Source organism: Agrobacterium sp. NPDC090273, from assembly GCF_044772305.1.
Lineage (GTDB): Bacteria > Pseudomonadota > Alphaproteobacteria > Rhizobiales > Rhizobiaceae > Agrobacterium.
In genome coordinates, this window is sequence record NZ_JBIVYN010000001.1 from 1,124,734 (window position 1) to 1,181,719 (window position 56,986).

At 58.2% G+C, this 56,986-nt stretch carries 54 protein-coding genes and 1 other annotated feature (2 of these 55 running past the window's edge); of the genes, 27 read left to right on the plus strand and 27 right to left on the minus strand.

Annotated features, from left to right (window positions below; all coding sequences use genetic code 11):
- The 6 genes from ribD to ACIQT8_RS05630 all read right to left on the minus strand — a co-directional run.
- Positions 1-1,047, minus strand: the 5' portion of a protein-coding gene (gene ribD, locus ACIQT8_RS05605) for a bifunctional diaminohydroxyphosphoribosylaminopyrimidine deaminase/5-amino-6-(5-phosphoribosylamino)uracil reductase RibD (protein WP_400964128.1). 27 nt of this gene lie to the left of the window's left edge; the window shows 1,047 of its 1,074 coding nt (coding positions 1-1,047); the start codon lies at positions 1,045-1,047; its stop codon lies beyond the left edge, outside the window.
- A 2-nt stretch (positions 1,048-1,049) separates the two neighbouring features.
- Positions 1,050-1,529, minus strand: coding sequence for a transcriptional regulator NrdR (gene nrdR, locus ACIQT8_RS05610; RefSeq protein ID WP_138795644.1), 480 nt, complete (start codon positions 1,527-1,529; stop codon positions 1,050-1,052).
- Between the two features lie 12 nt (positions 1,530-1,541).
- Positions 1,542-2,831, minus strand: coding sequence for a serine hydroxymethyltransferase (gene glyA, locus ACIQT8_RS05615; protein WP_262525219.1), 1,290 nt, complete (start codon positions 2,829-2,831; stop codon positions 1,542-1,544).
- Positions 2,832-3,026: 195 nt separating this feature from the next.
- Positions 3,027-4,358, minus strand: a complete 1,332-nt coding sequence (locus ACIQT8_RS05620) for a murein L,D-transpeptidase (protein ID WP_138795647.1) — start codon at positions 4,356-4,358, stop codon at positions 3,027-3,029.
- Positions 4,359-4,676: 318 nt separating this feature from the next.
- A complete protein-coding gene (gene ldtR / locus ACIQT8_RS05625) occupies positions 4,677-5,186 on the minus strand; it encodes a transcriptional regulator LdtR (RefSeq protein WP_400964400.1) in 510 nt (169 codons plus the stop codon).
- A gap of 233 nt (positions 5,187-5,419) precedes the next feature.
- Positions 5,420-5,857 (minus strand): DUF6163 family protein, encoded by a 438-nt coding sequence (locus ACIQT8_RS05630; protein WP_178340573.1) that lies wholly within the window; start codon positions 5,855-5,857, stop codon positions 5,420-5,422.
- A 158-nt stretch (positions 5,858-6,015) separates the two neighbouring features.
- Here ACIQT8_RS05630 and hemB point away from each other — a divergent pair, with 158 nt between their 5' ends.
- The 5 genes from hemB to ACIQT8_RS05655 all read left to right on the plus strand — a co-directional run bounded on the left by hemB (position 6,016) and on the right by ACIQT8_RS05655 (position 9,135).
- Complete coding sequence (hemB, locus tag ACIQT8_RS05635) at positions 6,016-7,029, plus strand: porphobilinogen synthase (RefSeq protein WP_400964130.1); 1,014 nt, start codon at positions 6,016-6,018, stop codon at positions 7,027-7,029.
- 75 nt (positions 7,030-7,104) lie between these two features.
- Entirely contained in the window at positions 7,105-7,563 is a 459-nt protein-coding gene (locus ACIQT8_RS05640) for an RDD family protein (protein ID WP_138795651.1), read from the plus strand.
- A 117-nt stretch (positions 7,564-7,680) separates the two neighbouring features.
- On the plus strand, positions 7,681-8,448 hold the full coding sequence (locus ACIQT8_RS05645; RefSeq protein WP_400964133.1) for an arginyltransferase: 768 nt from the start codon (positions 7,681-7,683) through the stop codon (positions 8,446-8,448).
- Between the two features lie 79 nt (positions 8,449-8,527).
- Positions 8,528-8,749 carry an AbrB/MazE/SpoVT family DNA-binding domain-containing protein gene (locus ACIQT8_RS05650; protein WP_400964135.1) on the plus strand — a complete coding sequence of 74 codons (222 nt, stop codon included), beginning with the start codon at positions 8,528-8,530 and terminating at the stop codon, positions 8,747-8,749.
- The gene (locus ACIQT8_RS05655; protein ID WP_400964137.1) at positions 8,746-9,135 is read left to right on the plus strand and encodes a type II toxin-antitoxin system death-on-curing family toxin; all 390 of its coding nucleotides are present in this window, start codon (positions 8,746-8,748) and stop codon (positions 9,133-9,135) included. The genes ACIQT8_RS05650 and ACIQT8_RS05655 overlap by 4 nt, the downstream gene beginning before the upstream one ends.
- A 58-nt stretch (positions 9,136-9,193) precedes the next feature.
- Here the strand turns inward: ACIQT8_RS05655 and parC are convergent, their stop codons facing one another.
- Positions 9,194-11,446 carry a DNA topoisomerase IV subunit A gene (gene parC / locus ACIQT8_RS05660; RefSeq protein ID WP_400964139.1) on the minus strand — a complete coding sequence of 751 codons (2,253 nt, stop codon included), beginning with the start codon at positions 11,444-11,446 and terminating at the stop codon, positions 9,194-9,196.
- 230 nt (positions 11,447-11,676) lie between these two features.
- Between parC and ACIQT8_RS05665 the strand changes: the two genes are divergently transcribed.
- On the plus strand, positions 11,677-12,867 hold the full coding sequence (locus ACIQT8_RS05665) for a hypothetical protein (protein ID WP_138795656.1): 1,191 nt from the start codon (positions 11,677-11,679) through the stop codon (positions 12,865-12,867).
- A gap of 47 nt (positions 12,868-12,914) precedes the next feature.
- Here ACIQT8_RS05665 and ACIQT8_RS05670 read toward each other — a convergent pair whose 3' ends face one another.
- The 5 genes from ACIQT8_RS05670 to aspS all read right to left on the minus strand — a co-directional run bounded on the left by ACIQT8_RS05670 (position 12,915) and on the right by aspS (position 20,928).
- Positions 12,915-14,396, minus strand: coding sequence for a SulP family inorganic anion transporter (locus ACIQT8_RS05670; RefSeq protein ID WP_400964141.1), 1,482 nt, complete (start codon positions 14,394-14,396; stop codon positions 12,915-12,917).
- Positions 14,397-14,469: 73 nt separating this feature from the next.
- Positions 14,470-14,525: a sequence feature (sul1 is cis-regulatory element that is thought to sense ions involved in sulfur or methionine metabolism; They are found in Alphaproteobacteria), on the minus strand.
- Positions 14,526-14,602: 77 nt separating this feature from the next.
- Positions 14,603-16,708 (minus strand): methyl-accepting chemotaxis protein, encoded by a 2,106-nt coding sequence (locus tag ACIQT8_RS05675; RefSeq protein WP_400964143.1) that lies wholly within the window; start codon positions 16,706-16,708, stop codon positions 14,603-14,605.
- 135 nt (positions 16,709-16,843) lie between these two features.
- Positions 16,844-17,314 carry an aromatic acid exporter family protein gene (locus tag ACIQT8_RS05680; protein ID WP_138795659.1) on the minus strand — a complete coding sequence of 157 codons (471 nt, stop codon included), beginning with the start codon at positions 17,312-17,314 and terminating at the stop codon, positions 16,844-16,846.
- A gap of 124 nt (positions 17,315-17,438) precedes the next feature.
- Positions 17,439-18,869, minus strand: coding sequence for a cell envelope integrity protein CreD (gene creD, locus ACIQT8_RS05685; protein WP_400964145.1), 1,431 nt, complete (start codon positions 18,867-18,869; stop codon positions 17,439-17,441).
- 271 nt (positions 18,870-19,140) lie between these two features.
- Entirely contained in the window at positions 19,141-20,928 is a 1,788-nt protein-coding gene (aspS, locus tag ACIQT8_RS05690) for an aspartate--tRNA ligase (protein WP_138795661.1), read from the minus strand.
- Between the two features lie 68 nt (positions 20,929-20,996).
- On the opposite strand from aspS, the gene ACIQT8_RS05695 reads away from it, so the two are divergent.
- From ACIQT8_RS05695 to ACIQT8_RS05710, 4 genes are all read left to right on the plus strand, one after another.
- Positions 20,997-22,406 carry an MFS transporter gene (locus ACIQT8_RS05695; RefSeq protein WP_400964147.1) on the plus strand — a complete coding sequence of 470 codons (1,410 nt, stop codon included), beginning with the start codon at positions 20,997-20,999 and terminating at the stop codon, positions 22,404-22,406.
- Positions 22,407-22,489: 83 nt separating this feature from the next.
- Positions 22,490-23,641, plus strand: coding sequence for a ribonuclease D (gene rnd / locus ACIQT8_RS05700; protein WP_138795662.1), 1,152 nt, complete (start codon positions 22,490-22,492; stop codon positions 23,639-23,641).
- A gap of 247 nt (positions 23,642-23,888) precedes the next feature.
- Complete coding sequence (locus ACIQT8_RS05705) at positions 23,889-24,935, plus strand: adenylate/guanylate cyclase domain-containing protein (RefSeq protein WP_262525210.1); 1,047 nt, start codon at positions 23,889-23,891, stop codon at positions 24,933-24,935.
- 96 nt (positions 24,936-25,031) lie between these two features.
- Positions 25,032-26,390 (plus strand): esterase-like activity of phytase family protein, encoded by a 1,359-nt coding sequence (locus ACIQT8_RS05710; RefSeq protein ID WP_400964149.1) that lies wholly within the window; start codon positions 25,032-25,034, stop codon positions 26,388-26,390.
- 90 nt (positions 26,391-26,480) lie between these two features.
- Here the strand turns inward: ACIQT8_RS05710 and ACIQT8_RS05715 are convergent, their stop codons facing one another.
- From ACIQT8_RS05715 to ACIQT8_RS05740, 6 genes are all read right to left on the minus strand, one after another.
- Complete coding sequence (locus ACIQT8_RS05715; RefSeq protein ID WP_400964151.1) at positions 26,481-26,789, minus strand: immunity protein YezG family protein; 309 nt, start codon at positions 26,787-26,789, stop codon at positions 26,481-26,483.
- Positions 26,786-27,196, minus strand: coding sequence for a hypothetical protein (locus tag ACIQT8_RS05720; RefSeq protein WP_400964153.1), 411 nt, complete (start codon positions 27,194-27,196; stop codon positions 26,786-26,788). Before ACIQT8_RS05720 ends, ACIQT8_RS05715 begins: the two co-directional genes overlap by 4 nt.
- Before the next feature lie 334 nt (positions 27,197-27,530).
- The gene (gene ppx, locus ACIQT8_RS05725; protein WP_262525206.1) at positions 27,531-29,054 is read right to left on the minus strand and encodes an exopolyphosphatase; all 1,524 of its coding nucleotides are present in this window, start codon (positions 29,052-29,054) and stop codon (positions 27,531-27,533) included.
- Complete coding sequence (locus ACIQT8_RS05730) at positions 29,051-31,318, minus strand: RNA degradosome polyphosphate kinase (protein WP_400964402.1); 2,268 nt, start codon at positions 31,316-31,318, stop codon at positions 29,051-29,053. The genes ppx and ACIQT8_RS05730 overlap by 4 nt, the downstream gene beginning before the upstream one ends.
- Positions 31,319-31,328: 10 nt before the next feature.
- Positions 31,329-32,042 carry a DnaA regulatory inactivator HdaA gene (gene hdaA / locus ACIQT8_RS05735; protein ID WP_400964156.1) on the minus strand — a complete coding sequence of 238 codons (714 nt, stop codon included), beginning with the start codon at positions 32,040-32,042 and terminating at the stop codon, positions 31,329-31,331.
- A 3-nt stretch (positions 32,043-32,045) separates the two neighbouring features.
- The gene (locus tag ACIQT8_RS05740; protein WP_138795670.1) at positions 32,046-33,185 is read right to left on the minus strand and encodes an AI-2E family transporter; all 1,140 of its coding nucleotides are present in this window, start codon (positions 33,183-33,185) and stop codon (positions 32,046-32,048) included.
- Positions 33,186-33,386: 201 nt separating this feature from the next.
- On the opposite strand from ACIQT8_RS05740, the gene ACIQT8_RS05745 reads away from it, so the two are divergent.
- The 3 genes from ACIQT8_RS05745 (at position 33,387) to purN (ending at position 36,041) form a co-directional block, all read left to right on the plus strand.
- On the plus strand, positions 33,387-34,175 hold the full coding sequence (locus tag ACIQT8_RS05745) for a class I SAM-dependent methyltransferase (RefSeq protein WP_262525204.1): 789 nt from the start codon (positions 33,387-33,389) through the stop codon (positions 34,173-34,175).
- A gap of 127 nt (positions 34,176-34,302) precedes the next feature.
- Positions 34,303-35,376 carry a phosphoribosylformylglycinamidine cyclo-ligase gene (gene purM / locus ACIQT8_RS05750; protein WP_138795672.1) on the plus strand — a complete coding sequence of 358 codons (1,074 nt, stop codon included), beginning with the start codon at positions 34,303-34,305 and terminating at the stop codon, positions 35,374-35,376.
- Positions 35,373-36,041: a phosphoribosylglycinamide formyltransferase gene (gene purN / locus ACIQT8_RS05755; protein WP_400964159.1), complete on the plus strand. Its 669-nt coding sequence runs from the start codon at positions 35,373-35,375 to the stop codon at positions 36,039-36,041. Before purM ends, purN begins: the two co-directional genes overlap by 4 nt.
- A gap of 62 nt (positions 36,042-36,103) precedes the next feature.
- On the opposite strand, the gene ACIQT8_RS05760 is transcribed toward purN, so the two are convergent.
- From ACIQT8_RS05760 to ACIQT8_RS05770, 3 genes are read right to left on the minus strand one after another with little or no spacing between them, the layout of a single operon-like run.
- Positions 36,104-36,724, minus strand: a complete 621-nt coding sequence (locus tag ACIQT8_RS05760) for an NUDIX domain-containing protein (RefSeq protein ID WP_400964161.1) — start codon at positions 36,722-36,724, stop codon at positions 36,104-36,106.
- A gap of 26 nt (positions 36,725-36,750) precedes the next feature.
- A complete protein-coding gene (locus ACIQT8_RS05765) occupies positions 36,751-37,347 on the minus strand; it encodes an NUDIX domain-containing protein (protein ID WP_400964163.1) in 597 nt (198 codons plus the stop codon).
- Complete coding sequence (locus ACIQT8_RS05770; RefSeq protein ID WP_178340588.1) at positions 37,348-39,549, minus strand: molybdopterin-dependent oxidoreductase; 2,202 nt, start codon at positions 39,547-39,549, stop codon at positions 37,348-37,350. It lies immediately after the preceding gene.
- A gap of 28 nt (positions 39,550-39,577) precedes the next feature.
- On the opposite strand from ACIQT8_RS05770, the gene ACIQT8_RS05775 reads away from it, so the two are divergent.
- A complete protein-coding gene (locus ACIQT8_RS05775; protein WP_400964165.1) occupies positions 39,578-40,441 on the plus strand; it encodes a 23S rRNA (adenine(2030)-N(6))-methyltransferase RlmJ in 864 nt (287 codons plus the stop codon).
- Positions 40,442-40,444: 3 nt separating this feature from the next.
- Here ACIQT8_RS05775 and ACIQT8_RS05780 read toward each other — a convergent pair whose 3' ends face one another.
- A complete protein-coding gene (locus ACIQT8_RS05780; protein ID WP_262525201.1) occupies positions 40,445-41,392 on the minus strand; it encodes a lysylphosphatidylglycerol synthase domain-containing protein in 948 nt (315 codons plus the stop codon).
- A 201-nt stretch (positions 41,393-41,593) separates the two neighbouring features.
- Here ACIQT8_RS05780 and ACIQT8_RS05785 point away from each other — a divergent pair, with 201 nt between their 5' ends.
- The gene (locus ACIQT8_RS05785; RefSeq protein ID WP_400964167.1) at positions 41,594-42,352 is read left to right on the plus strand and encodes a ribonuclease; all 759 of its coding nucleotides are present in this window, start codon (positions 41,594-41,596) and stop codon (positions 42,350-42,352) included.
- 19 nt (positions 42,353-42,371) lie between these two features.
- On the plus strand, positions 42,372-42,968 hold the full coding sequence (locus ACIQT8_RS05790; protein WP_262525199.1) for a glutathione S-transferase: 597 nt from the start codon (positions 42,372-42,374) through the stop codon (positions 42,966-42,968).
- A gap of 85 nt (positions 42,969-43,053) precedes the next feature.
- Here ACIQT8_RS05790 and ACIQT8_RS05795 read toward each other — a convergent pair whose 3' ends face one another.
- Entirely contained in the window at positions 43,054-43,710 is a 657-nt protein-coding gene (locus tag ACIQT8_RS05795; protein ID WP_138795680.1) for an outer membrane protein, read from the minus strand.
- 350 nt (positions 43,711-44,060) lie between these two features.
- Between ACIQT8_RS05795 and ACIQT8_RS05800 the strand changes: the two genes are divergently transcribed.
- The 5 genes from ACIQT8_RS05800 to ACIQT8_RS05820 all read left to right on the plus strand — a co-directional run bounded on the left by ACIQT8_RS05800 (position 44,061) and on the right by ACIQT8_RS05820 (position 48,302).
- Positions 44,061-44,849, plus strand: a complete 789-nt coding sequence (locus ACIQT8_RS05800; protein ID WP_400964170.1) for an SDR family oxidoreductase — start codon at positions 44,061-44,063, stop codon at positions 44,847-44,849.
- Complete coding sequence (gene uvrC, locus ACIQT8_RS05805; protein WP_400964172.1) at positions 44,846-46,888, plus strand: excinuclease ABC subunit UvrC; 2,043 nt, start codon at positions 44,846-44,848, stop codon at positions 46,886-46,888. The genes ACIQT8_RS05800 and uvrC overlap by 4 nt, the downstream gene beginning before the upstream one ends.
- A 100-nt stretch (positions 46,889-46,988) precedes the next feature.
- Positions 46,989-47,576, plus strand: a complete 588-nt coding sequence (pgsA, locus tag ACIQT8_RS05810; RefSeq protein ID WP_138795682.1) for a CDP-diacylglycerol--glycerol-3-phosphate 3-phosphatidyltransferase — start codon at positions 46,989-46,991, stop codon at positions 47,574-47,576.
- Entirely contained in the window at positions 47,576-47,830 is a 255-nt protein-coding gene (gene moaD / locus ACIQT8_RS05815; protein WP_400964174.1) for a molybdopterin converting factor subunit 1, read from the plus strand. The genes pgsA and moaD overlap by 1 nt, the downstream gene beginning before the upstream one ends.
- Before the next feature lie 7 nt (positions 47,831-47,837).
- The gene (locus tag ACIQT8_RS05820) at positions 47,838-48,302 is read left to right on the plus strand and encodes a molybdenum cofactor biosynthesis protein MoaE (RefSeq protein WP_400964404.1); all 465 of its coding nucleotides are present in this window, start codon (positions 47,838-47,840) and stop codon (positions 48,300-48,302) included.
- 3 nt (positions 48,303-48,305) lie between these two features.
- Here ACIQT8_RS05820 and ACIQT8_RS05825 read toward each other — a convergent pair whose 3' ends face one another.
- On the minus strand, positions 48,306-49,202 hold the full coding sequence (locus ACIQT8_RS05825; RefSeq protein WP_400964176.1) for a branched-chain amino acid ABC transporter permease: 897 nt from the start codon (positions 49,200-49,202) through the stop codon (positions 48,306-48,308).
- Positions 49,203-49,261: 59 nt separating this feature from the next.
- Between ACIQT8_RS05825 and ACIQT8_RS05830 the strand changes: the two genes are divergently transcribed.
- Both ACIQT8_RS05830 and ACIQT8_RS05835 read left to right on the plus strand, forming a co-directional pair.
- Entirely contained in the window at positions 49,262-49,813 is a 552-nt protein-coding gene (locus tag ACIQT8_RS05830) for a CGNR zinc finger domain-containing protein (protein ID WP_400964178.1), read from the plus strand.
- Positions 49,810-50,313, plus strand: a complete 504-nt coding sequence (locus ACIQT8_RS05835) for a hypothetical protein (RefSeq protein ID WP_400964180.1) — start codon at positions 49,810-49,812, stop codon at positions 50,311-50,313. Before ACIQT8_RS05830 ends, ACIQT8_RS05835 begins: the two co-directional genes overlap by 4 nt.
- A 102-nt stretch (positions 50,314-50,415) precedes the next feature.
- Here ACIQT8_RS05835 and ndk read toward each other — a convergent pair whose 3' ends face one another.
- The gene (gene ndk, locus ACIQT8_RS05840; protein ID WP_138795688.1) at positions 50,416-50,838 is read right to left on the minus strand and encodes a nucleoside-diphosphate kinase; all 423 of its coding nucleotides are present in this window, start codon (positions 50,836-50,838) and stop codon (positions 50,416-50,418) included.
- Positions 50,839-50,941: 103 nt separating this feature from the next.
- Positions 50,942-51,637: a glutathione S-transferase family protein gene (locus tag ACIQT8_RS05845; protein WP_138795689.1), complete on the minus strand. Its 696-nt coding sequence runs from the start codon at positions 51,635-51,637 to the stop codon at positions 50,942-50,944.
- Positions 51,638-51,902: 265 nt separating this feature from the next.
- On the opposite strand from ACIQT8_RS05845, the gene ACIQT8_RS05850 reads away from it, so the two are divergent.
- The 4 genes from ACIQT8_RS05850 to ACIQT8_RS05865 all read left to right on the plus strand — a co-directional run bounded on the left by ACIQT8_RS05850 (position 51,903) and on the right by ACIQT8_RS05865 (position 56,852).
- Positions 51,903-52,931 carry a GGDEF domain-containing protein gene (locus ACIQT8_RS05850; RefSeq protein ID WP_400964183.1) on the plus strand — a complete coding sequence of 343 codons (1,029 nt, stop codon included), beginning with the start codon at positions 51,903-51,905 and terminating at the stop codon, positions 52,929-52,931.
- Positions 52,932-52,990: 59 nt separating this feature from the next.
- Entirely contained in the window at positions 52,991-54,874 is a 1,884-nt protein-coding gene (locus ACIQT8_RS05855) for an ABC-F family ATP-binding cassette domain-containing protein (protein ID WP_400964185.1), read from the plus strand.
- A 94-nt stretch (positions 54,875-54,968) separates the two neighbouring features.
- Positions 54,969-55,814 (plus strand): polysaccharide deacetylase family protein, encoded by an 846-nt coding sequence (locus ACIQT8_RS05860; protein WP_400964187.1) that lies wholly within the window; start codon positions 54,969-54,971, stop codon positions 55,812-55,814.
- 111 nt (positions 55,815-55,925) lie between these two features.
- Positions 55,926-56,852 (plus strand): Gfo/Idh/MocA family protein, encoded by a 927-nt coding sequence (locus ACIQT8_RS05865; RefSeq protein WP_400964189.1) that lies wholly within the window; start codon positions 55,926-55,928, stop codon positions 56,850-56,852.
- Positions 56,853-56,858: 6 nt separating this feature from the next.
- Here ACIQT8_RS05865 and ACIQT8_RS05870 read toward each other — a convergent pair whose 3' ends face one another.
- A protein-coding gene (locus ACIQT8_RS05870; protein WP_400964191.1) for a sensor domain-containing diguanylate cyclase crosses the window boundary here: on the minus strand, positions 56,859-56,986 show its 3' portion. The gene runs 901 nt beyond the window's last position; the window shows 128 of its 1,029 coding nt (coding positions 902-1,029); the start codon falls outside the window, past its right edge — the gene reads right to left on this strand; its stop codon occupies positions 56,859-56,861.

Below are 56,986 nucleotides of genomic sequence, written 5' to 3' on the forward strand. Positions count from 1 at the left end.
GCGGTCGGCGCCATAGGCGGTTTCGCTGACAAGCAGATAATCGTCCGGGATATCGGCACGACGAAGCGGCGTTTCAACCCCGTTTTCGCCCACCACCACCGGGCTTTCGAACAGCATGATACGATCGACGAGACCAGCCTCGAGGAATGCGCGAGCGACAGAGGCGCCGCCTTCGACCAGCAGTTCCGACATGCCCCGTTCCGCTAAAGCGTGAAGGAGGTCATCAAGCGTCGAGGCTTGCTGGATTTCAACGCCGGCACCCTGAAGCGCGACAGATGCATCGAGGGGTGCCTCGGGTGTCACCGCAATCACCGGCACGTTCCCCGCCGTTGTTACCAGCTTCGAGGTCAACGGCAACTCAAGCCGGCGATCGAGAACGATGCGAACGGGCGAGCGCTGCTCGAGGCCCTCGATACGCACGGTCAGTTCGGGATCGTCGGCCAACGCCGTACCGATGCCAACAAGGATCGCGTCGCAACGCGCCCTCAGTTCATGCACGGCGCGGCGCGCTTCCGGGCCGGTGATCGCCACCTGTCCGTCGCCCCGACGGCCGATCATACCATCTGCAGAAACCGCAAGCTTCAGAATCACATGCGGGCGATTTTTAACCTTGCGTGTGAGGTAACCGGCAAGTGCGCGCTCGCCTTCTTCACGCAGCAGACCGGTTTCGACCACGATACCGGCGGCGCGCAGAATTTCGTAGCCGCGGCCCGATACGCGCTCGTCGGGATCATCAACGGCAACGACGACACGGGCCACGCCATAGTCAACCAGCGCATTGGCGCAGGGCGGTGTCTTGCCCCAGTGCGAGCAGGGTTCGAGAGTGACATAGGCCGTCGCACCGCGCGCCGCCTCGCCTGCCAGTTCAAGCGCCTGACGCTCGGCATGCGGACGACCGCTGATTGCGGTTACGGCTTCGGCAATGATCTGGCCGTCCTTGACGAGGACACAGCCGACAGAGGGATTGGTTTCGGTCTGACCCTGATGGCGCAGCGAAACGTCGATCGCCCGCGCCATGAATCTTTCGTCATCGGCACGGGTCGTCACGTTCAGACCCCGCCTTCCGTATCACGCGCAATCTTCGCGTTGATCTCGGCAATGACGTTTTCGAAGTCTTCGGCGTGGCTGAAATCGCGATAGACCGAGGCGTACCGCACGAAGGCGACGTCATCGAGGCTTTTCAGCGCTTCGAGAACCTGCAAGCCGATTTCTTCCGATGGAATTTCCGTCTCGCCGGAGCTTTCCAGACGACGGGCGATGCCCGAGACGGCACGTTCGATCCGGTCACGATCAACCGGGCGTTTGCGCAGCGCGATCTCGAAAGATCGCACCAGCTTTTCCCGGTCGAACGGCAGCTTGCGGCCGCTTTTCTTGATAACCATCAGCTCGCGCAATTGCACGCGCTCATAGGTCGTGAAGCGGCCGCCGCAATCGGGGCAGATGCGCCGCCGGCGAATGGAGGTGTTATCCTCCGCCGGACGAGAGTCCTTGACCTGCGTGTCTTCAGAACCGCAAAAAGGGCAGCGCATCTCGTTCCTCTCTTACATGTACGGGTACATGGGGAAGCGATCGGTCAAAGCAACGACCTTCTCGCGTACGGAAGCCTCAACGGCAGCATTGCCTTCATCCGAATTGGCAACCTTGAGACCGTCGAGAACCTCGACGATCAGCTTGCCGATTTCACGGAATTCAGCTTCCTTGAAGCCGCGCGTCGTGCCGGCCGGTGCGCCAAGGCGAACACCCGACGTCACGAAAGGCTTTTCAGGATCGAACGGGATGCCGTTCTTGTTGCAGGTGATGTAGGCGCGGCCGAGGGCTGCTTCCGCACGCTTGCCGGTTGCGTTCTTCTTGCGAAGGTCGACCAGCATCAGGTGGTTGTCGGTGCCGCCGGAAACGACATCGAGACCGCCAGCGATCAGCGTTTCTGCCAGTGCCTTGGCGTTCTTGACGATCTGCGCGGCGTAGTCCTTGAATTCCGGCTGCAGCGCTTCACCGAAGGCAACAGCCTTGGCGGCAATGATGTGCATCAGCGGACCGCCCTGGAGGCCAGGGAAGACAGCCGAGTTGAACTTCTTGGCCAGATCTTCGTCATTGGTCAGGATAACGCCACCGCGCGGGCCGCGGAGCGACTTGTGCGTCGTCGTCGTGGCAACGTGGCAATGCGGGAACGGCGACGGATGCTGGCCACCGGCAACCAGACCGGCGATGTGCGCCATGTCGACCATCAGGTAAGCGCCGACTTCATCAGCGATCTCGCGGAAACGCTTCCAGTCCCAGATACGGGAGTAGGCCGTGCCGCCGGCGATGATGAGCTTAGGCTTGTGGGTACGAGCCTTTTCAGCAACGTCGTCCATGTCGAGCAGGTTGTCGCCTTCGCGCACGCCGTAAGACACGACGTTGAACCACTTGCCAGACATGTTGACCGGCGAACCGTGCGTCAGGTGACCACCCGAGTTCAGATCGAGACCCATGAAGGTATCACCCGGCTGGAGAAGCGCGAGGAACACCGCCTGGTTCATCTGCGAACCGGAGTTCGGCTGGACGTTGGCGAAATTGACGCCGAACAGCTTCTTGGCGCGTTCAATCGCCAGCTCTTCCGCGATGTCAACGAACTGACATCCGCCGTAATAACGCTTGCCTGGATAACCTTCAGCGTATTTGTTGGTCATGATCGAACCCTGCGCTTCAAGCACAGCGCGGGAGACGATATTTTCCGAGGCGATCAGTTCGATCTCGTGGCGCTGGCGACCGAGTTCCTTCTCAATCGCGCCGAAAATTTCCGGATCGACATCGGCAAGCGGACGGGAGAAGAAAGCATCTGTGTTCGACATGGTGAAGGCTCCTGAAACAGTAATGCGAAGGCGTCTTAGCGCCCTCCCCCTTCAAGAGCAATACGGACAGCGAGATTTGCCCGTCAAACTGCGACGTGACCGCAAAAAACGACATTTCCTTTCGGCGAAATCGGCCGCACAAACAAAAAACCGCGCCGGAAGGGCGCGGTCTTTTCAAACTCAGGCGAAATTCGCTTAGTTGCGCGGCAGCAGATCGTCGTCCACGGAACCGGCAGGCTGTTCCATGCCGCTCGTGGTGTTGAGCGCCAGTTCGGCATTGCCATCCTTGCCGTAGATGTCGTCGCGGAACTGAACAACGCCGTCCTTCGCCGACCAGGCAGTGATGTACACGAAATAAACCGGCACTTCCTGTGCAAGCTTGATCGGCGTGCTGACGCGCGATGCGATGACGCGTTCCATTTCCTGACGCGACCAGCCTGCCGTGTCGCGCAGCAGCCAGGAAGTCAGGTCGCGCACGTTCTGCACGCGGACGCAGCCGGACGATTCGAAACGCATCAGCTTGTTGAACAGGCCCTGCTGCGGCGTGTCGTGCATGTATTCGTTGTTGGGGTTGTGGAAGTTGATCTTCGTCGACGACATGGCGTTGATCTTGCCCGGGTCCTGACGGAACATCAGGTTCGGAGCCTTCGGCGCAAACCAGTCGACCGTCGTCGGCGAAACTTCCTGTCCCTTGCCATCGATGAGGCGGATGTTGTTCCGCTCCAGATAGGTCGGGTCCTTCTGCATCAACGGCACGATGTCCTTTTCGACGATCGAGCGCGGCGCAGTCCAGTAAGGGTTGAGGATAACCTCGTAGATCTTGGAATTGATGACGTGCGTCGGGCGGCTGGCGCGGCCAACAACGGCCGTGTTGCGCAGAACGACGCGGCCATTTTCCACAGCTTCAATGGACGCAGCCGGAATATTGACCATCAGGTGACGCTGGCCGAGATCGCCCGACATGGAATCGATGCGCACTAGGTTGGTCTGAAGCTGCGCCAGACGGATCTGCGCCGAAACATTCAGAGCCTTGGTGGTGTATTCGCCGATCACGCCATCTGCCGGCAGACCGTGACGAGCCTGGAAACGCTTCAGCGCGCCATCCACATAAGAATCGAATGCGCTGGAGATGCCGGCTTCACGCGGCAGATCGCCAGAAACCATCAGACGCTGACGCAGAATCTGAACGGAAGGGTCGCTGACACCGATCTGGAGACGCTGCTGGCTTGTCGGAACGTCAGGCCAGCCGCCGTTCTGAACGATCTGCTGATACTGCATAATCGCCTGCTGCATGTAGATCGGCGCTTCCGAACCGAGAACCGGATTGTTGGAAACAACGCCAACCGCCGAACGCGAGGTGTTCGCATCGAACTGGTCGTCCCAGTTGCCACGACGGGAAGAACCCATCAGGTCGTTCAGCGCATCCTGCGCCAAAGCGGGCGCAGCCAGCGCAACAGCGCCAACGGAAACGGCCGAGCGCAGAAGCGCGCGACGGGACACGGGATCGGAAACGGATTTCTTTGTCATTTTACCTACCAGCCACTCTATCAGGCAATCTGAACGATGCCTAAAGCAATATGATTAACAAACACGTACAACGCGTCTGCCGGCCGGAAATACTCGTTACGCTCTTGCCTTCGATAACGGTCGGACACGACAATCTGGCCATGCCGAGAAAACAGGAGAAACCGCCGGCTCCTTCGTCTTTGCCGGTCCCATATCAATATGGCCAATTCGTGTCACCAGCCCTTTTCTCACGAAGCTGTGTGCACTGTAAAACAAGGCGAAACGCAAAGCCGGACGCAATCGCCTTGCGTCCGGCTTTGAAGAAAACTGCAATCGAAATTACAGGCGATATGCGATCGAGTCGTTCCAGAAACGGTCGAGGCGCTGCAGTAGCTTGTTCATTTCGGCGAATTCGCCGGTGCCGATGCCGCCGACCTTTTCGATCGAGCCGACGTGGCGTTCATAAAGGCGGGCAACGGTTTCGGCGATCTGCTGGCCCTTTTCGGTCAGGCTGATGCGAACCGAGCGACGGTCGACACGCGAACGCTGGTGGTTGATGAGACCGAGGTCGACCAGCTTCTTGACGTTGTAGGAAACGTTCGAGCCGAGGTAGTAACCGCGCGAACGCAGTTCACCGGCGGTCAGTTCGGAGTTGCCGATGTTGAACAGAAGGAGTGCCTGAACTGCGTTGACGTCATCGCGACCCTGACGATCGAACTCGTCCTTGATGACATCGAGCAGACGGCGGTGAAGACGCTCAACCAGGTGCAGCGACTCCATGTAGAGCGAACGGATGGTTTCTTCCTGTACGTCAGCGACGATAGCCTGCGGCTTTGCTTTGGTATTGATCATAACTGCCTCACTGTTTTGTTTGGCGGTGTGTTTGTTTGTTCCCGCCTTGAGTGAGAACCTAAGCAATGCGCATAAAATTCTACTTAAAACGTACGATTAACAAATGCTTACCTGCATTGTTCAGATCGCACCGAACTTGTGGCAATCCTGGACTGCCCTAGCTAGAACCTATAAAAATCAAATACTTAAGATAGAAAATTGCCTTGGAAACGGGCCAAATTGCTTTCTTTTTATGGTAAATCAATTCTTGCGCGCTCTTCGTTCTGACGCGCATCCAGCCAGAAAGCGACCAGAAATAGTATATAAACGGTTGCCACGAGGCCGTGCAAAACAGGAACGAGAGTGTTTGCACCGAAGATATGCGGCCACACCTTATACATGGCGATCTGAGTACCAGCGCCGATGACCCACATGGCCGCCCCCCAGGAGGCACCAAGCCAGAGCCCAAGTGCAGCAACCGGGAAAACCATGGCAAGTCCGGTGCCCGCCACGCGCCAGGGAAGGTTCAGAAGATCAAAGCGTCCGTGACCGCCGAGCGAATAGCCGGTGAGCATTGCCCAATATTGCAGGCCGAACCAGAAACACGAAACGGCGACCAGTCGCATGAAGACCAGGTAGAGTATCCCGGTAAGCGGGCGTTTCGGCTGTGGTTGAGAATCAGGTTCCATGGCCGGAAGATACGGTCTCAATAAGCGGGCGAACAGCCCATATTGTTTCTTTGCCCATGCCTTGTCAAAAACATCCGCTCAACCGGGATCGATTGTCGCATTCGCACGGCGCGTCCTTCGTGTTATGGAGCAGTCCGGATTTGGAAGGACATTCTCTCATGCAGAACAAAACCCATCTGGTCGACGAGATTACCGGCCACCGCCGCATGCGGCGCAATCGCAAGGCCGACTGGACGCGCCGTATGGTTCAGGAAAACCGCCTGACGGTCGACGATCTGATCTGGCCGGTGTTTATCGTTCCGGGTACGGGCATCGTGGACCCCATCCCTGCCATGCCTGGCGTCAACCGCATGAGCGTCGACAAGCTTGTCGAGGCCGCCAAGGAAGCCGCCGATCTCGGCATCCCCGCTATCGCGACATTCCCCAACATTGAAATGGAACTGCGCGACGAGACCGGTTCCAACGCCCTTCTCGCCAACAACCTGATCAATCAGGCCACGGCTGCCGTCAAGAAAGCCGTGCCGAACATCGGCATGATTACCGATGTGGCGCTCGACCCCTTCACCAGCCACGGCCACGACGGCATTCTTCGCGGCGACGAGATCGTCAATGACGAAACCGTCGAACAGGTCGTCAAGGCTGCCATTCTTCAGGCCGATGCCGGATCGGACATTATCTCTCCATCCGAAATGATGGACGGCCGTGTCGGTGCGATCCGTCGCGGACTGGATGCGGCCGGCCACCAGGGCGTTGGCATCATGTCCTACGCGACCAAGTTCTCGTCGGGTTATTATGGTCCCTATCGCGAGGCGATTTCGACCGCCGGCCTGCTGAAGGGCGACAAGAACAGCTATTACATCAACCCGGCCAACGGCACGGAAGCGATGCGCGACGCGGCCCTCGACGTCGAGGAAGGCGCCGATATGCTGATGGTCAAACCCGGCCTGCCCTATCTCGATATCTGTTGGCGGCTGAAAGAGGCGTTCGGTCTTCCGACCTTCGCCTATCAGGTCTCCGGCGAATATTCGCAGATCAAAGCCGCAGCAATGAACGGCTGGATCGACGGCGACCGCGTCATGATGGAAACGCTGCTCTGTTTCAAGCGCGCCGGATGCGACGGCATTTTGACCTACTTCGCCGTTGAGGCGGCACGCAAACTGGCCAAGAGCTGACGGCACGGCGGGCTTATTGTATTCGGCGGTTTCGTCCCCATATTGTTTGCTGACATTATCAGGAGACAACCGCCGATGAGCCTTGAACAGAATCCCACCTATATCGCACCGGACGACTGGCGCGCATATAGCGGCGTGCTGAGCAGGCGTGTGTTTGCGTTTCTGATCGATTACGCCATCGTGCTGCTTCTTTGCATTCCCGCGGCGGTGATCGTGTTCTTTCTTGGCGTCATCACACTCGGCCTCGGATGGTTCCTCTATCCGGCGCTGTTCGTGATCGTTGCCGTGCTCTATTTCGGCATCTCGCTTGGTGGCCTGTCGCAGGCGACGCCCGGCATGCGCGCTATGGGCATTGCCATGGCGCGGCTGGACGGTCGGCGAATCGACTTCCTGCTTGCCACGGTTCACATCGTGCTTTTCTGGGTCATCAACTCGGTTCTGACGCCGCTGATCCTGCTTGCGGGCCTGTTTACCGAGCGCTCCAGACTGGTTCACGACTTCCTTTTGGGCACCGTTGTCGTCAGAACCCGTTAAAACCCGTAAAATCACGGCGTTCAAATAGGCTTGATGCCGCATCTCGTGGTTGACGTTTTGCGGCATTTTGCCATTCTGTGACACTATGTGACAGGCGAAGGAGGCGATCACGGTTCGATGAACACGCAGACGACGCCCTCTCCTCAATTTTATCTGACGGCACCGGCCACCTGCCCATATCTGCCAAATCAGATGGAGCGAAAGGTCTTCACCCATCTGGTGGGACCGCGCGCCTCGGAAATGAACGACCTGTTGACCCAAGGCGGCTTCAGACGTTCCCAGAACATCGCCTATCGCCCGGCCTGCGAAAACTGCCGGGCATGCGTCTCGGTCCGCATTCTGACGGCAGAGTTTCAGCCGACGAAATCGATGCGGCGTGTCCTGTCCGCCAACAGCGATATCGTTGCCACGGTCCATCCCGCAGAACCGTCCACCGAACAGTTTGCCCTGTTCCGCCGTTATCTCGACAGCCGCCACCAGTCGGGTGGCATGTCCGATATGTCGGCGCTCGATTATGCAATCATGGTCGAGGATACCCACGTCAACACCCGCATCATCGAATATCGTCTGCGCGAACCGGGGTCTGGCATCGATTCCAGCAAGCGCGGAGAACTGCTGGCTGTCGCCCTGAGCGACGTGATGAGCGACGGACTGTCGATGGTCTATTCGTTCTTCAATCCCGCTCTGGAGAAGCGCTCGCTCGGCACGTTCATGATCCTCGATCACGTCGAGCGCACCCGTACACTTGGCCTGCCGCATGTCTATCTCGGCTACTGGGTCGATGGTTCGGAGAAGATGGGCTACAAAACCCGCTATCATCCGCAGGAACACCTGACCCCACGCGGTTGGGAGCGCTACACGCCGCCGAGTGAGCAGGCGGAATAGAGTTCATCGAGCTTGAACGGGGCTGATTGAGCCTCCCTGTCGGTCGTGTTATAACGGCGTTATAACCGGAGCTTTCGTCATGAACGTCACAATCCGCAAGATCGGCAATTCGGAGGGTATCATTATCCCGAAAGAGGTTCTTGAACGCATGGGTCTTAAGGCTGGCGATACTTTCGAACTGAAAGAATCTTCTGGCAGTATTGAACTCGTGCCGGAGCAAGAGGATTTTGGCGAACAACTTGAGGCAGCGCGACGTGGTATGAAGAAATACCATGTCGCCTTGAAAGAACTGGCCAAGTGACCAAGGTGAAATGGCTGTCGCGTGCCGCCATTGAAATCATGCATAGGGAACAGATCTCCGAACATGGCGGCCTGCCGGGATTAAAGGATGCGAATGCCCTGGAAGCGGCTCTGGCTCGTCCGCTGCATAAGGCAGCCTATGGTGAGAGCGATATTGTCAAGCTGGGCGCAGGCTATCTCTACGGCCTAGCGCGCAATCATCCATTTTCTGATGGCAACAAGCGTATCGCGTTCCTGGCCGCCTACACTTTCCTTTTTATCAACGGCTACGAGATCGTGGCCGAGCAAGCAGATATCGTGGCTTTTGTCCTGGATATCGCTGCTGGAAAGATTGATGAAGAAGGTGCGACGCGGTTTCTTAGGGATCATACCTTGCCGGTGAAATGAAAAACGCCGCATATCCTGGATATGCGGCGCCATTAAACGATATGATGAGGCGTGGCCCTTACCCGCCGAACTTGCCGCTGCGCGGGAAGCCCTTTGGTACGGTGCGTCCGGCGGTGGCGCGATCTGCCAGCCATTCGCGCAATTCTTCGCCGACCTTGGTGAAGACGCGGCCGGCACTGTCCGACCAGCTCAGGCCGTCGGCCAGCGCAAAGCACTTCACATCGACCACGCCGCCGTCCTTGTAACGCTGCAGGCGAACGCCCTTGCCGCGCGACATTTCCGGAACCTGCGAAAGCGGGAACGCCAGGAGCTTGCGGTTTTCACCGACAACAGCAACATGGTCACCCGTCACAGGCACAATCAGATTCGCCTCATCCGGCATGGAGACATTCATGATCTGCTTGCCCTTGCGGGTATTGGCGATCATTTCCGTCTCCGGCACGATGAAGCCGTTACCCGCCGTCGAGACGAGCAGCAGCTTGCGCGATGGATCGTGCACGAAGGCGGTCAGGATATCCTGATCGTTCTCCATATCGACCATGATGCGGATCGGTTCGCCGTGGCCGCGACCGCCAGGCAGCTTGTCCGCACCGAGCGTATAGGCCTTACCACCCGTCGTCAGCAGCAGAAGCTTGTCGGTGGTCTGGGCCGGGAATGCCACCTTCAGTGCGTCGCCTTCCTTGAAGGTCAACGAAGACGTGTCGGCGATGTGACCCTTAAGCGCCCTGATCCAGCCCTTTTCCGAAATGACGATGGTTACAGGCTCTTTTTCGATCATAGCCTGCTGGATGGCTTCGATGTCGGCATCCGGCGCATCGGCAAACTGCGTGCGGCGACGGCCGATTTCGGTTGCCTTGGCGTATTTCTTTTTAACTTCGCCGATTTCCCAGGCGATCGTCTGCCACTGCTTTTCATCCGAACCGAGCAAAGCTTCGATTTCCGCCTTCTCATTGCTGAGTTCGTCGAACTCCTTGCGGATTTCGAACTCCTCGAGCTTGCGCAGATTGCGCAGGCGCATGTTGAGGATGGCTTCGGCCTGAAGGTCGGTGAGCGACCACTTGGCCATCATCACCTGCTTCGGCTCGTCTTCCTCGCGGATGATGCGGATCACCTCATCAAGATTGAGGTAGGCGACCAGCAGACCGCCAAGAATTTCAAGGCGGCGATCAATCGCGGCAAGCCGGTGGCGGGAACGGCGGATCAGCACGTCCTTGCGGTGTGCCAGCCATTCCGTCAGCACCTCGTTTAGCGCCATGACCTTCGGCACCTTGCCGAGCGACAGGACGTTCATGTTGAGCGGCAGGCGGCTTTCGAGATCCGAAAGACGGAACAGCGATTCCATCAGCAGCGTGGCATCGACTGTGCGGTTCTTCGGAACCAGCACGATACGCACATCTTCGGCAGATTCGTCGCGGATATCTTCAAGGAGCGGCAGCTTGCGGGCAATCAGCAGCTCGGCGATCTTTTCGATGAGGCGCGACTTCTGGACCTGGAATGGAATTTCGGTGATGACGATCTGATAACCGCCACGACCGAGATCTTCCGTTTCCCACTTGGCGCGCACGCGAAAACCGCCACGGCCGGTCTTGTAGGCATCGAGAATGCTCTCGCGGCTTTCGACAATGACGCCGCCTGTCGGCAGGTCAGGACCGGGAACGAACTCGACCAGCTTTTCCACCGTCGCATCGGGATGCTTGATGAGATAAAGCGCCGCATCGCACAGTTCATGGGCGTTGTGCGGCGGGATCGACGTTGCCATGCCAACCGCAATGCCCGAAGCGCCGTTTGCCAGCAGGTTCGGGAATGCGCCCGGCAGCACGACCGGTTCCGAATTGGATTCGTCATAGGTGTCGCGGAAATCGACGGCATCCTGATCGATACCCTCAAGCAGGAGTTCGGCGACTGCCGTCATCTTACTTTCGGTGTAACGCATCGCGGCAGGGCTATCGCCGTCGATGTTGCCGAAGTTACCCTGACCGTCCACCAGCGGGTAGCGCAGAGAGAAGTCCTGTGCCAGACGCGCCAGCGCATCGTAAATCGCCTGGTCGCCATGCGGGTGATAGTTACCCATCACTTCACCAACGATCTTGGCGCATTTGCGGAATGCGGACTGGGGTCTCAGACCCATTTCACTCATGGCGTAGACGATGCGGCGATGCACCGGCTTCAGGCCGTCGCGAACGTCCGGCAGCGCGCGATGCATGATCGTCGACAGCGCGTAGGCAAGGTAACGCTCTTCAAGCGCAGCCTTGAGATCAACCGGATGAATGTTATCGTCTCCGCCGGACGGAGGCACAAGATTTTTTCCCATGACGCTTGACTAGCGGAAATGGCGATTCCCGGCAAGAATTGCCGGGGTTTCCACTGTGGATGAAAGTACCGTCATTCGTCAGTTTTTTGTTAACTGCGTTCCAATCGCCGCAGTGGGCATCCCCTGTGGGAGAGATGAAATCCGGTAGACCTTTGATTAATCGCGAATATAAATGCCACTATCGATGTCGATAATACCGCGCGAGTCTGCGGTTCAAGGGAAGAAACATCATGAAACTGAAATTCACCCGGCAAGTTCTTTTCACGAGCGCGGCCGTTCTCGCGCTCTCCGCGCCAGCTTTTGCGCTTGATGGCGCCGATGTTCTGAAGAAGATCAATGCCGCCTACAGCGCACAGGGCGGCGAAATCAGCGCACAGTCCACCGTCGTCAACGGTTCTACCGTGACGCTGGGTGACGTGACCTTTGCGGCAGCCAGCGATCCTTCGCGCAAGATCCCGGTTGGCACGATCACCCTGGAAGGCGTGGAAGAAAACAACGGCGGCTACAAGATCGAAACCGCACGCTTCGGCAATGTCGACTACAATCAGGACAACGTGTCGATCAAGGCAAGTGACATCTACATGTCGGGCCTGACCATTCCGGCCGATGCGACGACCGGCACGATCGAGGCACTGATGTTCTACGACGAGGCCCACAGCGGCCCGGTTTCGGTGACCCTTGGCGGCAAGGAAGCTTTCGCGCTGAAGGAAAGCACCGCCACCATGTCTCTGAGTGATGACAAGAACACGATGAGCTTCGATTTCGACGCCACTGGCTTCAAGGCCGACCTCAGCGGCATCGAAGATCCCAGCACCAAGGATGCTGTCGAGAAGCTCAATCTCCAGTCCATCTCCGGTGCGATGACCATGAGCGGAAGCTGGGAAGTTTCTTCCGGCACGATCGATGTTGAGGAATATGCACTCGACCTCGACAACGTTGGACGCCTGAACATATCGTTCGGTTTCTCGGGCTATACGCTCCCCTTCATCAAGTCGATGCAGGAAGCGGTGAAGGCACAGACCGAGAACCCGAACAAGGAACAGGCCCAGCAGGCCGCCAGCCTTGCCATGCTCGGCCTGATGCAGCAGCTTTCCTTTATCAATGCGGAAGTCAGCTTCGAGGACGCCAGCATCACCAAGCGCGCCATCGATTATGCGGCAACCCAGCAGGGGATGACGGGCGACCAGCTTGCCCAGACGATCAAGGGCATGGCACCGCTGATGCTGGCTTCGCTCAATGTGCCGGAACTGCAGAACATGGTCTCGACGGCAATCAACACCTATGTCGACGACCCGAAGAACCTGACCATCACGGCAGAGCCGGAAAGCCCGGTTCCGTTCCCGATGCTCATGGGTGCGGCGATGGGCGCACCGAACACGCTCCCGAAGATGCTGGGTGTAACGGTCACGGCAAACGAATAAGACAGACAGAAAAGCCCCGGTTTCCCGGGGCTTTTTTATTGCGTTGTTCAATGTGGCGAAAGTGCCGCGCCGTCCGCCTTGTCGTGCACCGCGAACCGGTCGATCATGTGCGCGCTTGCCGCATTGAGCCCGACAACCTCCACCGTCTTGCCGTTCTTGCGGAACTTCAACACGACCTTGTCGAGCGCACCTACCGCCGATATGTCCCAGAGGTGCGCCTCTGAGACATCGATCGTCACCGTCTTGACCTCCTCGCCAAAATCGAAGGCGGCGATGAAGCTTTCCGTCGACGCAAAGAAGATCTGGCCATCGACGCGGTAAACGCGTCCCTGCCCGTCATCGACAAGCTCGGAGCGGACATGGAACAGCTTGGCGACCTTGCCGGCGAAGAACACGCCCGAGAGCAGCACACCCGCAAGCACGCCCTTGGCCAGATCGTGGGTGGCCAGCACCGTGCCAACCGTCACCAGCATGACGATGCTGGAGGATGGCGGATTGCGGCGCAGATCAAGGATCGAACGCCAGGAGAAGGTGCCGATGGAGACCATGATCATGACCGCAACAAGCGCCGCCATCGGGATGATACGGACGAGATCGTCGAGCACGAGGATCAGGAAGAGAAGGAACGCGCCAGCCACGAAGGTGGAAAGGCGGCCACGGCCGCCGGAGCTGACATTGATGACCGACTGGCCGATCATGGCGCAGCCGCCCATGCCGCCGATCAGGGCAGAGGCGATATTGCCTGCCCCCTGCCCGATGCATTCCTGGCTCTTGTTGGAGCCGGTGTCGGTCATGTCGTCGACGATCTGTGCCGTCAGCAGGGATTCGAGAAGACCCACCGCAGCGAGAGCGAAGGAATAAGGGAAGATGATCTGCAGCGTTTCCCAGGTGAGTGGCACCTGTGGCAAGGCGAAGACCGGCAAGGCCGAAGGCAACTCTCCGAGATCGCCGACAGTGCGGATATCCATCCCGGAAAATACTGCAACGCATGTCAGAACGACGATGGCGACGAGCGGCGACGGAATGACCCTGGTGATCATCGGAAACAGATAGATGATCGCCAGACCGGCCGCGATCATCACATAGGTCTGGACTGTTACACCGATCAGTTCCGGCAATTGTGCCATGAAAATCAGGATCGCCAGTGCGTTGACGAAGCCGGTCATGACCGAACGGGATACGAACCGCATGACCCTGCCAAGCTTGGCAAAACCGGCGGCGATCTGCAGCACGCCCATCAGGATCGTTGCAGCAAAGAGATATTGCAGCCCGTGTTCCTTGACCAAAGTTACCATCAGCACGGCGGTGGCTGCAGTTGCCGCCGAAATCATGCCAGGGCGGCCGCCGGTGAAGGCGGACACGCAGGCAATGGCGAAGGAGGCGAAAAGACCGACCTTCGGATCGACGCCGGCAATGACGGAAAATCCGATTGCCTCGGGAATAAGGGCTAGCGCGACGACAATACCGGAAAGAATGTCGCCACGAATGTTGTGAAACCATTCGCGTTTGTAGGCTTGAAACGTGTTCATATGATTTTTCGCAAAGAAACATGCACCGGCCGGAGCCATGTCCGGTAGATCGAAAAATGTCGTCGGTGCTTTGCGTTGTCTGGCGGATCGGCGGCCAGAAGAGCCACCCGGAATTTCACCGGGTCCGTGGTGAGTAACCAAGCTATAAACGTCAAAAAAGCGGGCGACAAGTTTTGCGCCCGCTTTTTGTTTTCGATCCGGCTCAATCAGGCCGCGTGCCGCATCCTGTCGTCGGACGCCCGCACACCGCTGAGCTGGAACAGCGATACCAGCTCCTTGAGCCGCGCCGTCTCGTTTGCCAGAACGGCACTGGCGGCATTGTTCTCCTCAACCATGGCAGCGTTCTGCTGCGTGCCCTGATCAAGATGATTGACGGCGGTGTTGATCTCACCGAGCCCCAGCGACTGCTCTTTGGTTGCGGCGGCGATTGCCTCGATGTGGTCATTGATCGACTTCACCGAGCCGCCAATGCGCGACAGGGCCGCGCCGGTTTCACGCACGTAACGGGCGCCTTCCGCCACTTCGTCGGCGGAGGTCTGGATCAGCGCCTTGATTTCTCCGGCTGCGCGCGCCGAGCGCTGCGCAAGTTCGCGAACTTCCTGGGCGACGACGGCAAAGCCACGCCCGGCCTCACCGGCGCGGGCTGCCTCGACACCGGCATTCAGCGCCAGAAGATTGGTCTGGAAGGCGATTTCGTCGATCACGCCGATGATATTGCCGATCTTGCCGGAAGACTGCTCGATCTTCTCCATGGCGCCGATGGTGTCGTTGACAAGCGAGACGGTTCGGTTCGCATCCTGATCGGCCGATATCGCAATCGAACGCGCCTCCATCGCCCGGTCGGCGGAAATGCGGATGTTGGCGGTCAATTCATCCAGTGCTGCGGCGGTCTGCTCGAGTGATGCTGCCTGCTGCTCCGTACGACGTGCCAGGTCTTCCGCGCTGTGGCTGATTTCCTGGCTGCCGCCGTCAATCACCATGCTTGACTGCACGACGCCCGACATGACGGCATCAAGCTGCTGCAGGGTCTGGTTGAGATCGTGGCGAAGCGCTTCGAAATCCGGTGCGAAGGGTTCGTTCAGTTCGAAAGACAGGTCACCGGCGGCAAGGCGCTGCAACGCGGATGCGAGGCCTGTCGTTGCCTGCATCAATCGGGCCTGCGCCTCCGCTTCGGCGCTCCGTTGAATGTAAAGCCGCTCTTGCTCAGCCTGTTCGCGTGCGGCCAACGCCTCGGCCTCGAGTTCAGCCTTGGCGATGGCCGACTGGCGGAACACTTCCAACGCACCAGCCATGGCGCCGAACTCATCCCTGCGGCCAAGTCCGGGTACGGCAAAGCCGGTTTCGCCGCCAGCTAGGAGCCGCATGCCACCTGTGATCGCGTTAACCGGACGGGTGATCGACCGGCCGATGAAATAGACGCCGGCAAACAGGGTGACGACGGTAAGAGCAATAAAGCCGATCACGATCGAAACGGTCGTTTCCGCCGCGCGCCGGTTTTCGATGGCATTGGCTGTCCGCTCATCCTGATAGGCAGAGGCGATCGTCGCCACGACCGGCTGCAATGCATTATAGGCATTCGTCGCAGTCTCGCGCGCCTTCTGCTCATCGAGCGTGGCCTGAGCGTAAAAACGGAAGGATGCCGTGTAAATTTCCAGTGCGTCCATGATGCGCTGACGGTCGGCACCGGGACGATATTCCTGCTTGATCAGGCCCTTGAAGGTTTCCACCTCGGTGGCGTGTTTTTCGGTGTAGGAGGCATCCCGTCGCAGGATGAAATCCTTCTCGTGCCGGCGCATCATCAACATGCTGGCGCGGATTTCCGGATTGACGACACTGTCGACAAGTTTCTCGATCGTGTGCACGCTGTTGCGCATGGCACCTTCCAGCCCTTCGGAGGGCTTGAGCCCAAGCTCCTGATTCCTGGCGAACAGTGCCTTTACCAGTTCAACATAGGACGCCGTGCCCTGCCCGAGATTGGCAAGTTGATCCTGAAGCTGCTGCGCAGAGGTGCCTTGAAGGGTCTGCAGAGACTGCTGCACGCGGGTCATGGCGACATCGAATTCCGCTGCGGCATTCATATCCTTGGCGAGAAGAAAATTCTTCTGGTGCAGCAGGCTTTCACGCAGGTCTTCCGTCAGCGTAACCAATACGTCATCCTGCTTCGCCAGAACCTCTTGTGCAACGCGTTGATCGGCTTCTGCCTGACGCTGCCACAGCAAGGTACCCGCAATAACGGCAATGCCGCACAAAGCCACAAGCGCCAGCATCATCACGCGATGCGATATTCTGAACGCGGAAAACAGAGAAGACATTCGACCCCCGGATGAAACATTTCTCGCCGAGCGATGAAATGCCAGCCAAGGCTTAAGGAGTTCTCTACCGGAGCCGCCATCTGGATGAAGGTTTTATGACAAACCCCTGAATTTTAATGGGTATTACCCGCAGCGTCAGGATTTTTGTCTGAAGAACAGGATTGTGACGGCAACGCCGATAAATGCGCCGACGGAAACGTCAAGGAAGCGCACGAAACCAGCGCTCTGCGGACCGAGCAGCAAGACCAGCATCGCGGATGCGCCAGCCTGGATTGGCACCACTGCCGACAGGCCGAACAGGGATGCGAGCATCATCGACGCGAAGGTGGCAACCGCCATGCGGACTTCGCCATAGTCGTGCGGAACAAGGAGCGTCAGTTCGCCGATCAGAATTCCGAGGGTAACACCGATCATCAGGCCCATGGCCTGCTTCAAGTGATCGCTGATGCCGGGCGCAAGGCAAATGAGAGCGCTGACAGCGGCAAAGACAGGCTGCGGGTGCCCCAGAAATTTATGCGCGATCCAGAACGCAAAAGCGGCGGCAAGCGCCGCCGCCAAGGCACGGGTGAAAGCTGCACGAGCCCGTTCGAACAGCTTTTCCATCATGACATTCTCAACCCGTTCTCGACATCATCTCAAAGGTATAGGGCAGCCAACCGGTCACCACAACACTACCAATGCAGGCAGCACCCTATCCGCCCGGTCAGATGCCGGGCGGAGGCTGATGATGTTATGTCATCGGGTTGGACCGCGTATTGGACGCCGACCAATCCACACGCCGTGTCGCATACATGGTCGCGGCAATCGCCACGAAGGAGATCATCGCACCTGCCAGCAGGGCATATTCGTCTTCGTTGAGAACCAGATACATTACGCCATAGGCACCGGCGAGCGCTGCAAACAGCGAGATGCCGTTCTTCCTGCTTGCCGTCGCACTGCCGAGATAGGACGCGATCAGCACCGCTGTTGCGAATGACGAGGCGACATAGGCGATGGTGAAGCCTGTATGTTCGGCAAGCGCCAGCAACAGGACGTAGAACACCACCAGCGCAAGCCCCGTCAGCACATATTGTATCCAGTGCACCATTCGCCCACCCCTGAGTTCGATGATGAACACGGCGAGGAAAACCAGCGAAATGAAGCCAATCGAATATTTCAGCGTGCGCGACACGACCTGATAGAACTTGACCGGTTCGACGAGATTGATCGCCATCAGGCTGTTGGAAAGCGGCAATTGTCTGCCTTCGATAATCCTGTCTATGCCCCTGGCGAGATAGGGTACCGTCCAGTTTGCCTCAAAGCCGGAGGCGGTGACGGTCTTCTGTTCCGGCAGGAACAGTCCTTCGAAACCGGGATGCGGCCAGTCAGCGTTGGCCGAGAAACTGGTCGTCTGGCCTGCTGGTGCGACGGCAAAACTGCGCGATCCGTTCAGAGAAAATGCAATATCGAAGGCAAATCCCGTGCTGACGAGATCTTGGCCGATTGCCCGATGAACACCGGCTTCGGATTTCAGCAGAAACTGACCATAGTCGTCACGGGCAACCGGTGCGGTGATATCCCGCATTCCCGGGTCAAACGGGAGTACTGCGCCGTCGTTGATCTTGACGCCAGCGTCCGAGCGGATGCCGGTGATGTCGTTGATGTTCATGACCAGAATGGCCTGATCGAGCCTTGGCGTACCGGAAAAGCGAGCGAGATCCTGCAATATATCCGCGCCAAAGCGGCCTTTGAGCGTGAGGTTGCTGTTATAAACCGGCAGACTGTAGATGGAGAACTTTCGCTCCTCGACCCTGAAGCGGGCAGAGACGGCCAGCGTCTCGGGCATAACGAGGGCCCACTGCGTCTTGCGCTCGACAACCGTACGCCCATCCACCTCGCGGCGGCTTTCGACGTCAAATGGCACGGCAAGATAGGGGCCATTCACCACCTGCTCTCCGCCCCAACCGGCCGCGATGCGGGATGATACCTCTTCTGCCCGCTTGGCACGCTCCTCTGTCAATCCCCAGACCAGCAAAAGGGGAACGAGCAGGACGACCGAGATGAACCCGATCATCAGAAATTTCGCGCCCGGCGAGCGCAGGCCGGCGGCGATATTGCCGCGTAGCTGGCCGGAGGCAGGCTGTCCCGTCTGAGGCGACGGATCTTTTTCCGCTTCAGTCATGAGTAAAACGTCCCTTTTCAATATTTTTTCTAGCAATGCAGCGACACACGAATGAAGGCAGGCCAGCCCCTTGGGAGCCCTGATGTTCCCGCACCTGGATTCGGATGCACCTTTGAATTGTGAAAAGGGATTTCGACTGATTGCGTACCAAATCTGGTTCAACCAGCGGTCAATTTGCGGCTTTTCTGGCATGAGCCAAAAACAACAAGGGCCGGCGTTTCCGCCAGCCCTCATCAAGACCTTTTTTACGGCGCATCGCGCGCCGTAAATCTTAGTCCTTCTTGGACGGTACGACGCGCAGCGCCAGTTCGCGAAGCTGCGTCGGCGTTGCCGGCGACGGCGCGTTCATCAGCAGATCCTGTGCCTGCTGGTTCATCGGGAACAGCGTGATTTCACGCAGGTTCTTGGCGCCGACGAGCAGCATGACAACGCGGTCGATACCGAATGCGCAACCGCCGTGCGGAGGAGCACCGTACTGGAACGCGCGATAGAGACCGCCGAAACGCTCTTCAACGTCGTTCTGGCTGAGACCGACCTTCTCGAACGCCTTGACCATCAGTTCCGGCGACTGGTTACGGATCGAGCCCGAAGCGATTTCGAAGCCGTTGCAGACCGCGTCGTACTGGAAAGCCTTGATCGAAAGCGGGTCGTCACCTTCCAGCGCTTCCAGGCCGCCCTGCGGCATGGAGAACGGGTTGTGCGCAAAGTCGATCTTCTTTTCGTCTTCGTTGTATTCGAAGAACGGGAAGTCGACGATCCAGCACATTTCAAAACGGTCGCGGTCGATCAGGTTCAGTTCGTCGGCAGCGCGGGTACGCGCCTCGCCGGCAAACTTGTAGAACTTGGCCGGATCGCCAGCCACGAAGAAGCAGGCGTCACCGGCTTCGAGACCGAGCTGCGTGCGCAGCGCTTCGGTGCGTTCTTCGCCGATGTTCTTGGCGAGCGGGCCGGAGCCGCCGATCTTGCCGTCTTCTTCCTTCCAGAAGATGTAGCCAAGACCAGGCTGACCCTGCGACTGCGCCCAGGCGTTCATGCGGTCGCAGAATGCTCTGGAGCCGCCGGTCTTTGCCGGAATGGCCCAGACCTGAACCTTCGGGTTGGACGCGATCATGTTCGCGAAAACCTTGAAGCCAGAACCGTCGAAGTGTTCGGTCACAGCTTCCATGATGATCGGGTTACGCAGGTCCGGCTTGTCGGAACCGTATTTACGGATCGCTTCGTCGTAAGGAATGCGCGGCCACTGCTTCGTGACCGGCTTGCCTTCGGCAAACTTCTCGAACACGGCCGTCATCATCGGCTCCATGGTTTCCCAGACATCTTCCTGGGTCACGAAGCTCATTTCGACGTCGAGCTGATAGAACTCGCCCGGCAGACGGTCAGCACGCGGGTCTTCATCGCGGAAGCACGGTGCGATCTGGAAGTAACGGTCGAAACCGGCAACCATCAGAAGCTGCTTGTACTGCTGTGGTGCCTGCGGCAGCGCGAAAAACTTGCCTTCGTGGATACGGCTCGGCACGAGGAAGTCGCGCGCGCCTTCCGGCGAAGAGGCGGTCAGAATCGGCGTGGTGTATTCGGCAAAACCAGCGTCGCCCATGCCGGTGCGCATGGCGGAGATGATCTGCGTGCGCTTGACGATGTTCTTGTGCAGGGTTTCCCGGCGCAGGTCGAGGAAGCGGTACTTCAGGCGTACGTCTTCCGGATATTCCGGCTCACCGAAGACCGGCAGCGGCAGTTCCTTGGCAACGCCGAGAACTTCAATTTCCTGTGCGTAGAGTTCGATTTCGCCTGTCGCCATGCCCTTGTTGACGGTGTCTTCCGAACGCGCCTTGACCAAGCCGTCGATGCGGATGACCCATTCGCCACGTACGGTTTCGGCAACCTTGAAGGCAGGGCTGTCGGGATCGGCCACGACCTGCGTGATGCCATAGTGATCGCGAAGGTCGATGAAGAGAACGCCGCCATGATCTCGGACGCGATGAACCCAGCCGGAAAGACGAACAGTCTCGCCGACATGCGACTTGCGGAGAGCGGCACAGGTGTGGCTGCGGTAACGATGCATTTTGTTATCCTGAAACATAGCGGCGATCACACGGATGGATCGCGTATCTAAATCGGGCGGAAAAGCGCATGACGCGCCTGATTTGTCAAGGCAAAGCGGAATATTGTCGCGTATCGCGCTGTCTTTCAGCGTATTACACGGTTAAGTATGGTCTATCTGCAATCTCTGCCGATCTCAAATCATATCCGCCTGCCGGTGCCCCACGCATGAACCAGATCAGACCGCTTATTCCCCTGCTGATTACCGCCGGCATTCTGATCGGAGGCAACGGGCTTCAAGGAACCTACATTGCGCTGCGCGGCCTTTCGGAAGGTTTTTCCGCCAGCACCATCGGCCTTATCAGCGCCGCCTACAGCATGGGATTCGCCCTCGGCTGCATTTCCGTGACCCGGCTTCTGCGCAAGGTCGGCCACATCAGAACCTTCGCCACGATGGCGGCTGTGGCATCGGCCGCGTCCATCGCCATGCCGCTGATCATTCATCCGCTGTTCTGGATGTTGATGCGCTTCATCATCGGCATCGCGGTCGCCTGCCTTTTTGCGGCGATCGAAAGCTGGATCAATGCGCAGGTCACCAATTCGAACCGCGCGCGCACGCTTTCCATCTACCGTTTCGTTGACCTTGGCTCAGTGACGCTCGCCCAATACGTGATCCCTCTGGCCGGTATCGAAGGGCCGATCGTGTTTTCACTGATCGCCATGGCGCTGTCACTGTCACTGGTGCCGATCTCGCTTGCCGACAAATCCAATCCGGCACCGCCGAAGCAGATCCCCTTCAATCTCTTTGCGGTCTGGCGCATCTCGCCGCTTGCCGTGGTTGGCTGCGTTGCCGTCGGTCTCAGCATGGCGGCGTTCCGCAACATCGGCCCGATCTACGGTGAACAGATCGGACTCTCCGTCACCTCGATTGCAACCTTCATGAGCGCCGGGATCATCGGCGGCGTGGTGCTGCAATATCCCCTCGGCGTCTATTCCGACCGCTATGACCGGCGCATCATCATCCTTGCGACCACGGCCGGTTCGGTCGTCGTCGGCCTGTTCCTGGCGCTGTTTGCCGGCACGGACGAGTGGAGCAACATCATCGGCGTCTTCATCTTCGGCGCCTTTGCGCTGCCGCTTTATTCGCTGAGCTCCGCGCATGGCAACGACCATGCCAAGGAGGGAGAACATGCTATGGTGTCGGCCGGGCTATTGTTCTTCTGGTCGGTCGGCGCGACGATGGGGCCGTTGATCGCTTCGGTGCTGATCGACGCGTTCGGGCCAAAGGCGTTGTTCACTTATACGGCGGCGATACAGATCGTTTTCATTGCCTACACGATCCACCGGCTGCGGGTGCGCGAAGGCGTGCCGGTAGAAGAACGCAACTGGCGCTTCCGCTCGTTACTGCGCACCTCGGCCTATTTCCAGAAACTTGCAACCCCCGGACGCCCCAAAGACGACAGCGAGAAGCCACATTCGCCGGAGAAAAACGATCCTTGAGACCGGAAAAGCGGCCTTTGTATTGACATGCGTGCGGCAAAGGGAAAGTAAGACGAATACTTTTCCAAGATTGGCCAATAACAATGATTGAAACGACTGCCGCCCTCGCCGAAGCCTGCAAGGAACTGGCGAAATCGGAATTCATCACCATCGATACGGAATTTCTGCGCGAGACGACATTCTGGCCGGAACTGTGCCTCGTGCAGATGGCAAGCCCGACGCTGGAAGTGCTGGTCGATCCGCTCGCCAAGGGTATTGACCTTGCGCCGCTATTCGAACTGATGGCCAATCCCAACGTCGTCAAGGTCTTCCACGCCGCGCGGCAGGACATTGAAATCATCTATCATCTGGGTGGCCTCATACCTCACCCGATCTTCGATACGCAGGTCGCCGCCATGGTGTGCGGCTTCGGCGATTCGATCTCCTACGACCAGCTCGTGCAGAAGATCAAAAACGTCCAGATCGACAAATCCTCGCGCTTTACCGACTGGAGCCGCAGGCCACTGTCGGACAAGCAGCTCGATTATGCGCTGGCTGATGTGACCCATCTGCGCGACGTCTATCTGGCGCTGAAGGCCGAACTTGAACGCGAAGGCCGCTCGCTGTGGCTGACCGAGGAAATGAACATCCTCGAATCGCGCGACACCTACGACATGCATCCCGACGACGCCTGGCTGAGACTGAAATCGCGTCTGCGCAAGCCGACCGAACTTGCAACGCTGAAGTTCGTGGCCGCCTGGCGGGAGCGCGAAGCACGCTCGCGCAATGTGCCGCGTTCGCGGGTTCTGAAGGACGATGCCATTTTCGAAATCGCCCAGCAGCAGCCGAAGGACACCGAGGCGCTGTCGCGCCTGCGCACGATTCCCAAGGGCTGGGAGCGCTCGTCTTCCGGCACGGCCATCATCGAGACGGTCAATGCCGCCTTGGCCCTACCGCGTGAAGAAATGCCGAAAGCACCGCGTCACACGCACTCTCCGGAAGGATCGGGGGCGGCAGTCGAACTGTTGAAGGTTCTGCTGAAACTGACGGCGGACAAGCATGGTGTCGCCGCCAAGGTTCTCGCCAACAGCGATGACCTCGACAAGATCGCAGCAGAGGGTGAAAACGCCACGGTTGCGGCCCTTTCCGGCTGGCGGCGTGAACTGTTCGGCGACCTGGCGCTGAAACTCATCAATGGCGATGTGGCACTTCGCTTCGTCAACAAGAAGGTCGAAACCGTCGATATCGGCGGATAAAACACTGCCCTGCATACGCAACGGCCGGTCAGAACGGTTCGTTGCGAAACATTTCTGGCGTCTATCGGAAGCTCTGGAAGGGTCGTTGCGGCATCATGGCAACAGCCCTGCCAATCCTTTTCCCGACCTTACCGAAACGTCACTTTTTGCGGCGCTTTTTCCACATTAATGTCGCATATCATCGGGAAGAGGTGTCGCCGGACGAACCCGGCGAGTCTTTCGCTTTGTTGCAAGATCAAGAAACACAATGAGAAAACTGCTGCCAATTCTGGATTACGTGGTGCTGTTCGTTGCCGTTGCCGGCAGCGGCGTCGCATACGCGTTCCTGGAATATGGCGGTGGTGCATTCATTGGCGCGACCTACGCTCTGTTTGCCTGTGCACCGATTCTGGCGTTCGAACGCGGTTACATCATGCCGGGACTTGCCCGACGGGTCAGCGCCCTGCCAACACCAGTCTATATCGCCATAGGTTTTCTGATCTATGCGGTCCTGGTGTTCTGCGGCTTCGGGCTTGGCGGCACGATTCTCTGGGCAAGCGGCATCTTTCCAGGCACCTGGCGACGGGCCGTTCATGCCGAGCTACAGACGCTTGTTTTCACACTCGTCGTTTGTGGCATCATCGTCTTCATCATGCGTGTGCGCGAACTGCTCGGGCGTGACATCTTCACCGACCTCATTCTCGGCCGCTATCGTCGTCCAGTGAGCGAAGACCGTGTCTTCCTCTTCATCGACCTCGTCGGCTCGACCTCCTTCGCGGAAACCAACGGCGACCTGAAAGCGCAGGAATTCCTCGGCGAAATTTTTGCCACCTATGCCGCGCCGGTCCGGAAATTCGGCGGTGTCATCGATGACTATATCGGCGACGCGGCCATCGTTACCTGGCCCTACCACCTTGCCGTTCGGCGCGCAGCCTGCATCAATTGCGTCTTCGATATTCTGGGCGCCATAGAAGACAAGCGCGATCTTTGGCTGAAACGATTCGGCGAAGTGCCGCGTTTGCGCTTTGCCATTCATGGCGGCCCCGTCATCACCGCCGAAATCGGCGTCGACCACCACAAGATCACCTATTTCGGCGATACGGTGAACACCACCGCACGGCTTGAATCGCTGAGCAAGATGCTGGGTCATCCAATCCTGATTTCCGCCGATCTCGCTCACCAGATCGTGCTGCCGAAAGGCGTGCGCAGCGAGTATCTGGGCGAACACGCGGTCAAGGGACGCGGCCAGACGCTGGGTGTGTGCACGCTGAGCAAATATCCGGTCGCGGTCTCGCAGGTTGCGATCGCAAGCTAAATTCATCAAAGCTTCAAACTGAGATCACCTGACTGTCACATGCCGCCCCTATCGGATCGAACCTGTCTCAACAGGTCTCCGAGGGGGTACTTCACCATGAAACATATTCTCGTCGCTTCTTGCGCTGTTCTCGCGCTGGTCGGCACGGCCAACGCCGCCGAAAAAGAGTTTCCGGCAAAGCTGGTTTCGCATGCCATCCTGCCGGCCAAAACGATCATTGCAGCGCCAGCCGATGCACCGGAGCATCTGAAGACGTCGGCAAAATTCACGACCTCCGACCGCAAGCGCGCAGAAGGGCTCGAGACGGTTCCCGGCCAGGACGGCGTGCGCCCGACCGGCCTTTCCATGCCTTTCAACGGTCAGCCGATGCAGGGCTTCTCCGGCATCAAGGCCATGGATGACGGCACGTTCTGGAGCCTCTCCGACAACGGTTTCGGCTCGAAGCTCAATTCGAGCGACGCGATGCTGATGCTGCATCACCTGAAGTTCGACTGGGATCAGGGCAAGGTGAATGCGCTTGAAACCGTGTTCCTGTCCGACCCGGACAAAAAAGCCCCCTTCCCGATCGTCATGGAAGGTTCGGACAAGCGCTATCTGACCGGCGCCGATTTCGACGTCGAGTCCATTCAGCCCGTTGCTGACGGCTTCTGGGTTGCCGAAGAATTCGGCCCATACGTTCTGAAATTTACCCGCGACGGCAAACTGACCGACGTTATCGCCACCAAGGCAGGCGACATCGATGTCAAGTCTCCCGACAACCCGATCCTGACCCTGCCAGGCAACCCGACCCAGAAACTGCCGGGCTTCAACCTGAAGCGTTCGGGCGGCTTTGAAGGCATGGCCATGTCCAAGGATGGCAGCAAGCTCTACGGCCTGCTGGAAGGGCCGCTCTACAACACCGACGGCCAGGTGGAAAAGACCGAAGACGGCGCAACCGGCCTGCGGATCATCGAACTTGACGTCGCGTCGAAGAAGTGGACCGGCCGTACCTGGTTGTACCCGCTGGCAGAAGGTGGCGAAGCCATCGGTGACTTCAACATGCTGGATGCGACCACGGGTCTCGTGATCGAACGCGACAACGGTGCCGGCACCGTCGACAAGGCTTGCGCCGACCCGAAGAAGCCGGAAGTGACCTGCTTTGCCGTGCCTTCCAAGGTCAAGCGCATCTACAAGATCGAATTCAACGACGCCAATGTCGGCAAGGCAGCCCGCAAGATCGGTTACATCGATCTCCTGAAGATCGCCGATCCCGACAACAAGAGGCGCCAGGGCGGCGGCGAAGGTTTCTACGACATGCCGTTCGTGACCATCGAGAACGTCGACCGCGTCGACGCCACGCACCTCATCGTCGGCAACGACAACAACCTGCCATTCTCGGCAGGCCGTGCACTCGACAAGGCTGACGACAACGAGTTCGTCCTGCTCGAAGTCAAGGAACTGCTCGAGGCGAAATAAACCTTTTGCTGCAGATCTGAAACGAAGCGCCCGGCACAGAGCCGGGCGTTTTGTTTTGTACCGGCGAACGTCGCGCAGCGAGATTCGGGCTTAATCATCATAGTCGAGTTGCAGATGATATGACCCATCCGGCTGCAGCATGAAAACGAAACGCGACCATTTTCCCCTGCCCTCCTGCTGCAAACCATCGCGCAGTTCCACCAACCGGTCATGGATGATTTCGTTGTCCTCATAGGAAGGGACGAAATAGTTGCGCTCTTTGTCCGTTGTCGAATAGACGAACAGTAGATCGCTGTAACCTTCCCCCACTTCGCCTTCGATCCACGCTTTCAGCCAACCGGCCGGTATGTTCCCGAGCAGATGGCGGGCGATGATTGCGTAGGGATCAGCATCTGTCATGTCTGCCTTCCTGCCTTGTCGTATTGCCCGAGATAGTTCTGCAAACGCGCGGCCTTTGCGGCATCCCACTTGCCAAGGGCGCGTTTCGGTTCGTCATGGCTGAAGCGAAAACGGAAGCGGTCATCAGGTTCGATGGTCAGGTCGAAACCGGTGATCTCGTCACCGGCTTCGTGTCGCTGCGCATAAAGTGCCAGCATGGCGTCCTGTCCGGCGGCGTCGATGGAAAACGGGTGTTTGGCCGGCTGCCCGTCTTCAGCCCGCACAATGGCGAAACTGACTGTGCTCAGCGAATAATCGTTCTCATCCTCGGCGATTTCGGCATCGATGAAAATCTGCTCCCAGCCGTCGACACCAATGCAGGGAACGACGGTTTCGACCACCCGTGTCTGAGCGGATATGAAGTCCATACGGCAACTCCTGTCGTTGATGCCTTGCCCAAGACTTTGGCTCGCTGCATCTTTTGGGAATGTCGTGGATACTTAACGGCGAGCGCGCTTCATCTGTACGCCGCGCTTACGTGGTCAAAACAAGGATAAGACAAGAAGCGAAAGCGGCAATCTGGCCATGATCTCTTCCCTTTATCGTCCTCCAACGATCCTCCTGAATATAACTTCAGGTTTTTACCTGTTTTTTGTCAACCCATAGACGTACAAATCACCCTCATATGCCATGAAACGAATGAGGCGCCGGTTGAAACCGACGCCTCATCGATGTGATGGGATATGGAAAAGTGCTGGCGCGTTATTCGAACACGAAAGCCAGGCGCTTGCCTGTCAGTTTTGCCAGTTGCTGAAGGCGGCCATCGAGTCGCTCACCGGCAAAGTCGCAATAGTCGTGCGGTACGACAAATTCCAGATCGATATCGGGATTGTCGGATTTGCGAAATTTCAGGTGATCGACCACGCCGGGCATCGATGCCGAGAACAGGTAAACCACGCGCAACAGACCACCGAGAAGCTTCGCGAGCTCCAGGAAGCGGTCGCCGGCGACGCTTGCCAGAGGCTGCGTCGTGCCATTGTCGTTCAGCCCTTCGAAGCGGTAATAGTTGGCAAGGGCGATATAGGCACGCCCCGGATGACTGATCGCAACGAAGGACGAATGGGCGATGATGTTGAGCGCCTGTAGCCCGCGATAATCGGGATGGGCGCGCCAGCTTATGTCAGCCAGAAGGCAGGCAGCCTGGCGGTAGCGGCTTTCTTCCTCTGTCTCGTCGATGCCGAAAACCGGAAAGGTCCGACCGCTCCAGTCTGCGAGTTCGCGGGCGTGTTCGGGCGAACGTGCACGCAGAATTGCCAGTTCGTCGGCTGTCACCAGCAAAGGATCGGAATCGCGGTCCGTTTCAGACAGCAGGGAGTAGAGATAACCTTCACGTACGCCCTGAGCGGAGAAGGCAACCTTGGACGGTTTCATGACCTTGAGCACTTCGCGCATGGCGATGGCGCCGAACGGCAGCAACGAGCGACGGTTCTTGGAGACCGCCTGCCATGCCGGGTCCTTGCTGTCCTTGGAGGTAACGACCTCGTCCAGAAAGCGCAGCATTTCATCGAGCGGAAGCTCGTAACCCTGCATCATGTGCAGCGGGTAACCGGTGATTTCCATGTGCAGCTTGGCAATGTTTCGCCACGTGCCGCCAACAGCGTAGAAAATTCGTCCTTCGCCAGCGGCGAGAAGATCCGCTGAAGACTTGACGTGCTTTCGGGCAATCACGGTCGCCTTCTCAAGCGAACCGTTCGACTGTTCCGACAGTCGCAAGCCACCGAGCGGCAGGGTTATGCCCTCACCGCAGCTCTTGCCCTTGATGTCGATCAGTTCCAGAGAACCGCCGCCAAGGTCACCGGCAATGCCATCGGGATTATGGAAACCGCTGATCACGCCGTATGCGGAATAAAGCGCTTCCTTTTCGCCTGACAGTACCTCGATCTCACAACCAAGGATGGCCTCGGCCTCACGAATGAAATCAGGACCGTTTTCCGCCTCGCGTGCGGCAGCCGTTGCCAGAACGTAAAGCTGCTGCGCCTGCGCCTGCTCGGAAAGCTTGTGAAAACGGCGCAGCGCCAAAAGAGCGCGGCTGACACCTTCCTCGTGCATACGACCGGTCAGGGCCAGCCCTTTGCCAAGGCCGCACAACACCTTTTCGTTGAAAAGGACCGCCGGAGCGCGCGAAAGACCTTCATAGACGACGAGGCGAACGGAGTTCGAACCGATATCTATAACGGAAACGGGGGCAAGGCCGGTCAGCCGCCCCTGTGCTTCTGATCGTGTCATTCAGCCTGTTTCTTGCGGGACGAAATCAACCCGGCTATCAGTTTAGGCGCACTGGATTTCAAGGCTTCACCACGTCCGGAAAGGCTGGGATTGGTCATGAAATAGTGCTGCGCGTTGAACGGTTCCTCGCCCTTGCGCACCTCAATGCGCCTGGACGTTCCGTCGGCAAGTATCTCGTAGCTCTGCTGATTGTCAATCAAATTGCCCAGCATAATCTGTGAAAGAACCTGCTCGTGAACGGTCGGGTTCGTCAACGGAACCAGTGTTTCAACACGTCTGTCGAGGTTGCGCGGCATCATGTCTGCAGAGCCGATATAGACCAGCGCCTTGTCGGATGGCAGGCCGTAACCGTTGCCGAAGCCGAAGATACGGCTGTGTTCGAGGAAGCGGCCAACGATCGATTTGACGCGGATATTGTCAGAGAGGCCCGGCACCTGCGGACGCAGGCAGCAGATGCCGCGTACCACCAGATCGACCTCGACGCCCGCAGCGCTCGCACGGTAAAGCGCATCGATGATCTCGGGATCGACGAGTGAGTTCATCTTCATCCAGATTGCCGCCGGCACACCGCTCTTGGCGTGCTCGATTTCCTCGTTGATGTGCTTGAGGATACGCGGGCGCAGCGTGTAGGGCGAAACGGCGAGCTTCATGCCCTCCTCCGGCTCCCCATAACCCGTGATGAAGTTAAAGATATTCGCCATGTCATGGGCGATCTTCGGGTTACAGGTGAAGAAGGACAGGTCCGTGTAGATCTTCGCCGTGATCGGGTGATAGTTGCCGGTGCCAAGGTGGCAATAGGTTCTGAGCTTGCCATCTTCACGGCGCACGACCATCGACATCTTGGCATGTGTCTTGAGTTCGATGAAGCCGAAAACGACCTGCACGCCGGCGCGCTCCAGGTCGCGCGCCCAGCGAATGTTCGCCTCTTCATCGAAACGGGCCTTCAACTCCACAAGCGCCGTCACCGACTTGCCAGCTTCCGCCGCGTCGATCAGGGCACGCACGATCGGGCTGTCGTTTGAGGTGCGATAAAGCGTCTGCTTGATGGCCAGAACTTCCGGATCGCGCGCGGCCTGAAGCAGGAACTGCACGACAACGTCGAAGCTTTCATATGGGTGGTGGACCACCATGTCCTTTTCGCGGATCGCGGCAAGGCAATCGCCCGCATGTTCACGCACACGCTCCGGGAAACGGGCGTTGTAAGGCGCAAACTTCAGATCGTCGCGCGGCGCCTTAACGATTTCCGAGATGGTGTTGAGGGCCAGAAGGCCCGGCAGAACGGCAACGCGGTTGTCAGGCACGCCAAGTTCGTGCACGACGAACTGGCGCAGCGATTGCGGCATTTCGCTATCGGTTTCGATGCGGATCACCGAACCGCGACGGCGGCGCTTCAGCGCGCTCTCGAAGAAGCGCACCAGATCTTCGGCTTCTTCCTCGACTTCGATATCGCTGTCACGAATGATACGGAACGTACCGAAACCACGCACCGTGTAGCCGGGATAAAGACGGTGAATGAACAGGCCGACGACATCTTCGAGCGTGATGTAACGAATGGCGTTCTTGTCATCCGGCAGGCGGATGAAGCGATCGAGCGCTGGTGGCAGGCGCAGCAGCGCGGTCATCGGCTCGCGGCCGTTGACGCTGTCGAGCTGCAGGCCCATCGAGAAGCCCAGGTTGGGAATGAACGGGAAAGGATGTGCCGGATCGATGGACAGTGGCGTCAGCACCGGGAAGATGCGCTCTTCGAACTCGTTTTCCAGCCATGTGCGATCGTCATCCGAAAGCGCTGCGGGGCGAACGATGAAGATTTCTTCCTTGGCGAGATATTGTTGCAGCACGGCGAGCGAAGCCTGCTGCTCCATCTGCAGATTGTCGATTTCTTTCAGGATGTCTTCGAGCTGTTCGGCCGGGGTCTTGCCATCCGGGGTACGGATGGTGATCGACTGGCGCACCTGACCTTCGAGGCCTGCAACGCGCACCATGAAAAATTCATCGAGGTTCGCAGCCGAAATCGACAGGAAGCGCAACCGCTCCAACAGCGGATGATCGGTGTTCAGCGTCTCTTCGAGAACGCGGCGATTGAACTGGAGCCAGGAAAACTCGCGGTTGATGAACCGTGCCGGGCTATTCCAGAGATCCTCGCCCTCGTTCAGCGTCTGCACCATGTTCATGCTTTCCTGCCCTGCCGCGTCCATCCGATTCCCCAATTTCGTGATTGTGCCACTGCCCGTATAACAGTTTGACGACGGAACTGTGACAGTTATTCAACAGCCATCAGTCGGGCTCCGGTCCGCTGCCCAATGCATTGAGAACCTCGGCAACCAGCGGACGTGTGATGCGTGTTGCCCGCGACAGCGCAAGCCGGTCGATCCTGTCGACAATGGTCTGCGCCGTATCCAGCGAACGCTCCATGCGGTTGACGATATAGGCGATGAGTTTGTCGTCCATATAAAGCTGCCGGTCGGCAAAAAGCTTCATGAGCACCTGGCCCAGCAACGCCTCGTCAGGTTCCCCGATTTCCACGACGGTGGCCGCTTTCAGGCGGGAGCGCAAATCCGGCAGCGTAACCTGCCACGCGGAAGGCCAAAGACGGCTTGTGACCAGAAGTGCCGTGCCGTGCTGGCGTACGCTGTTGATGACGTGGAAGAGTTCGGTGTCATCAAACCGGCGGCGGTCGGCATCTTCGAAAAGCACCGGCCCGGCCTGCGCCAGCCGCGCTACATCCGCACCCGTTTTCGGATAAATCTCCTGAGCGCCGCTGATATTTTTCCAGATATTCGCCAGATGCGACTTGCCGGAGCCTGGCGGCCCGGCCAGCACCACGACGGGCGACGGCCAGTTTGGCCATTCATCAACCAGGCTGACGGCTGCCTCCAGAGGCGCGGACACAAGAAGGTCGTCCCGTCCGAGCGCGGACTGGTGCGAAAATACGAGCGGAAGCTGCTCGGCGCTCAGCCGGGCGTTATCGGTTTTAATTGGGTCAGTCATCGATCAGCTCTGAGAATCGCTCTTTTCCTGGGGCACTTCCTGTTCCTGCCAGGGAAAGTTTGCGCCATGCCCATGGTAAAGATCGCTCTGAAGATATCGCGACAAGGCGAAGCGGACAAGCACGCCCACGGCCGCAGCCGCCGGAACCGCCACAAGCAGGCCGACAAAGCCAAAAAGCGCACCGAAAGCAAACAGCGCAAACATCAGCCAGACGGGATGCAGACCAACGCTGCTACCAACCAGTTTCGGCTGCAGAATATTGCCCTCGATGAACTGCCCGGAGAAAAACACCACCAGTGTCAGAACGACATAGATATAATCCGGCCAGAACTGCACGACGGCCACGCCGACCGCAAGAATGAGACCGACCATCGAGCCGACATAGGGAATGAAACTGATAAGGCCGGAAAAAAGGCCGATCAACAGGCCGAAATTGAGCCCGACCAGCGACAGGCCGACGGCGTAATAGACACCCAGGATAAGGCAGAGTGAGCCTTGCCCACGCACGAAACCGGCAATGGTCTTGTCCATGTCGCGGGCGATCTGACGCACCGTATGGACGCTGTCGCGCGGTATCCAGCTATCCACCTTGTCGATCATGCGGTCCCAGTCGAGCAGCAGGTAGAATGCAACCACCGGCGTGACGACCAGAAGCGAAACGACATCGACGAGCGACTTGCCGGAGTTCCAGATCTGCGTCAGCAGCGTTCCGATGAAGCCGGCACCTTCGGCCAGAAGCTTGGAGAAGTTCTCCTTCACCGCATCGATCTGGCTGCTGACCCAATCGGGCAGCAGGTTGGTGTCAGCACCCGCAATAAGCTGCTGCAGGGACGAGATATATTGTGGAATGCGGGTAATGAACTCCGATGCCTGCGCCACGACCAGCGGAATGATGATGATCAGCGACAGCGCAAACAGCAGGACGAAGGAAATGAGAATGACGACCGTCGCCATCATTCTGTTCAAACCGCGGCGCTCAAGCCAGTCCGCAACCGGATCGAGAAAATAGGCAAGCGCCATGCCCGCCACGAAGGGCAAGAGAATGGAGCTGAAGATCGTCAGAAAAACGATGAAGAGAATAAGCGCGCCGAGCCAGAAGAATACCTGTCGGCGAAGATTCGTACCGCTTACATGTTGCTGCATCCGCTCATCCTCTTGCCGCTCTGCCGTCATCCATCCCGATGGAGATAGGATGCAGGGGCGCGCATGGTCAAGACCGCGCGCCTCAACGAGCGCGCTCCTCCACGGTTGTCGATAAACCATCGGTTGACCGCCATTGAATATTAGATAAGTATTACGCAAGTAATTTCGTGTTCAGCGATCGTTGTTGGCCTGGGGGAAACAATGCAAAGCGTGAATGAAACCAGCATGGCGGAGCACAATGCTGGACTATTCGACCATCCTGATGTGGCTGCCTGGTATGACAACCAGCAGCTTTATCCGGCCGAACGCATCATCCTTGAACAATTCCGTCATGCCTATGCCGGCAAGCGCCTTCTCGACCTCGGCGTCGGAACGGGCAGAACGACGAAACCGCTCTTGCCGCTGGTCGGTGACTATGTCGGCGTGGACCGGTCGCAGCCCATGCTGGCGCTGGCTCGGCGCAACTTTCCCACAGCAACCTTTCTCGACATGGACGTGCGGGCCATCGGCGAGTTCGGCGAAGCGCGGTTCGACTGCGTGCTTGGCGCCCTCGCCATCCTCAGCGCGTTCGGCCACGTGGACCGGCTGTCGATCATCCATTCTGCGCGGAAAATCCTTGCACCCGGCGGCTACTTCATCTTTTCCTTCCACAACAGAAATTGGGCGCGTGCCGGCGGCATGCCCCTGCACGCCCGTTCCTGGCGGCCGCGTGAGGTGGTGAACTCGTTTCACCCGCAAAGCTGGCTGAACTATCTGCGCCTGCAACAACAGACGCACAAGACGGAAGAGTATGCCATTCTGGTCGATCAGGCACATCGGTGGAGTGGCCTGTTCTATTTCATCGATCTGGCCAACCAGACGCGGCAACTGGAAGCCGCGGGTTTCGAGATCGTTGCCCGTTACGGTGAAGATGGGCGGCCCATCGACGAAAATTCAGACACGTCGCGCGACGGCCTTCTCAATCTCGTTTGTCGCGTCGCCGCGAACTAATCCCGAACAGACGACCGGCGGCAGGCGCAAACCCGTTAAAAACGGGAGCTTTTGCCACTCTTACCCTTGCATATGCCCCCGTCTCATGCGAATGGCGACGCCAACGGAACCAGCGGAGACGAGAGCCATGAGCCAGTCGGGCAAGAACGGTCTTACCTATAGTGACGCAGGTGTGGATATCGACGCCGGCAACCTGATGGTCGAGAAGATCAAACCGGCGGTACGCTCGACGCGGCGCCCGGGTGCGGATGGCGAAATCGGTGGCTTCGGTGGCCTGTTCGACCTCAAGGCAGCCGGCTTTACCGATCCGGTTCTGGTTGCGGCCAATGATGGCGTCGGCACCAAGCTCAAGATCGCCATCGACGCAGACTACCACGATACGGTCGGTATCGACCTCGTCGCCATGTGCGTCAACGACCTCGTCGTTCAGGGCGCAGAACCGCTGTTCTTTCTCGACTACTTTGCCACCGGCAAGCTTGACCCGGATCAGGGTGCGGCCATTGTTTCCGGTATTGCCGCTGGCTGCCGCGAGTCCGGCTGTGCGCTGATCGGCGGCGAAACCGCCGAAATGCCCGGCATGTATTCGGATGGCGATTATGACCTTGCCGGCTTTGCTGTCGGCGCTGCCGAACGTGGCCAGCTTCTTCCTGCGGGCGACATTGCCGAAGGCGATGTCATTCTCGGCCTCTCCTCTTCCGGCGTTCACTCCAACGGCTTCTCGCTGGTTCGCAAGATCGTCTCGCTGTCCGGCCTCGGCTGGGATGCACCGGCGCCCTTCGCCGACGGAAAGAAGCTCGGCGAAGCCCTGCTGACACCAACACGCATCTACGTAAAGCCGCTATTGAAGGCGATCCGCGAGACGAGTGCCTTGAAGGCTCTGGCGCACATCACCGGCGGCGGCTTCCCGGAAAACATTCCGCGCGTTCTGCCGAAGCACCTTGCCGCTGAAATCGATCTTGCTTCGATCAAGGTTCCGGCAGTCTTCTCGTGGCTCGCCAAGACGGGCGGCGTAGAAGCAACCGAAATGCTGCGCACCTTCAACTGCGGCGTCGGCATGATCGTTGTCGTCTCGGCAGAAAATGCCGAAAAGGTCACGGACGTACTGACCGCTGAAGGCGAGACCGTCTTCCCGCTCGGCCGTATGGTTGCCCGCGCTGAGGGCGCACACGGTACGATCTACAAGGGTACGCTCGGCCTATGACAAGCCCTGCGTCCTCGTCCGCTCGCAAGCGCGTCGTCGTCTTCATTTCCGGCGGCGGATCGAACATGCTCTCGCTTGCGAAAGCCTGTCAGGACGCGGACTTTCCGGCGGAGATTGCCTGCGTGATCTCCGACAGGGCATCGGCCGGCGGACTGGCCAAAGCGCAAGCGCTTGGCATTCCAACCCTTGCCTTCGAACGGAAGAACTACACCAGCAAGGCCGAACACGAGGCCGCCATTCTGGCCGCACTTGGAGAGATCGCTCCCGATATCATCTGCCTTGCGGGCTACATGCGCCTGATCTCCGGCGACTTCATCAATCCGTACGAAGGCCGGATCATCAATATCCACCCTTCCCTGCTGCCACTGTTTCCCGGTCTGCACACGCATCAGCGTGCCATCGACAGCGGCATGAAGGTGTCCGGTTGCACGGTACATTTCGTGACTGAGGGCATGGATGAGGGTCCGGTCATCGGTCAGGCGGCCGTGCCGGTTCTGGCTGATGACACGGCCGACACGCTGGCTGCACGTGTTCTGACCGTCGAGCATCAGCTGTATCCGCTGGCGCTCAAGCATCTTGCAGAAGGCAAGGTGCGTATGGAAAACGGCCGCGCCATCAGCGAAGCCGGCAATACGGATGCGACGGCACTCATCATCTCGGCGTGAAGCATCGCTTCACACCGGCCACACATTACAACTGAAAAAGAGCTCTTGAGCCCGCATTGCCCTCAGCGCAACTGCTGACGGTTGAGCATCGCCCATTGCAGCAGAATGATCGTCTTGGAATCGGTGATCTCACCGGAAGCGATCATCGAGAACGCCTCGTCCAGCGTATAGGTCAGAATTTCGAGATCCTCACCTTCTTCGTCCAGACCGCCGCCCTCACCCGCCCTGACGTCTAGATCTATGCGGGCAACGAACAGGCTGACCTTCTCCGTCAGGGTGCCGGGGCTGGCATACATGTCGAAGAGATACTGCACCTTTTCAACCGCATAACCGGATTCTTCCATTGCCTCGCGGCGTACGGCCTCCGCCGCGTCGTCGTCATCCAGCAGGCCGGCGGGAACTTCGATCATGAACGCAGGATCGCCATTGACGAAGACGCCGGGGCGGAACTGGCGCACCATCACCACGCTGTCCTGCGACGGATCGTAAAGCAGGATGGCTGCGGCTTTGCCGTGATCATGAACCTCGCGGGTGATGCGGATAACCTTACCATCCGGCATGCGCTGATCGAAGATGAGCTTCTGCATGTGCACGAAGCCCTTCCAGACAGTTTCCTTTTCGACCAGGCGAACCCTGTCTTCGTCGCTGACGACGACAGACGAGCCGATAGCTGAACCGTGCATTCGAAACTCCGTTGGCAATCAAATCTTCAGGCGCTGAGCGAGGTGCGGTTAAGGGCCGCCCATTGCAGCAGCATGATCGTCTTTCCGTCGCAGATATCGCCGTTTTCTATCATTTTCATGGCATCGGTTAGCGGAATTTCCACGACCTCAATATCCTCGCCCTCATGGGCCGCACCGCCACCTTCTTCTGCCTGATCGGAACTGTCGATGACGGCGGCAAAGAAATGCACGATCTCCGTCACTGATCCCGGCGACATGAAGGATTTGAACAGGAAGCGTACATCCTTCAGCAGATATCCGGTTTCCTCCATGACTTCGCGACGGATGGCTTCGGCCGGGTTTTCACCATCGAGAAGACCGGCTGGCGTTTCAAGAAGCCAGCCGTGATAGCCATTTACATAGGTCGGTACACGGAACTGACGCACGAGCACGACCGTATCGCGGCGTGGATCGTAAAGCAGGATCGTCGCGCCATTGCCGCGATCATAAGCCTCGCGCTTGTGGATTTTCGTCTCGCGCCTGGAATCGGTATAGCGATAGGTGATGTTGCGCAGGTGATACCAGTTGTCCGAAAGGGTTTCGTCCTTCAGGATTTCAATTTTCACAGTCTCGAATTTCGACATTCAGCAGTCTTTCCGCAGCCAAACCTTGTTGTCGTGGAACGCCGCGCCGCCATAGGGAGCAACGGCATCGGCACCGGTCAGCACATTGATGCCCTCACCGTCCAGATGCGCCTTGTTGGGCCACAGCCCCTCGGCAATCACCACGCCCGCGCGCGCACCCTCAACGATCCTGGCGTGAAGGCGAACCTCACCCCGGCCATTGCCGATCCGCACGATATCGCCTTCGCCGATATCGAGGCGGGACGCGTCCTCGGGACAGATCATCAGTTCGGGACGACCTTCCTTCTGTACGGAGGTCTTGGTTTCCGCGAAGGTGGAATTGAGGAAGTTGCGGGCGGGCGATGTCGCCAGCCGGAAGGGATGATCTGCATCGGCAGTTTCGATGACATCGACCTGATCCGGGAACTTTGGAAACTCTCCGACAGGACCCATGACGCCGATGCTTGCCGGCGGTTTGTCCGGCGCCGGCCCATTCACCCAATCCGGGCTGAACCGGAATTTGCCGTCCGTATGGCCGAAGCCTTCGAGATAATGGGCGACCTCAAAGGATGGCTGCGCATCGATCCACTTTTCTTCGGCAAGGTTGTCGAACGTGCCCCAACCGCTTGCCTGCAGGATACGGTCGACATGTTCGCGTGCCGACAGCCCAAAGCCCGGCATGTGATCGACGCCGAGACGCTTTGCCAGTTCCTCGATGACGAAGAGATTGGTACGCACGGTTTCGGGTGGGTCGACCAGTTTCGGACCGAGCAGAATGTGGTTCTGCCCACCAGCGCGATAGAGATCATCATGTTCGAGGAACATGGTGGCGGGCAGGACGATGTCGGCGACCTCGGCTGTCTCGGTCATGAATTGCTCATGCACGGCAACGAAAAGATCATCGCGCAGGAAGCCCTGCTTCACCAGCCGCTGCTCCGGCGTGACATTGACCGGGTTGGTGTTCTGGATGAGAAGTGCTGTTACCGGACCACGATGGCGCAGCGCTTCGGCGTCGCCCGTCAGGATACGACCGATCTGCGACTGGTCGAGCTGTCGAACATCGGGATCGGCATAGGCCGTGCCCATCAACTCCGCCTTGTTCAGACGGAAGATCGCGCCATTGTTGTGGAACGCGCCGCCGCCTTCATATTGCCAGGAGCCAAGGACCGTGGAGATGGACAGCGCCGCGTGCATGGCGATAGCGCCGTTGCGCTGGCGGGCAAAACCATAACCGAGGCGGAAAAAGGTCTTCTTGGTTGCACCGACGAGGCGTGCGAAATCCTCGATCTGGTCAACGGAAAGACCGGTGATTTCAGCAGCCCATTGCGGCGTCCGTGTTTTCAGGTGCGCTTCGAGACCGGCCGGATCGTCGGCAAACTTCGCCATATAGGCGCGGTCGGCATAGCCGTCGCGGAAGGCAATGTGCATGACGGCGCAGGCGAGTGCGGCATCCGTACCCGGCCTGACGACAAGCTTCATATCCGCCTGTTTCATGGTCGGATTGTCGTAGATATCGACCACGACGATCTTTGCGCCACGTTCCTTGCGCGCCTTCACCGCATGGGTCATGACGTTGACCTGGGTGGCGACCGCATTGGTGCCCCAGATCACCACCACATCGGCCTTGGCCATTTCGCGCGGGTCCGGGCCGCGCAACGCGCCGGTGCCCATGACGTAACCGGTCCAGGCCATGTTGGTGCAGATCGTGCCGAAGAAGCCAGAATATTTCTTGGCGTGACGCAGGCGCTCGATAGAATCGCGCTGCACCTGCCCCATGGTCCCGGCATAAAAATAAGGCCAGACCGCTTCCGCACCGTGTTTCGCTTCAGCCTTGATAAAGGCATCCGCGACTTCATCCAGCGCTGCTTCCCAGGAAATCTCCTGCCAGTCGCCAGCACCCTTGGCGCCCTTGCGGCGTTTCGGGGTCATCAGGCGGCCGGGATGATAGATACGCTCGGAATAGCGCGCTACCTTGGCGCAGATCACGCCTGCGGTATAGGTATTGGAATTGGCGCCGCGCACCCGGCCAATTCGGCCGTCGGCATTGATGTCGACCTCCAGCGCACAGGCGCTCGGACAGTCATGGGGACAGACGGTATGGCCGACGCGTGTAGCATCTGCCTGAGTTTTGGCGGAAATCGGGGTCGCAACGTTCATATCTTTTGTATATTGCAACAACGGAGCGGCCAAAAGACCGAAGTGACGCTCATCAAGAATATTCATCCTGATCATCGGCAAGCGAGATACCTCCATGAACTACCGCCATATCTACCACGCCGGCAATTTCGCGGATGTCCTCAAGCACGCCGTGCTGGCGCGGCTGGTGCGCTACCTGCAAAACAAGGACAAGGCGTTCCGCGTGCTCGACACGCATGCGGGCATTGGCCTCTATGACCTTTCGAGCGAAGAGGCGCAGAAAACCGGCGAATGGCAGACCGGCATCGGCAAGCTGATGGAGGCTGATCTGCCGCCGGCTGTCGCGGACCTGCTGGAGCCCTACCTCACCGCCGTGAAGGAACTGAACCCGGAAGGCGGCATCCAGTATTATCCCGGCTCACCGAAGCTGGCGCGTATGCTGTTTCGCCCGCAGGACCGCCTTTCGGCGATGGAACTGCATCCTGACGATTGCCGTGCGCTTTCGCGTCTTTTCGAGGGGGACTATCAGGCACGCGTCACCGAGCTAGACGGCTGGCTGTCGCTGGGCGCGCATCTGCCGCCGAAGGAAAAGCGCGGACTTGTCCTGGTCGATCCGCCATTCGAACTCGAAAACGAATATCAGCGCCTGGCCGACGGGCTGAACAAGGCCTACCGACGTTTTTCGACCGGCACCTATTGCCTGTGGTACCCACTGAAAAAAGGCGCGCCGATCAGGGATTTCCACGAACGCCTGCAATCCTTTGACATTCCGAAAATGCTGTGCGCCGAACTGTCGGTCAGAAGCGATCGCCTCGATGGTCTAAGCGGTTCTGGTCTGATCATCGTCAACCCGCCTTACACGTTGAAGGACGAGTTGCACACGCTTCTGCCGGTTCTCAAAACCATCATGGCGCAGGACCGTTACGCCTCGCACCGCGCATTCTGGCTGCGCGGTGAGGAAAAAACCGACGACAGATAAGGGCTATTTCAGCCCTTCTTCCCTCTGTGCTGCGGCAAGTTGCGATCGTTCGAAGAACAGGATGACGAATAGTCCCAGCACGAAGGGAACGATGAGGTAAAACAGGCGGAAGACTAGCAACGCCGCGATGACATCAGCCGGGTTCATATCCGGCAAGCCGGTCACGAACACCAGCTCCAGTACGCCCAATCCGCCCGGTGCGTGGGAAATCAGCGCCGCCGAAAAGGAAATCAGGAATATCCCGAGAATGATCATGAAGCCGGGATTGCCTGCCTCGGGCAGCGCAAAATAGATGATGCCGGCCGCACCGATCAATTCGATCGGCCCGATGACCAGTTGCTGCGCCACCAGCCGTGGTGCGGGATAGGGCAAGAAGAACGAGCCAATCTTGAGTGGCTTCAGCTTGAGCAGGCTTCCAAGCACATAAAGACCGACAACGAGGAGGAGAAGAACACCGGTCGTGGTCGACGCCTCGACCGGCAGGATGCCCGTGAAGCGTTCGGTGATATCGGGTTCATAAAGAAGCACCAGGCCGATCAGCATGATCGTACCGATGACGAAGGTGAAGGAGCAAAGCCCGACAAGCACGCCGACCTCTCCGACCGTCAGCCCCTTTGAGGTATAAGCCCGGTAACGGACAACGGCACCGGAGAACACCGACGCACCGACATTGTGGGACAGGGCATAGGTGGTGAAGGACGTCAAAGTAATGAACAGCCAGTTCACCTTGCGCCCAAGGTGCTGGAGAGCAATACGATCATAACCGGCAAGTGCTGCGTAAGCGACCAGTGTCGAAAGACCGGAGCATATCCAGTCCTTGGCACTGATGGCCGTAAGACTATCCCACAAATCGTCCAGCGAGAGACCACGCAATTCGTGGTACAGCAGCCACGCAGAAAAACCGATCGTTGCAAGGCCCACGACAGGCCAGATGTACTTCTTCAACTTCATGCGGCCATGCCCGCCAAATTCCTCCAGTTTCCCCGATTTATTCATCGTTTTTGGGAGATTCGACAGACCTTATTCTTTATGGCCGACGGCTTTCAACCTTTTCATCAGCGATTGTCGGTTTGCCTCGTTCACAAGTTGATGTAAGACCCTAGACGTTACCAAGCCATGCGGTCGCCAGCCTTCCGGAGAACGTGCCTACCCATGAAACGTTATGCCGGTTTCATCGCTCTTGGACTGTTATCGCTTGCGGCTTTGTGGTGGACACGGCAAGACCAGCCTGTCCGCACGCCTGCGACACCCACCCCTTCTGCCGAGACGCGCGCGAGCGTACCAGCCGGCACACAAAACAGGCAGACCTCCGGCGGCACCAAGGCGTCGGTTCCTGTCGGCACCGGCTTTGATTTCTACGTTCTTTCTCTCTCCTGGTCGCCCGCATTCTGCGCCGGTGCGGACGGTTCCGGCAATCGCCAGCAATGCGGCAGCGACAAGCGCTTCGGTTTTGTCGTGCATGGCCTGTGGCCACAGAACGAAAGCGGTTATCCCGAATTCTGCAAGAGCAATGAGCCGGAGCGCGTGCCGGATGCTCTCGGGCGGACAATGTTCGACATCATGCCATCGATGGGCCTGATCGGCCATCAATGGCGCAAGCATGGCTCCTGCTCCGGCCTTTCGCAGAAAGAGTATTTCGCAATCACACGGACAGCCTTCGAAGCCGTGACGTTGCCCGCAACAATTTCTTCGGGCGCACAAGCGACAACGCTCTCGGCAGACGCCATCGAAACCGCGTTCACCGACAGTAATCCGGGCATGTCCAAACGCGGCATTTCGATCAGTTGCGATGGCAAGCGCCTTGAAGAAGTGCGCATATGCATGAACAAGGACATGAGTTTCCGCGACTGCCCGGAACTTGACCGCAAGGGCTGCCGCGCCAGCACGACCGAAATCATTCCCATACGTTAACCCTTAACAGGATCAGACCATGGAACTGCTTTATTCGCCCGCCTCGCCCTACTCCGCCAAAGCGCGGATGGCAGCGCGCCATCTCGGCCTAGATATCACGGCTGTCCGCGTTGACACCAACGCCGAACCTGCGACGCTGATGGACAACAATCCGCTCGGCAAAATTCCGGTTCTGCTGCTCGACGACGGTGGTTCGGTCTATGACAGCATTGCCATCATGCATTATCTCGACCGTCTGTCGGGTGGAAAGCTTTACCCCAAGAAACATCAGAAACGCACGGATGCGGAAGTTCTCGAAGCACTGTGCGACGGCATCATGGATTGTCTGCTTGCCATCGTTTACGAGCGCCGCTTCCGGCCGGAGGAAAAGGTCCACCAGCCGTGGATCGACAAGCAGTGGAAAAAAGTCGTCCGCGGACTAGACTATCTCAATGCCAACCTGCCGAAGACAGGCAAGAAGCTGCACGGCGGCCATTTCGCCCTTGCCGCGATGATAAGCTATCTCGACCTGCGTTTTGCTGGCGAATGGGCCGAAGGCCGCAAGAAACTGGCAGCATGGCCGGAAAAATTTGCCAAGCGTTTTGAAGCCTATGACGAGATCAAGGCTGCCGCCTGATACGTCCTGGTCTTGATGCGACATTCGGAAAACAAAAAAGCCGGGGCGTAAACCCCGGCTTTTCCAATTGATGATCCGATAAGGATCAGAACTTGACGCCGATACCGGCCTTGACCGAGTGGTCGTCATAACCGCGCGAGAAGGCGCCGGAGTCGAGGCTGTAGTCCTTCTTCTGGTAATCGCTGTAGCGGTATTCCAGACGAGCGGTGATGTTGTCGGTCACCATGGCTTCTACACCTGCACCAACAGTGTAACCGAGAGCGGTTGCGCTGTCCTTGGAGGTCGCGTCACGGACCTTGTTGTCAGATGCTGCGAGACCAGCCGTACCGTAAACCAGGAACGGGTTCATGTCGTAACCAACGCGGGCACGGACCGAACCGTTTACGCCCTGCTTGCCTTCAACAGCGTTGCCTGCAACCGTACCGGCAGAGCCACGCTCGTCGCCGAGGTTAACGTCAGCTTCCGCACCGTAAACGATCTGGCCGTTCTGCCAGTTGTAACCACCGTACAGACCGCCGCCAGCGCCCTTGGCGTCACGACCGTCGTTGCTGGAGCTGAAACGGCCCCAATCGTAGTTGACCGTACCACCGAGGTAAGCGCCGGACCAATCCTTGACCGGTGCTGGCTGGTCGTAAGCGACCGGTGCCTGCGGCACTTCATTTACGGCGTCCGCAGCATGAGCGGCAGAAAAGGCCGCTGCGGCCATGGTCGAAGCCATCAGGGTTGCTACGAAAATACGCATGCTATTCTCCTTTCAAGACCGCGCTGCACTCAAAACATACGTTTTTCAGACACGGCATAAATCGTCGGGTTAATCGCCCCTCTGGAAACTGAATTTGATAGGAGAATGAGGAAATCAAAGAGCCAAAATGTGAATTGTTTGGGGCAGTGGCGTGACTAGAATTTGACGTTGCCTAACTGCAACAAAGGTTTTATTAAGGATAACAGAAATTTAATTTAGAGTATATCCAATTTAATCTTGATTATATTTCGATTAAACTTTGAATATATCAAAACTTAAATTCGACCTTTTTCTTTAACGCCTGAAGAAAATCTTGCGATTTGCATTTATATCCATCACATAGGGCGGGTATGAGCAAATGCAGGTCGAATGTGAGCGAGAATATACCAAAGACTGTCTTGATAACCGGGGCCGCACGCCGGCTGGGACGTGCAATTGCCACGGACCTTGCGGCGCAGGGTTTTGCCGTCGCCATCCATGCCAACACCTCAATCGCCGAAGCGGAGGAATTCGCTAACGAAATAAGGCAGAACGGTGGCAAGGCTGTCGCACTTCAAGCTGATCTGACACAATCGTCACAAACGGCCGAGCTCGTTACGAAGGCCCAAGCGGCGCTCGGACCTGTCGGCGTTCTCGTCAACAACGCCTCGGTTTTCCGGCATGATACCGCTGCCGAACCGGATGCTGCGGCCTTCGACGCGCATTTTGCCGTTCACGTTCGCGCTCCCTCCATTCTGGCTTCCGAGCTGGTCAGGCACCTGCCTGCCGAAAATTCCGGCCTGATCGTCAATATCGTCGATCAGCGCGTTCTTTCGCCAAATCCCCGCTTTTACTCCTACACATTATCCAAGGCGGCGCTGTGGATGGCGACGCAGACCATGGCGCAAAGCTTTGCACCGCGCGTGCGGGTCAATGCAATTGGCCCCGGCCCTTCCTTCAAAAGCGAAAGACAGCGGCCGGAGGACTTTCAGGCACAAATCGACGGCCTTATATTAAAGAGAGGTCCAGCACCGGAGGAATTCGGGCGGACGATTCGCTTTCTTTTTGACACGCCGTCGATCACCGGACAAATGATCGCGCTCGACGGCGGCCAGCATCTGAGCTGGGAAACCCCTGACGTGGCGGAGATACCTGAATGAACGGAAAGAAGCTGCCGGATGGCGGTGTTCTCTTCGATGAAACCGACGATGAAGACGATGACACCAGTCTTGTCGCACCGGAAGCGGCCGAGGCGGGCGCCTCGCAAGGCATCGACTGGACTGCGGGCTGGAAGAACGAATCCGGCCTGACCGGCATGGACCTGATCGGCGAATTCGTCAAACACCTGCCAAATGCGCCGGGTGTCTACCGCATGTTCAATGAAGCGGGTGATGTACTTTATGTTGGCAAGGCGCGCTCGCTGAAGAAGCGTGTCGGCAACTATGCGCAGGGCCGTGTTCATTCCAACCGCATCGGCCAGATGGTGCGGCTGACGGTGCACATGGAATTCGTCACGACGCGGACGGAAACCGAAGCGCTGCTCCTGGAAGCCAATCTCATCAAGCGCCTGCGGCCACGTTTCAACGTGCTGCTGCGCGACGACAAGTCGTTTCCTTATATCCTCATCACCGCCGACAGCCGTGCGCCTGCGATTTTCAAGCACCGTGGCGCACGTGCCCGAAAGGGTGACTACTTCGGCCCCTTCGCCTCTGCCGGTGCCGTTGGTCGCACGATCAACTCGCTGCAACGCGCCTTCCTGATCCGTACCTGTACCGACAGCGTTTTCGAAACACGAACACGCCCCTGTCTTCTGTATCAGATCAAGCGCTGTTCCGGCCCCTGCACGCATGAAATCAGCGATGCGGGGTATGACGAACTGGTACAGGAGGCCAAGGACTTCCTCTCCGGCAAGAGCCAGAGCGTGAAGACCGCAATTGCCCGGCAGATGAACGAAGCTGCGGAAGATCTCGATTTCGAACGTGCCGCCGTTTACCGTGATCGTCTGGCAGCGCTCAGTCATGTCCAGAGCCATCAGGGCATCAACCCAGCCGGTATCGAAGAGGCGGATGTCTTCGCGATCCATCATGAAGGCGGCATATCCTGCATTCAGGTGTTCTTCTTCCGCACCGGCCAGAACTGGGGCAACCGCGCTTATTTCCCGAAAGCCGATCCTTCGCTGTCCAGCGCCGAAATTCTCAACGCCTTCCTGGCGCAGTTTTACGACGACAAGCCCGTACCGCGGCAAATCCTGCTGTCTGAAACGGTGGAAGAGCAGGAATTGCTGGCCGCCGCGCTGGGTGAAAAGGCCGGGCACAAGGTCACGATCGCCGTGCCGCAGCGCGGGGAAAAGAAAGACATCACCGACCACGTTCTTGCCAATGCGCGCGAGGCGCACGGTCGCAAGCTTGCAGAGACCTCTTCCCAGACACGGCTGCTGAAGGGATTTGCCGAGACCTTCGGCCTTCCCTATGTGCCGCGCCGCATCGAGATTTACGATAACTCGCATATCATGGGCACCAATGCCGTCGGTGGCATGGTTGTCGCGGGGCCAGAAGGGTTCGTGAAGAACCAGTACCGCAAGTTCAACATCAAATCGACCGACATCACGCCCGGTGACGACTTCGGCATGATGCGCGAGGTGATGACAAGGCGGTTTTCCAGACTGCTGAAGGAAGAAGGCAAACCCGACCGGACGCAGGCACCCACCCAGGAAGAACTGGCTGATGCCCCCTTCCCTGCCTGGCCCGATGTGATCCTGATCGATGGCGGTCAGGGCCAGATGACGGCGGTACGTGCCATTCTCGACGAGCTGGACATTCGCGACAGCGTGATCGCCATCGGCGTCGCCAAGGGTGTCGACCGCGACGCCGGGCGCGAGCGGTTTTTTGCCGACAGCCGCAGCGATTTTTCTCTGCCGCCACGTGATCCCGTGCTCTATTTCATTCAGCGCATGCGCGATGAGGCGCACCGTTTTGCCATTGGTTCACACCGGGCACGGCGCAAGAAGGAAATGATCAAGAACCCACTGGATGAAATCAGCGGCATCGGCCCCGGACGCAAGCGGGCGCTGCTTCAGCACTTCGGCACGGCAAAGGCCGTGTCCCGCGCAGGCCTCAACGATTTGATGACTGTCGCGGGCATTTCCGAGACCGTAGCGCGACAAATTTACAATCATTTTCACGAGAGCGGCAGCGAGTGACGTTACCGTGAAGACCAACTGCTAAAAAACCATAATCAGATGTTGACCCTGCTGCTTCAGGGCGGCATCTAGGGCCAGATATTCGATCGACAGGTTTCCCATGGCTTCGCGCACATACAGTATTCCCAACCTCCTCACCTATGGCCGTATTCTCGCGGTTCCGGTTATTGTTTTGTGCTTCTTTATCGAGGGGAAGCTGGAGAGTTCGGACTTCGCGCGCTGGACCGCGCTTTGGCTTTTCATCATTGCCTCGCTGACGGACTTTCTTGACGGTTATCTGGCGCGTATCTGGAACCAGACCTCGAATATCGGCCGCATGCTGGACCCGATCGCCGACAAGCTGCTGGTCGCCTCCGTGCTGCTGCTGATGGCTGCCGACGGCACCATTGCCGGTTGGTCGCTGTGGGCTGCAATCACCATTCTCTGCCGCGAAATTCTGGTTTCCGGCCTGCGCGAATATCTGGCAGCACTCAAGGTCAGCGTTCCCGTGACCCGCATCGCCAAGTGGAAGACCACCATCCAGATGGTTGCCATTGCCTTCCTGCTGGCAGGCCCGGCTGGCGATCAGGTTCTGCCCTACACCACCGAGATGGGAATTACGCTGCTGTGGATTGCTGCGGCACTGACCATCTACACCGGCTACGACTACTTCAAGGCCGGCCTCAAGCATATCGTGGATGCAGACTGATGACCCGGATCGTTTATTTCGCCTGGGTTCGAGAGAAGATCGGCACAGCCGAGGAAGAAATAGACATTCCGGTTTCTGTCACAACGGCAGGCGAACTGATCGCCTACCTCACGACCCTTGGCGAAAACTATGAAGCCGCCTTCGAGTTTCCCGATGTGATCCGCGTTGCCGTCAATCAGGAACATGTCGAGCACGATGAAAACATTGTCGGAGCGCGCGAGATCGGCATTTTTCCGCCCATGACGGGAGGCTGAACCTTTGATACAGGCCGTCACACCGACCATTCGCGTGCAGGCTGATGATTTCGACGCCGCCGAAGAAACGCGTAAGCTGACGGCCGCCGACAAAAGCATCGGCGCGGTGGTGGCCTTTTCCGGACTTTGCAGGGATGACGGCGGCACGCTGGCCGCGCTGGAACTGGAACATTACCCCGGCATGGCGGAAGCGGAAATGAACCGCATTGCCACGCTTGCCATCGAACGCTTCAACCTTCTCGGCCTGACCGCGATCCACCGCCACGGCAAGATTGCCGCTGGCGACAATATCGTTCTGGTCATTGCCGCCTCCTCGCACCGCCAGGCCGCTTTCGATGGCGCCAACTTTGTCATGGACTATCTGAAAACCTCTGCCCCGTTCTGGAAAAAGGAGCATGGCAAGGACGACAAGGCTGGCGACTGGATCAAATCCAAGAAAGCCGACGACAAGGCAAAGGACAAGTGGCGCTAGGCGTCACGGCGTCTCACGGGCGCTGCGCATGATGACAAGCCAGAAAACCAGCATGACCAATACCGCAGCGTCCCGCCACATCACCGGGCCGTAGCCCGACCAGAGCGTTTCGATGACGCCGATGGCCGCCGCACCAAGCGCGCAGACAAGCGGGCTGGTATATCCTCCTGCCGCCGAAATCAGCACGATCTTCAACCCGAAGACCAAACCCGCACCGAAATCCATGGTGCCGTAATAAAAGGTTGCCAGCACGCCGCCGATGGAGGCGACCAACCCCGCCGCGCAATAGGACATGAGAAACACCCGGCCTGCATCGACACCGCACAAGGAAGCGGCAAGCGGATCGTCAGATACCGCCTTCCAACGGCGCCCCAGGGATGATCGTGTCAGATATAGCGCGCCAACCAGAACGACGAGACCGAAGATGGCGGTGTTTACCATCTGCATCGGTATGAGCGTGACGGCAAAACTCCCGTCCTGCCAGAACGCCACAGGCTGCGACAGCAGCGGCGGAAGCCACAATTGCCGCGTGTCGGCGGCCAGTCTGGCGCTTTCAGTCAAAGCAATCAGCGCACCGACCGAGGCAACCATCACGGCATTGGGCGACGCTGTTACCAACGGGCGCATGACCGTCCTTCCCATGACGGCCGCTGCCCACAGGCCGCCAAACAGGCCCATGCCTGCCCCAAGTGCAAGGGTGGCGGGCAGGATCAGCCAAAGCTGGTTCCAGCCAAAATCTGCAAACAGCAGGCATGTCTGACCGGCAAATGCGAAAATCGCGCCATAGGTGACATCGGCACGCTTGGTGATGGAAAAGGCAACAGCGTACCCGAAGGCCAGCATCGCATAGAGCGCGGCGACCGGCACTGCGTTCAAAAGCTGTTGCAGGAAATACGCCATGCCGCCCTCCCGCAAGAATTATAACTATCAAAATCATTTTTAACAGTTACAATTACACCATGACCTTTTGCTGGACTGCACACCGTTTTGCTGGCGGCGCGTTGGCACTGGACGTTGCCAACAGCGTCATACTTCGTTTCGACGCCGAAAAGTCGGTTGATCGCTTTGCGGTACCTGAACAGGTCGAAAGTTTTGCGGACGCAGCGATAAAACTGTGCGCCGAGCGAGACAGATTCCCGGCATTGACGGCGCCTGCCCCAACGAACCGGGCCACACTGCTTGAACTGAGAGAGACGATCGACCGCTATTTTCGTGGATGTATCATCGACGGGAAAGGTGATGACGGCAGGCTGGCTGATCTGCTCTTTGCCTGCGGATCGGCGTTGCGGGCATTTCCATTGGCCGAAAGCCTCGCCAATGCCACGGCACATTCGGCGCTGACGCTGATTGCCGGACAGGATCGGGACCGCCTGAGAATCTGCGGAAATTGCGGCTGGCTTTTCATCGACCGCAGCAAGAACCGCAGTCGCATCTGGTGCGACATGGCAGTGTGCGGCAATCGCCAGAAGGCAGCGAAGCATTATCGGCGAAAAAAGGAAACGGCATCATGAGATCGGTCGTTGCTGTCATTCTTGCCACGCTTGCTCTCACCGCCTGCCAGCGGGAAGAGCAAAGGGAAATTGCCAAGGTTTCCGGCCGCATGTTCGTGTTCAACTATCGTGTGGCTACCGCGACTTATCTGGTGACGCTTCAGCCAAACGCCCCGATCAAGGATGGCAGCAGCATCGAGGCCGAGTTCGAAAATCCACGCGGCGGCGATGCGTTTTCCATCAAGGAGCCGCTTTTTCCGAAAAATCAGAAGATCGTCCTGCAGAGCCCACCGGTGGAATGCATCCGGGAAGGACGTCCTTATGCGGTGAAGATACGGCTGAAAGCGCCGGATGGACATGTGATACAGACCATAGAGACAAGCATCACCTCTGACACCGACCAGTCCCTGCTGCCCGCAAAGCCCCTGGTGGTGGGACCGCTCTATACCCCCAACCCTGAGGTATTCAAGCAGGATGGCACGACCGATATGCGGCCAGTGCAGGATTGCCCGGCGACATGACCGGAAAAGAAAAACGGAGCCTTTCGGCTCCGTTTCCTTGAGTCATTTCAGTCTCTTGAACCCAATCCCTGACGGATGGATTCAAGTGCCTGATAAACTGAATCAGCCGACGATTTCGGTTTCGGCGAACCAGTAAGCGATTTCCTGAACAGCGGTTTCCGGAGCGTCGGAACCGTGAACGGAGTTTTCGCCGATGGACAGTGCGAAGGTCTTGCGGATGGTGCCTTCAGCAGCCTGTGCCGGGTTCGTCGCGCCCATGATTTCGCGGTTCTTGAGGATTGCGTTTTCGCCTTCCAGAACCTGAACGATGGTCGGGCCAGAGGTCATGCCTTCAACGAGTTCGCCGAAGAAAGGACGTTCCTTGTGAACAGCGTAGAAGCCTTCTGCTTCGCGCTTGCTCATCCAAACGCGCTTGGACGCGATGACGCGCAGGCCGTTGTCTTCAAATACCTTGGTGATCGCGCCAGTCAGGTTACGCTTAGTTGCGTCCGGCTTGATCATCGAAAATGTGCGTTCAATCGCCATGTGTCCGTTTCCTTTTCCTTCAGAGAAAGTGGGCGGTGTTTACCCGCCCAAAGGCCCGAAAACAAGGGGGATAGACCACTTTGCAATTGGGAAGCCAGACATTTCACGCCGCTGTCACACTGCGACCCTTCGCATCATAGAGATCGAGGCAGCTCTCGAACCAGCCACGAACCGGGTCGTTTTCGGTAAACAGGTCCGCTCCCGTGGTGATGCGCGCCCACTGCAACGCCCCGAAAACGATATAATCCGCAAACAACGGTGTCATGCCACCGATGAAAGGCTGGAAGCCCAGCATGCGGCGGATCGGCGTCAACAACGTCGGAAAGGCGGCAATTTCAGCCTCGCGGTTGGCCACCGCCGCTTCCAGTGAACGGCCGAGCGCTTTGGTACGGCTTTCACGGAAATAAAGGCGATCCGGTTCATCCAGCATATCGTGAATATCGAGAACGGCGATGCGCACGATGGCCGGATGGAGCTGGGTCTGCGACCAGCTTTCCACGAAACGTGCCATTGCCTTGCCACCCTCACCATTGAAGAGCGACGGCCGCTCCGGATAGACCTCGTCCAGATAAAGGGCGATTTCGAAGCTGTCGCTTATAAGCTGGTCGCCGTCCCTGAGGATCGGCACGGTTTTGGAAAAACCACCCTCGGCGCTTGGAATTGCCGTGAACGGCAAGGGACGTTCTTCGAAGTCCAGGCCCTTGTGCGCCAGCGAAAGAACTGTCTTCCAGCAATGGGGCGAAAAAGGACGGGAAGCATCGCTTCCACACAGGGAATACAGCGTTCTGGACGTCGACATACAACAGCACCTTTCAATAGGACCATGCGGATAACGATATAAGAACGGCGCCGCGGCGAAATCAAATCAGGAAATGTCATGGCACCCATCAGAGATGGATGTGACGTTTCGCAACACAGACCATATCGGACAATATTTTGGTAAGCATAAAACGCATGCTTCTCAGTGCTTTATGGTATTTTAAGCAACCAACCCGATAAAACATTATCATTCCGCAACCGTGATTTCCGGTTTGCGCATCGTAACAACAGTGTTGGGGCTGCACGTGACTATTCCGAACGGCGACAGACATCGTGAGAACGCGAAGAACAGCCTGATCGTTACCAAGATCACGCAGTTCATCGCGAAGATGAACATTGCTCCCCTGCCACGCAATTACGAACTGATCTTCGAGATATTGGCAGGCCATAACCCGGCCATGGGTCGTGAGGTGCTTGCACTTGGCAACGCGCCACAGCAGCACGAGCTTGATATCGTCGGCCAGCGACATGGTCTGGCGGGTTTTTCCCGTATCGCGGCGAGCAAGGCCACCAACGACGCAGCAGAAACGCTTGAGCAGATAGCGGCCCGTCTGGATGCCGGTCTGCATCGCACCGAGGTTTTTCTGTCCTCGATGCAGACCGTAGAACCCGAACATGTGTCGCGACTGGTGCGCGATATTCACGATGAGCAAACGAGCCTGAAAAACTTCCTTGCTCACGGCTTGCAGAAAATTCGCGCCACCGAAAAAAACAGCACACATATTCAGGCTGTCTCCTTGCGCGATACGCTGACGACGCTGCCGAACCGTGCAGCCTTTCTCGAAAAGCTGACCGCAATGTATGAGGAAAGCGATGCGCCTTCCGCAGCCTCCATGCTGCTGGTCAACATCGACCATTTCCGCGAAATCAATGCGAAATACGGTCCGGCTGCCGGCAACAAGGCGTTGCGGCGACTGGCCGCGCTATTTCGCAAGACAATCAAGAAGGATGACTTCGTCGCGCGTATCGGCGGCAACGAATTCGCGTTCATCTTCATGGGTGTGGCGCAAAACACCGCACAGAGCATTGCGGAGCGTCTGCGCCGCAGCGTCGAGGATCTTCGCTTTGCCACCAGGGACGGCGATGGTGACCATCTGACGATTTCAGTCGGTGTTGCGGCACTGGACGGCGCGGCAACGCCGGCCGAATTCTACAGCCACGCAGAACTGGCGCTTCTTGCCGCCAGAAGCAGCGCGCGCAACTGCGTCGTCGGTTACTCCAGGGACGTCGCACAGCGCAGTCGCAACAGCTATCTTCTGCAACTCGGCGGCTGAACCGCGAACCACCTTTCGACGCTCTTGCATCGGGCGCAGAGTTCAGACAAAACGGCGGCATGATTACGATTACCGATCTTTCCGCCCGTATCGCAGGACGCCTGCTTCTCGACAACGCCAGTGTCACGCTGCCTGCCGGTGTGAAAGCGGGCCTTGTCGGCCGTAACGGCGCCGGCAAATCCACGCTGTTTCGCGTCATCACCGGTGACCTCGCGGCGGAAAACGGATTGGTCACCATTCCCAAACAGGCCCGGATCGGCCAGGTCGCCCAGGAAGCGCCGGGCACCGAGGAGTCGCTGATTTCGATCGTGCTGTCAGCCGACAAGGAGCGCGCCGCGCTGCTGGCCGAAGCCGAAACGGCGACCGATCCGCATCGCATCGCTGAAATCCAGATGCGCCTTGTCGATATTGACGCCCATTCTGCGGAAGCGCGCGCCTCCAGCATTCTCGCCGGTCTCGGTTTCAACCAGGAAGCCCAGCTTCGCCCGGCCTCGTCGTTTTCCGGCGGCTGGCGAATGCGCGTCGCGCTCGCCTCCGTACTGTTTGCCGAGCCTGACCTTTTGCTTCTCGACGAACCGACCAACTATCTCGACCTTGAAGGGACGTTGTGGCTGGAGGATTATATCCGCCGCTATCCGCATACCGTTATCATCATCAGCCACGACCGCGACCTCCTGAACAACGCGGTCAACTCGATCGTTCACCTCGATCAGAAGAAACTGACCTTCTATCGCGGCGGGTACGACCAGTTCGAGCGTCAGAAGGCTGAAGCTGACGAATTGCAGATGAAGGCCAAGGCCAAGAATGATGCGGCGCGCAAACATCTGCAGAGCTTCATCGATCGTTTCAAGGCCAAGGCATCCAAGGCCAAGCAGGCACAAAGCCGCGTGAAGGCACTGGAGCGCATGGGAACGGTCGCGGCGGTGATCGAAGATCACGTGCAGCCGATCACCTTTCCGGAGCCGGAAAAGCAGCCGGCTTCCCCGATCGTAGCCATCAATGGCGGCGCTGTCGGCTATGAGCCGGGCAAGTCCATTCTCAAGCAGTTGAACCTGCGCATCGACAATGATGACCGCATCGCGCTGCTCGGTTCGAACGGCAACGGCAAGTCGACGTTTGCCAAGTTCATCTCCGGTCGCCTTGCGCCGCAGGCGGGCGATCTGCGTGTCGCATCCGGTCTGAAAATCGGTTTCTTTGCCCAGCATCAGCTCGACGATCTCGTTCCGAACGAAACGCCGGTCGAACATGTGCGCAAGTTGATGCCGCAGGCCGCTGAAGCGCAGGTTCGCGCCCGCGTGGCACAGATGGGCCTGACGACGGAAAAGATGGCCACGGCCGCGAAAGACCTCTCAGGTGGCGAAAAAGCCCGCTTGCTGATGGGACTTGCGGCTTTCCATGCGCCGCATCTGCTCATTCTCGACGAACCGACCAACCACCTTGATATCGACAGCCGCCGGGCACTGATCGAAGCGCTGAACGATTATAACGGTGCCGTCATCCTGATCTCGCACGACCGTCACCTGATCGAAGCGACCGTCGACCGGCTGTGGCTGGTGGCGGATGGCACCGTGAAGACCTTCGAAGGCGACATGGAGGAATATCGCGATATCGTCGTGTCCTCCGGCAAGAAGAAGGACGACAAGCCAGACATTGCCAGTGACCAGGCCTCGAAGGCCGACCAGCGCAAGGCGAATGCCGAAAAGCGTGCGCAACTCGCTCCGCTCAAGAAAAAGATCAATGAAATCGAATCCCTGACGGCAAAGCTTGAGAAACTGATTCAGTCACTCGACAAGGAGCTGGCCGACCCTGCCCTTTACGAAAAGGCGCCTGCCAAGGCTGCCCAGAAGGTCAAGGAACGTGGCGAAGCGGCAAGCAAGCTGGCCGATGCCGAAGAACAATGGCTGATGCTCTCCGGCGAGTACGAAGAAGCCATGGCGGTGTGACGGCAAGGATCGACAACCAGCGGTAACGCCTCATTAACCATAATCGGAGAAATTCGGGAGCAGTTGATTTGCTGCTTTTGAGCCGAGTTTTTCCATGTCCATTCGCGTCGTTTCCGTTGCCGTTATCGTGGCTGCCATCCTTTCAGGCTGCGCAGGCAAACCGCAGGGAGATGGCTCTCTGAAAACGGCGTTCGCCGCCACGATGCCCGCCAATCCGGCGGGTCATGCCGATGCAAGCGATCCCGTCCCGCTCTCTCCCGCTGCCTGGGTGCGGCCGAGACATCCCAGCGCTCTTGCGGGCCGTGACATCGAGGTCTCGTCGATTTCCGACATCAGCCTGGCGAACAAGGAAGTCGTTCTCAGTTTCGACGATGGCCCGGTGCCCGGCAAGACCGAGAATATTCTGGCGACGCTTGACGAATTCGGCGTGAAGGCGACCTTCTTGATGGTCGGTGAAATGGCAAAGGCCCACCCGGAGCTTGCCCGCAAGGTCGTGTCCGACGGGCACAGCATCGGCAGCCATACCTACAGCCACCCCAACCTCGCGCACCTCTCCTTCGACCGGGCACTGAACGAAATATCGAAGGGCGCCAAGGCCGTTGCCGACGCCACCGAAACAGACGTTCCTTTCTTCCGCTTCCCTTACCTTGCCGATACATCGCGGCTTCGCCATTCGCTTGCCTCGCGCGGTACAGTGGTGATGGATGTGCAGATCGACTCAAAGGACTATTTCAAGGATGCACCCGCCGTGGTGGCGTCACGCACCATTGAGGCCTTGCGTCATCGCGGCAGCGGCATCATTCTGATGCATGACATTCACAAGCGCACCGCCGCCATGCTGCCGGCATTGCTGACGCAATTGAAGGCGGAAGGCTATAAAGTCGTACATTTGCGCTACAAGGCACCGCAGAAATTGCCGATGCTGGTCGCAGCACTCTAATAAAATCAACCCGAAAAGAAGCGATGGCGATATCTTGCCCGGCCATTGCTTTCTGCTACAACACTTCAAAAATGTTATTTTTCGAGTGAAACACAGACACGGGTACTACGCATGTCAGCCACCAAACTCGCCATCGTCGGCGTCGGCAAGATCGTTCGCGACCAGCATCTTCCCGCCATTGCAGGCAATCCCGATTTCGAACTGATCGCCACGGCCAGCCGCCACGGCACCGTCGACGGTATCGCTTCCTACAACAATATCGAAGCCATGCTCGAGGCTGTTCCGCAGATCGACGCGGTCTCGCTCTGTATGCCGCCGCAGTACCGTTATGAAGCCGCTTACACGGCTTTGAACGCCGGCAAGCACGTCTTCCTCGAAAAGCCGCCGGGCGCGACGCTTTCGGAGGTGCAGGATCTTGTTCGCCTCGCCGACAGCAAGGGTCTCTCGCTGTTTGCAAGCTGGCATTCGCGTTACGCACCCGCCGTCGAAGCTGCCAAGGCTTTTCTGGCCTCGACGAAGATCGAGAGCGTTCACGTCATCTGGAAGGAAGATGTGCGCCACTGGCATCCGAACCAGGAATGGATCTGGCAGGCGGGCGGTCTCGGCGTCTTCGATCCCGGCATCAACGCTCTCTCCATCATCACCCACATCCTGCCACGCGCCCTGTTCATCACCAAAGCTACGCTGGAATTCCCGGAAAACCGTGATGCGCCAATCGCCGCAGACGTGCATTTTTCCGATGTGACGAAGATGCCGGTTCACGCCGAGTTCGACTGGCGTCAGACGGGCAAGCAGAGCTGGGACATCATTGCCGAGACGGCAGACGGTCAGATGGTGCTTTCCGAAGGCGGCGCTAAGCTGTCGATCAATGGCGACATGAAGCTTTCCGAACCGGAACGTGAATACCCTGCCCTTTACGAACGCTTCGCCGAAATCATCAAGGCGGGCAAATCGGACGTCGATCTGGCGCCGCTGACCCACGTGGCCGATGCCTTTCTGCTCGGTCGCCACAAGTTCGTGGATTCGTTCTACGACTGAGACTGATCAGAGGGCGCGACTGACATAACGGTCGCGCCCGGCTTTTTTAGCCTGATAAAGCGCTTCATCGACATTTGACAGAAGCGTTGCCCGGTCGGCACCGGCCTGTGGCGCAATTGCCCCGCCAATACTCA

Coding starts and splice junctions, on each gene's coding strand:
- ACIQT8_RS05825 (WP_400964176.1), bottom strand. CDS start 49,202: ATGGCGTATTTCCTGCAACAGCTTTTGAACGCAGTGCCGGTCGCCGCG.
- hdaA (WP_400964156.1), bottom strand. CDS start 32,042: ATGACTGACCCAATTAAAACCGATAACGCCCGGCTGAGCGCCGAGCAG.
- ACIQT8_RS05760 (WP_400964161.1), bottom strand. CDS start 36,724: ATGCACGGTTCAGCTATCGGCTCGTCTGTCGTCGTCAGCGACGAAGAC.
- ACIQT8_RS05795 (WP_138795680.1), bottom strand. CDS start 43,710: ATGCGTATTTTCGTAGCAACCCTGATGGCTTCGACCATGGCCGCAGCG.
- ACIQT8_RS05670 (WP_400964141.1), bottom strand. CDS start 14,396: ATGAACACGTTTCAAGCCTACAAACGCGAATGGTTTCACAACATTCGT.
- ACIQT8_RS05745 (WP_262525204.1), top strand. CDS start 33,387: ATGCAAAGCGTGAATGAAACCAGCATGGCGGAGCACAATGCTGGACTA.
- ACIQT8_RS05855 (WP_400964185.1), top strand. CDS start 52,991: ATGATTACGATTACCGATCTTTCCGCCCGTATCGCAGGACGCCTGCTT.
- ppx (WP_262525206.1), bottom strand. CDS start 29,054: ATGACACGATCAGAAGCACAGGGGCGGCTGACCGGCCTTGCCCCCGTT.
- moaD (WP_400964174.1), top strand. CDS start 47,576: ATGACCCGGATCGTTTATTTCGCCTGGGTTCGAGAGAAGATCGGCACA.
- ACIQT8_RS05695 (WP_400964147.1), top strand. CDS start 20,997: ATGACGCGCCTGATTTGTCAAGGCAAAGCGGAATATTGTCGCGTATCG.
- ACIQT8_RS05740 (WP_138795670.1), bottom strand. CDS start 33,185: ATGCAGCAACATGTAAGCGGTACGAATCTTCGCCGACAGGTATTCTTC.
- ACIQT8_RS05830 (WP_400964178.1), top strand. CDS start 49,262: ATGACCTTTTGCTGGACTGCACACCGTTTTGCTGGCGGCGCGTTGGCA.
- ACIQT8_RS05645 (WP_400964133.1), top strand. CDS start 7,681: ATGAACACGCAGACGACGCCCTCTCCTCAATTTTATCTGACGGCACCG.
- glyA (WP_262525219.1), bottom strand. CDS start 2,831: ATGTCGAACACAGATGCTTTCTTCTCCCGTCCGCTTGCCGATGTCGAT.
- rnd (WP_138795662.1), top strand. CDS start 22,490: ATGATTGAAACGACTGCCGCCCTCGCCGAAGCCTGCAAGGAACTGGCG.
- ACIQT8_RS05800 (WP_400964170.1), top strand. CDS start 44,061: ATGAGCAAATGCAGGTCGAATGTGAGCGAGAATATACCAAAGACTGTC.
- ACIQT8_RS05785 (WP_400964167.1), top strand. CDS start 41,594: ATGAAACGTTATGCCGGTTTCATCGCTCTTGGACTGTTATCGCTTGCG.
- ACIQT8_RS05650 (WP_400964135.1), top strand. CDS start 8,528: ATGAACGTCACAATCCGCAAGATCGGCAATTCGGAGGGTATCATTATC.
- ACIQT8_RS05675 (WP_400964143.1), bottom strand. CDS start 16,708: ATGTCTTCTCTGTTTTCCGCGTTCAGAATATCGCATCGCGTGATGATG.
- hemB (WP_400964130.1), top strand. CDS start 6,016: ATGCAGAACAAAACCCATCTGGTCGACGAGATTACCGGCCACCGCCGC.
- parC (WP_400964139.1), bottom strand. CDS start 11,446: ATGGGAAAAAATCTTGTGCCTCCGTCCGGCGGAGACGATAACATTCAT.
- ndk (WP_138795688.1), bottom strand. CDS start 50,838: ATGGCGATTGAACGCACATTTTCGATGATCAAGCCGGACGCAACTAAG.
- ACIQT8_RS05705 (WP_262525210.1), top strand. CDS start 23,889: ATGAGAAAACTGCTGCCAATTCTGGATTACGTGGTGCTGTTCGTTGCC.
- ACIQT8_RS05640 (WP_138795651.1), top strand. CDS start 7,105: ATGAGCCTTGAACAGAATCCCACCTATATCGCACCGGACGACTGGCGC.
- uvrC (WP_400964172.1), top strand. CDS start 44,846: ATGAACGGAAAGAAGCTGCCGGATGGCGGTGTTCTCTTCGATGAAACC.
- ACIQT8_RS05710 (WP_400964149.1), top strand. CDS start 25,032: ATGAAACATATTCTCGTCGCTTCTTGCGCTGTTCTCGCGCTGGTCGGC.
- ACIQT8_RS05835 (WP_400964180.1), top strand. CDS start 49,810: ATGAGATCGGTCGTTGCTGTCATTCTTGCCACGCTTGCTCTCACCGCC.
- ACIQT8_RS05865 (WP_400964189.1), top strand. CDS start 55,926: ATGTCAGCCACCAAACTCGCCATCGTCGGCGTCGGCAAGATCGTTCGC.
- nrdR (WP_138795644.1), bottom strand. CDS start 1,529: ATGCGCTGCCCTTTTTGCGGTTCTGAAGACACGCAGGTCAAGGACTCT.
- ACIQT8_RS05720 (WP_400964153.1), bottom strand. CDS start 27,196: ATGGACTTCATATCCGCTCAGACACGGGTGGTCGAAACCGTCGTTCCC.
- ACIQT8_RS05845 (WP_138795689.1), bottom strand. CDS start 51,637: ATGTCGACGTCCAGAACGCTGTATTCCCTGTGTGGAAGCGATGCTTCC.
- ACIQT8_RS05620 (WP_138795647.1), bottom strand. CDS start 4,358: ATGACAAAGAAATCCGTTTCCGATCCCGTGTCCCGTCGCGCGCTTCTG.
- ACIQT8_RS05860 (WP_400964187.1), top strand. CDS start 54,969: ATGTCCATTCGCGTCGTTTCCGTTGCCGTTATCGTGGCTGCCATCCTT.
- ACIQT8_RS05765 (WP_400964163.1), bottom strand. CDS start 37,347: ATGTCGAAATTCGAGACTGTGAAAATTGAAATCCTGAAGGACGAAACC.
- ACIQT8_RS05770 (WP_178340588.1), bottom strand. CDS start 39,549: ATGAATATTCTTGATGAGCGTCACTTCGGTCTTTTGGCCGCTCCGTTG.
- pgsA (WP_138795682.1), top strand. CDS start 46,989: ATGGCTTCGCGCACATACAGTATTCCCAACCTCCTCACCTATGGCCGT.
- ACIQT8_RS05780 (WP_262525201.1), bottom strand. CDS start 41,392: ATGAAGTTGAAGAAGTACATCTGGCCTGTCGTGGGCCTTGCAACGATC.
- purM (WP_138795672.1), top strand. CDS start 34,303: ATGAGCCAGTCGGGCAAGAACGGTCTTACCTATAGTGACGCAGGTGTG.
- purN (WP_400964159.1), top strand. CDS start 35,373: ATGACAAGCCCTGCGTCCTCGTCCGCTCGCAAGCGCGTCGTCGTCTTC.
- ACIQT8_RS05665 (WP_138795656.1), top strand. CDS start 11,677: ATGAAACTGAAATTCACCCGGCAAGTTCTTTTCACGAGCGCGGCCGTT.
- ACIQT8_RS05680 (WP_138795659.1), bottom strand. CDS start 17,314: ATGATGGAAAAGCTGTTCGAACGGGCTCGTGCAGCTTTCACCCGTGCC.
- creD (WP_400964145.1), bottom strand. CDS start 18,869: ATGACTGAAGCGGAAAAAGATCCGTCGCCTCAGACGGGACAGCCTGCC.
- aspS (WP_138795661.1), bottom strand. CDS start 20,928: ATGCATCGTTACCGCAGCCACACCTGTGCCGCTCTCCGCAAGTCGCAT.
- ACIQT8_RS05775 (WP_400964165.1), top strand. CDS start 39,578: ATGAACTACCGCCATATCTACCACGCCGGCAATTTCGCGGATGTCCTC.
- ACIQT8_RS05715 (WP_400964151.1), bottom strand. CDS start 26,789: ATGACAGATGCTGATCCCTACGCAATCATCGCCCGCCATCTGCTCGGG.
- ACIQT8_RS05790 (WP_262525199.1), top strand. CDS start 42,372: ATGGAACTGCTTTATTCGCCCGCCTCGCCCTACTCCGCCAAAGCGCGG.
- ACIQT8_RS05630 (WP_178340573.1), bottom strand. CDS start 5,857: ATGGAACCTGATTCTCAACCACAGCCGAAACGCCCGCTTACCGGGATA.